59 protein-coding genes (1 of these 59 only partly in view) are annotated in these 55548 nt (G+C 74.2%); 38 read left to right on the plus strand and 21 right to left on the minus strand.

Going from position 1 to position 55548, the window contains the following annotated elements; translation table 11 throughout:
* Positions 1–42: 42 nt before the first annotated feature.
* Entirely contained in the window at positions 43–1968 is a 1926-nt protein-coding gene (locus AB0A74_RS22035; protein ID WP_358252024.1) for a prolyl oligopeptidase family serine peptidase, read from the minus strand.
* Positions 1969–2098: 130 nt separating this feature from the next.
* Here AB0A74_RS22035 and AB0A74_RS22040 point away from each other — a divergent pair, with 130 nt between their 5' ends.
* From AB0A74_RS22040 to AB0A74_RS22075, 8 genes are all read left to right on the plus strand, one after another.
* Complete coding sequence (locus AB0A74_RS22040; protein WP_343933514.1) at positions 2099–2665, plus strand: DUF3090 domain-containing protein; 567 nt, start codon at positions 2099–2101, stop codon at positions 2663–2665.
* Between the two features lie 30 nt (positions 2666–2695).
* Positions 2696–3469: an SCO1664 family protein gene (locus tag AB0A74_RS22045; RefSeq protein ID WP_358252026.1), complete on the plus strand. Its 774-nt coding sequence runs from the start codon at positions 2696–2698 to the stop codon at positions 3467–3469.
* A 91-nt stretch (positions 3470–3560) separates the two neighbouring features.
* Positions 3561–4013 (plus strand): GNAT family N-acetyltransferase, encoded by a 453-nt coding sequence (locus AB0A74_RS22050; RefSeq protein WP_358252027.1) that lies wholly within the window; start codon positions 3561–3563, stop codon positions 4011–4013.
* Between the two features lie 19 nt (positions 4014–4032).
* Entirely contained in the window at positions 4033–4791 is a 759-nt protein-coding gene (locus AB0A74_RS22055; RefSeq protein ID WP_358252028.1) for an aminoglycoside phosphotransferase family protein, read from the plus strand.
* Positions 4792–4843: 52 nt separating this feature from the next.
* Complete coding sequence (locus AB0A74_RS22060; RefSeq protein WP_358252030.1) at positions 4844–5674, plus strand: DUF3097 domain-containing protein; 831 nt, start codon at positions 4844–4846, stop codon at positions 5672–5674.
* 40 nt (positions 5675–5714) lie between these two features.
* The gene (locus tag AB0A74_RS22065) at positions 5715–6137 is read left to right on the plus strand and encodes an NfeD family protein (RefSeq protein ID WP_358252032.1); all 423 of its coding nucleotides are present in this window, start codon (positions 5715–5717) and stop codon (positions 6135–6137) included.
* A 12-nt stretch (positions 6138–6149) separates the two neighbouring features.
* Positions 6150–7367: an SPFH domain-containing protein gene (locus tag AB0A74_RS22070; RefSeq protein ID WP_358252034.1), complete on the plus strand. Its 1218-nt coding sequence runs from the start codon at positions 6150–6152 to the stop codon at positions 7365–7367.
* Between the two features lie 109 nt (positions 7368–7476).
* Positions 7477–9096 (plus strand): hypothetical protein, encoded by a 1620-nt coding sequence (locus AB0A74_RS22075; protein WP_358252036.1) that lies wholly within the window; start codon positions 7477–7479, stop codon positions 9094–9096.
* On the opposite strand, the gene AB0A74_RS22080 is transcribed toward AB0A74_RS22075, so the two are convergent.
* A complete protein-coding gene (locus AB0A74_RS22080; protein WP_358252038.1) occupies positions 9034–9711 on the minus strand; it encodes a hypothetical protein in 678 nt (225 codons plus the stop codon). The genes AB0A74_RS22075 and AB0A74_RS22080 overlap by 63 nt on opposite strands.
* A 51-nt stretch (positions 9712–9762) precedes the next feature.
* On the opposite strand from AB0A74_RS22080, the gene AB0A74_RS22085 reads away from it, so the two are divergent.
* Entirely contained in the window at positions 9763–10713 is a 951-nt protein-coding gene (locus AB0A74_RS22085) for a hypothetical protein (RefSeq protein ID WP_358252040.1), read from the plus strand.
* Positions 10714–10741: 28 nt separating this feature from the next.
* Here the strand turns inward: AB0A74_RS22085 and AB0A74_RS22090 are convergent, their stop codons facing one another.
* Together AB0A74_RS22090 and AB0A74_RS22095 are read right to left on the minus strand one after the other, a co-directional pair.
* The gene (locus tag AB0A74_RS22090; RefSeq protein WP_358252041.1) at positions 10742–12115 is read right to left on the minus strand and encodes an amidase family protein; all 1374 of its coding nucleotides are present in this window, start codon (positions 12113–12115) and stop codon (positions 10742–10744) included.
* Between the two features lie 25 nt (positions 12116–12140).
* The gene (locus AB0A74_RS22095; protein ID WP_358252043.1) at positions 12141–12515 is read right to left on the minus strand and encodes a DUF1707 domain-containing protein; all 375 of its coding nucleotides are present in this window, start codon (positions 12513–12515) and stop codon (positions 12141–12143) included.
* An 88-nt stretch (positions 12516–12603) separates the two neighbouring features.
* Between AB0A74_RS22095 and AB0A74_RS22100 the strand changes: the two genes are divergently transcribed.
* The gene (locus AB0A74_RS22100; protein WP_358252045.1) at positions 12604–13491 is read left to right on the plus strand and encodes a pentapeptide repeat-containing protein; all 888 of its coding nucleotides are present in this window, start codon (positions 12604–12606) and stop codon (positions 13489–13491) included.
* Positions 13492–13521: 30 nt separating this feature from the next.
* Here the strand turns inward: AB0A74_RS22100 and AB0A74_RS22105 are convergent, their stop codons facing one another.
* Positions 13522–14034, minus strand: a complete 513-nt coding sequence (locus AB0A74_RS22105; RefSeq protein ID WP_358252047.1) for a CGNR zinc finger domain-containing protein — start codon at positions 14032–14034, stop codon at positions 13522–13524.
* 26 nt (positions 14035–14060) lie between these two features.
* Here AB0A74_RS22105 and AB0A74_RS22110 point away from each other — a divergent pair, with 26 nt between their 5' ends.
* Entirely contained in the window at positions 14061–14237 is a 177-nt protein-coding gene (locus tag AB0A74_RS22110; RefSeq protein ID WP_358252049.1) for a hypothetical protein, read from the plus strand.
* Positions 14234–14914 carry a TetR/AcrR family transcriptional regulator gene (locus AB0A74_RS22115; protein ID WP_358252051.1) on the plus strand — a complete coding sequence of 227 codons (681 nt, stop codon included), beginning with the start codon at positions 14234–14236 and terminating at the stop codon, positions 14912–14914. The genes AB0A74_RS22110 and AB0A74_RS22115 overlap by 4 nt, the downstream gene beginning before the upstream one ends.
* On the opposite strand, the gene AB0A74_RS22120 is transcribed toward AB0A74_RS22115, so the two are convergent.
* Complete coding sequence (locus tag AB0A74_RS22120) at positions 14819–15703, minus strand: sucrase ferredoxin (RefSeq protein ID WP_358252052.1); 885 nt, start codon at positions 15701–15703, stop codon at positions 14819–14821. The genes AB0A74_RS22115 and AB0A74_RS22120 overlap by 96 nt on opposite strands.
* A 115-nt stretch (positions 15704–15818) precedes the next feature.
* Between AB0A74_RS22120 and AB0A74_RS22125 the strand changes: the two genes are divergently transcribed.
* Entirely contained in the window at positions 15819–16511 is a 693-nt protein-coding gene (locus AB0A74_RS22125) for an alpha/beta hydrolase (RefSeq protein ID WP_358252054.1), read from the plus strand.
* Positions 16496–17248 carry an SDR family oxidoreductase gene (locus tag AB0A74_RS22130; protein WP_358252055.1) on the plus strand — a complete coding sequence of 251 codons (753 nt, stop codon included), beginning with the start codon at positions 16496–16498 and terminating at the stop codon, positions 17246–17248. The genes AB0A74_RS22125 and AB0A74_RS22130 overlap by 16 nt, the downstream gene beginning before the upstream one ends.
* A gap of 28 nt (positions 17249–17276) precedes the next feature.
* Here AB0A74_RS22130 and map read toward each other — a convergent pair whose 3' ends face one another.
* Positions 17277–18068 (minus strand): type I methionyl aminopeptidase, encoded by a 792-nt coding sequence (gene map, locus AB0A74_RS22135; RefSeq protein ID WP_358252056.1) that lies wholly within the window; start codon positions 18066–18068, stop codon positions 17277–17279.
* 73 nt (positions 18069–18141) lie between these two features.
* Here map and AB0A74_RS22140 point away from each other — a divergent pair, with 73 nt between their 5' ends.
* On the plus strand, positions 18142–18399 hold the full coding sequence (locus tag AB0A74_RS22140) for a helix-turn-helix transcriptional regulator (protein WP_358252057.1): 258 nt from the start codon (positions 18142–18144) through the stop codon (positions 18397–18399).
* 9 nt (positions 18400–18408) lie between these two features.
* The gene (locus tag AB0A74_RS22145) at positions 18409–19005 is read left to right on the plus strand and encodes a 50S ribosomal protein L11 methyltransferase (RefSeq protein ID WP_358252059.1); all 597 of its coding nucleotides are present in this window, start codon (positions 18409–18411) and stop codon (positions 19003–19005) included.
* A 117-nt stretch (positions 19006–19122) separates the two neighbouring features.
* Here AB0A74_RS22145 and pip read toward each other — a convergent pair whose 3' ends face one another.
* Positions 19123–20070 (minus strand): prolyl aminopeptidase, encoded by a 948-nt coding sequence (pip, locus tag AB0A74_RS22150; RefSeq protein ID WP_358252155.1) that lies wholly within the window; start codon positions 20068–20070, stop codon positions 19123–19125.
* A 46-nt stretch (positions 20071–20116) separates the two neighbouring features.
* On the opposite strand from pip, the gene AB0A74_RS22155 reads away from it, so the two are divergent.
* Positions 20117–20593 (plus strand): MarR family transcriptional regulator, encoded by a 477-nt coding sequence (locus AB0A74_RS22155; RefSeq protein WP_358252061.1) that lies wholly within the window; start codon positions 20117–20119, stop codon positions 20591–20593.
* Positions 20594–20599: 6 nt separating this feature from the next.
* Here AB0A74_RS22155 and AB0A74_RS22160 read toward each other — a convergent pair whose 3' ends face one another.
* Entirely contained in the window at positions 20600–21538 is a 939-nt protein-coding gene (locus AB0A74_RS22160; protein WP_358252063.1) for a WYL domain-containing protein, read from the minus strand.
* Between the two features lie 916 nt (positions 21539–22454).
* Between AB0A74_RS22160 and AB0A74_RS22165 the strand changes: the two genes are divergently transcribed.
* A complete protein-coding gene (locus AB0A74_RS22165) occupies positions 22455–23441 on the plus strand; it encodes a tyrosine-type recombinase/integrase (RefSeq protein ID WP_358252065.1) in 987 nt (328 codons plus the stop codon).
* Position 23442: 1 nt separating this feature from the next.
* On the opposite strand, the gene AB0A74_RS22170 is transcribed toward AB0A74_RS22165, so the two are convergent.
* Positions 23443–23895, minus strand: coding sequence for a hypothetical protein (locus tag AB0A74_RS22170; protein ID WP_358252067.1), 453 nt, complete (start codon positions 23893–23895; stop codon positions 23443–23445).
* A gap of 92 nt (positions 23896–23987) precedes the next feature.
* Between AB0A74_RS22170 and AB0A74_RS22175 the strand changes: the two genes are divergently transcribed.
* The 6 genes from AB0A74_RS22175 to AB0A74_RS22200 all read left to right on the plus strand — a co-directional run bounded on the left by AB0A74_RS22175 (position 23988) and on the right by AB0A74_RS22200 (position 31694).
* A complete protein-coding gene (locus AB0A74_RS22175) occupies positions 23988–24671 on the plus strand; it encodes a Ku protein (protein WP_358252069.1) in 684 nt (227 codons plus the stop codon).
* 42 nt (positions 24672–24713) lie between these two features.
* Complete coding sequence (locus tag AB0A74_RS22180; protein ID WP_358252070.1) at positions 24714–25658, plus strand: Ku protein; 945 nt, start codon at positions 24714–24716, stop codon at positions 25656–25658.
* Complete coding sequence (ligD, locus tag AB0A74_RS22185) at positions 25658–27106, plus strand: non-homologous end-joining DNA ligase (protein WP_358252072.1); 1449 nt, start codon at positions 25658–25660, stop codon at positions 27104–27106. The genes AB0A74_RS22180 and ligD (AB0A74_RS22185) overlap by 1 nt, the downstream gene beginning before the upstream one ends.
* Positions 27099–28004, plus strand: a complete 906-nt coding sequence (ligD, locus tag AB0A74_RS22190; protein ID WP_358252074.1) for a non-homologous end-joining DNA ligase — start codon at positions 27099–27101, stop codon at positions 28002–28004. Before ligD (AB0A74_RS22185) ends, ligD (AB0A74_RS22190) begins: the two co-directional genes overlap by 8 nt.
* Before the next feature lie 43 nt (positions 28005–28047).
* Positions 28048–28620: a GrpB family protein gene (locus tag AB0A74_RS22195; protein ID WP_358252076.1), complete on the plus strand. Its 573-nt coding sequence runs from the start codon at positions 28048–28050 to the stop codon at positions 28618–28620.
* An 80-nt stretch (positions 28621–28700) separates the two neighbouring features.
* Positions 28701–31694, plus strand: coding sequence for a BTAD domain-containing putative transcriptional regulator (locus tag AB0A74_RS22200; protein WP_358252077.1), 2994 nt, complete (start codon positions 28701–28703; stop codon positions 31692–31694).
* A 129-nt stretch (positions 31695–31823) separates the two neighbouring features.
* Here AB0A74_RS22200 and AB0A74_RS22205 read toward each other — a convergent pair whose 3' ends face one another.
* The gene (locus tag AB0A74_RS22205) at positions 31824–32663 is read right to left on the minus strand and encodes an alpha/beta hydrolase (RefSeq protein WP_358252079.1); all 840 of its coding nucleotides are present in this window, start codon (positions 32661–32663) and stop codon (positions 31824–31826) included.
* A 27-nt stretch (positions 32664–32690) separates the two neighbouring features.
* Here AB0A74_RS22205 and AB0A74_RS22210 point away from each other — a divergent pair, with 27 nt between their 5' ends.
* Positions 32691–33149 carry a PPOX class F420-dependent oxidoreductase gene (locus AB0A74_RS22210; RefSeq protein ID WP_358252081.1) on the plus strand — a complete coding sequence of 153 codons (459 nt, stop codon included), beginning with the start codon at positions 32691–32693 and terminating at the stop codon, positions 33147–33149.
* Here AB0A74_RS22210 and AB0A74_RS22215 read toward each other — a convergent pair.
* From AB0A74_RS22215 to AB0A74_RS22225, 3 genes are all read right to left on the minus strand, one after another.
* On the minus strand, positions 33146–33748 hold the full coding sequence (locus AB0A74_RS22215; RefSeq protein ID WP_358252082.1) for a VOC family protein: 603 nt from the start codon (positions 33746–33748) through the stop codon (positions 33146–33148). The two genes, AB0A74_RS22210 and AB0A74_RS22215, sit on opposite strands and share 4 nt — an antisense overlap.
* 63 nt (positions 33749–33811) lie before the next feature.
* Positions 33812–35857 (minus strand): EAL domain-containing protein, encoded by a 2046-nt coding sequence (locus AB0A74_RS22220; protein WP_358252083.1) that lies wholly within the window; start codon positions 35855–35857, stop codon positions 33812–33814.
* Positions 35858–35994: 137 nt separating this feature from the next.
* On the minus strand, positions 35995–36477 hold the full coding sequence (locus AB0A74_RS22225; protein WP_358252084.1) for a hypothetical protein: 483 nt from the start codon (positions 36475–36477) through the stop codon (positions 35995–35997).
* A 77-nt stretch (positions 36478–36554) separates the two neighbouring features.
* Here AB0A74_RS22225 and AB0A74_RS22230 point away from each other — a divergent pair, with 77 nt between their 5' ends.
* From AB0A74_RS22230 to AB0A74_RS22255, 6 genes are all read left to right on the plus strand, one after another.
* On the plus strand, positions 36555–37064 hold the full coding sequence (locus AB0A74_RS22230; RefSeq protein ID WP_358252085.1) for a DUF6886 family protein: 510 nt from the start codon (positions 36555–36557) through the stop codon (positions 37062–37064).
* Positions 37065–37111: 47 nt separating this feature from the next.
* Positions 37112–37774 carry an HAD family phosphatase gene (locus tag AB0A74_RS22235; RefSeq protein ID WP_358252086.1) on the plus strand — a complete coding sequence of 221 codons (663 nt, stop codon included), beginning with the start codon at positions 37112–37114 and terminating at the stop codon, positions 37772–37774.
* Positions 37771–38787, plus strand: a complete 1017-nt coding sequence (locus tag AB0A74_RS22240) for a phosphotransferase family protein (protein WP_358252087.1) — start codon at positions 37771–37773, stop codon at positions 38785–38787. The genes AB0A74_RS22235 and AB0A74_RS22240 overlap by 4 nt, the downstream gene beginning before the upstream one ends.
* Entirely contained in the window at positions 38787–39998 is a 1212-nt protein-coding gene (locus AB0A74_RS22245) for an acyl-CoA dehydrogenase family protein (protein ID WP_358252088.1), read from the plus strand. The genes AB0A74_RS22240 and AB0A74_RS22245 overlap by 1 nt, the downstream gene beginning before the upstream one ends.
* Positions 39999–40335: 337 nt before the next feature.
* Positions 40336–40656, plus strand: a complete 321-nt coding sequence (locus tag AB0A74_RS22250; RefSeq protein WP_358252090.1) for a hypothetical protein — start codon at positions 40336–40338, stop codon at positions 40654–40656.
* Positions 40657–40757: 101 nt separating this feature from the next.
* Positions 40758–41588 carry a M55 family metallopeptidase gene (locus tag AB0A74_RS22255; RefSeq protein ID WP_358252092.1) on the plus strand — a complete coding sequence of 277 codons (831 nt, stop codon included), beginning with the start codon at positions 40758–40760 and terminating at the stop codon, positions 41586–41588.
* Here the strand turns inward: AB0A74_RS22255 and AB0A74_RS22260 are convergent.
* Entirely contained in the window at positions 41579–42433 is an 855-nt protein-coding gene (locus tag AB0A74_RS22260; RefSeq protein WP_358252094.1) for a helix-turn-helix domain-containing protein, read from the minus strand. The two genes, AB0A74_RS22255 and AB0A74_RS22260, sit on opposite strands and share 10 nt — an antisense overlap.
* 62 nt (positions 42434–42495) lie before the next feature.
* On the opposite strand from AB0A74_RS22260, the gene AB0A74_RS22265 reads away from it, so the two are divergent.
* Complete coding sequence (locus AB0A74_RS22265) at positions 42496–43830, plus strand: DegT/DnrJ/EryC1/StrS family aminotransferase (protein WP_358252096.1); 1335 nt, start codon at positions 42496–42498, stop codon at positions 43828–43830.
* On the opposite strand, the gene AB0A74_RS22270 is transcribed toward AB0A74_RS22265, so the two are convergent.
* Entirely contained in the window at positions 43827–44783 is a 957-nt protein-coding gene (locus AB0A74_RS22270; protein WP_358252098.1) for a YafY family protein, read from the minus strand. The two genes, AB0A74_RS22265 and AB0A74_RS22270, sit on opposite strands and share 4 nt — an antisense overlap.
* A gap of 63 nt (positions 44784–44846) precedes the next feature.
* On the opposite strand from AB0A74_RS22270, the gene AB0A74_RS22275 reads away from it, so the two are divergent.
* The 4 genes from AB0A74_RS22275 to AB0A74_RS22290 are packed head-to-tail and all read left to right on the plus strand — an operon-like array spanning position 44847 to position 48691.
* Entirely contained in the window at positions 44847–45935 is a 1089-nt protein-coding gene (locus AB0A74_RS22275; RefSeq protein ID WP_358252100.1) for an epoxide hydrolase family protein, read from the plus strand.
* Complete coding sequence (locus tag AB0A74_RS22280) at positions 45932–46987, plus strand: winged helix DNA-binding domain-containing protein (RefSeq protein ID WP_358252102.1); 1056 nt, start codon at positions 45932–45934, stop codon at positions 46985–46987. Before AB0A74_RS22275 ends, AB0A74_RS22280 begins: the two co-directional genes overlap by 4 nt.
* A gap of 55 nt (positions 46988–47042) precedes the next feature.
* On the plus strand, positions 47043–47564 hold the full coding sequence (locus AB0A74_RS22285; RefSeq protein ID WP_358252104.1) for a TetR family transcriptional regulator: 522 nt from the start codon (positions 47043–47045) through the stop codon (positions 47562–47564).
* On the plus strand, positions 47561–48691 hold the full coding sequence (locus AB0A74_RS22290; RefSeq protein WP_358252105.1) for an FAD-dependent monooxygenase: 1131 nt from the start codon (positions 47561–47563) through the stop codon (positions 48689–48691). Before AB0A74_RS22285 ends, AB0A74_RS22290 begins: the two co-directional genes overlap by 4 nt.
* On the opposite strand, the gene AB0A74_RS22295 is transcribed toward AB0A74_RS22290, so the two are convergent.
* The 3 genes from AB0A74_RS22295 to AB0A74_RS22305 all read right to left on the minus strand — a co-directional run bounded on the left by AB0A74_RS22295 (position 48692) and on the right by AB0A74_RS22305 (position 51659).
* Positions 48692–49927 carry a hypothetical protein gene (locus tag AB0A74_RS22295; RefSeq protein WP_358252107.1) on the minus strand — a complete coding sequence of 412 codons (1236 nt, stop codon included), beginning with the start codon at positions 49925–49927 and terminating at the stop codon, positions 48692–48694.
* Positions 49928–50093: 166 nt separating this feature from the next.
* Positions 50094–50630, minus strand: coding sequence for a hypothetical protein (locus tag AB0A74_RS22300; RefSeq protein ID WP_358252109.1), 537 nt, complete (start codon positions 50628–50630; stop codon positions 50094–50096).
* A 108-nt stretch (positions 50631–50738) separates the two neighbouring features.
* Complete coding sequence (locus AB0A74_RS22305; RefSeq protein WP_358252111.1) at positions 50739–51659, minus strand: hypothetical protein; 921 nt, start codon at positions 51657–51659, stop codon at positions 50739–50741.
* Between the two features lie 90 nt (positions 51660–51749).
* Between AB0A74_RS22305 and AB0A74_RS22310 the strand changes: the two genes are divergently transcribed.
* Positions 51750–52727: a GNAT family N-acetyltransferase gene (locus tag AB0A74_RS22310; protein WP_358252113.1), complete on the plus strand. Its 978-nt coding sequence runs from the start codon at positions 51750–51752 to the stop codon at positions 52725–52727.
* Between the two features lie 25 nt (positions 52728–52752).
* Here AB0A74_RS22310 and AB0A74_RS22315 read toward each other — a convergent pair whose 3' ends face one another.
* The gene (locus AB0A74_RS22315; RefSeq protein WP_358252114.1) at positions 52753–53490 is read right to left on the minus strand and encodes a VOC family protein; all 738 of its coding nucleotides are present in this window, start codon (positions 53488–53490) and stop codon (positions 52753–52755) included.
* A 10-nt stretch (positions 53491–53500) separates the two neighbouring features.
* A complete protein-coding gene (locus tag AB0A74_RS22320) occupies positions 53501–54394 on the minus strand; it encodes a LysR family transcriptional regulator (RefSeq protein ID WP_358252116.1) in 894 nt (297 codons plus the stop codon).
* Between the two features lie 90 nt (positions 54395–54484).
* On the opposite strand from AB0A74_RS22320, the gene AB0A74_RS22325 reads away from it, so the two are divergent.
* Positions 54485–55548, plus strand: the 5' portion of a protein-coding gene (locus tag AB0A74_RS22325) for an MFS transporter (protein WP_358252118.1). Its footprint extends 184 nt past the window's final position; only the first 1064 of its 1248 coding nucleotides appear in the window; it begins with the start codon at positions 54485–54487; the stop codon falls past the right edge of the window.

Below are 55548 nucleotides of genomic sequence, written 5' to 3' on the forward strand. Positions count from 1 at the left end.
GGCCCGCCGGGGTGGCGGCGGGCCCGGGGTGGCGTGGTGGGGTCACCGGCGCAGGGGCAGGACGGGGACGTGGGGCGGGGTGAACCCGAAGACCTGGCCGTAGAAGGACAGTTCGGCCTCCAGCGCGGCGACGATCGACTCGGCTTTGCGGAAGCCGTGCTGTTCGCCCTCGAAGGTCAGGTAGGCGTGCGGGATGCCGGTGCCGTCCAGGGCCGCGACGAACCGGTCGGCCTGCTCGGGCGGGCAGATCTCGTCCTCCAGGCCCTGCAGCAGCAGCACGGGCCCGGCGAGCCGGTCCACGCGGTGGGAGGGGGAGCGTTCGGCGTAGATCTCGGCGGCCTGCGGCCACGGTCCGACCAGGCCCTCGACGTAGCGGGACTCGAAGTCGTGGGTCTCGCCGCCGTCGCCGGTCCAGCCGCGCAGGTCCAGGATGGGGAAGGCGACCATGCCGCACCGGTAGGTCTTGACGGTGGTCATCGACGCGGCGGAGGTCCAGCCGCCAGCGCTGCCGCCGCGGATGCCCAGCCGGGCGCCGTCGGCGGTGCCCTCGTCGGCCAGGGCCTGGGCGACGGCGGCGCAGTCGTTGACGTCCACCACGCCCCACTGGCCGCGCAGCCGTTCGCGGAAGGCGCGGCCGTAGCCGGTGGAGCCGCCGTAGTTGACCGCGACGACGCCGATGCCGCGGCTGGTGAAGTAGGCGATGTCGATGTCCAGGACGGGCGCGCTGCGGCCGGTGGGTCCGCCGTGGACGTGCACGACGTAGGGCGGGCGCTCGTCGTCGGGGCCGGCGAAGTCGGGGTTGGTGGGCGGGTAGACGTAGGCGGGCACGTCCTGCCCGTCGGGGCCGGTGAAGACGCGTTCGGCGGGCACCGGCAGGTAGTCGGCGGACGGCAGCGCGGCGGGGGCCTCGGTGAGCCGGGTCAGCTCACCCGTGGACAGGTCGAGGCGGACGACGGCGGCTTCCTCGCGGGGCCCGGCGGCGCTGCTGACCACGATCCCGTCCTGCACGGCCAGGTGCGCGCCCCACACGGGCAGGTCGTTGTCGACGTCGGTGACCGTCCCCGAACGCTCGTCGAGCACGGCCAGCGCGCCGGAGCGCAGCACGAGGTGCCGGCCGCCGCCGAGGGTGGCGAACCACCGGTTGCCCAGCCGCCACATCGGGCCGCCGAGTTCCTCGGCGCAGGGGGCGAGGTTGGTGCGGGCGCCGTCGGGGGTGATGCGGAACAGGTTCCACCAGCCGTCGGGGTCGGTGAGGGCGAGCAGGTCGGGCCCGTCCCACTCGACCTGGCACACGGCCTCCTCCGGGCCGCCGGCGACGACGCGGTGCCCGGTGGAGCCGACCTCGGCCACGCACAGCTCGGTGCCGTCCCACGGCATGTTCGGGTGGTCCCAGCCGATCCAGGCGAACCGGGTGCCGTCGGGCGACAGGCGCGGCCCGGTCATGAAGTGGTGGCTGGCGGCGAGCACGCGCGGGGCGGAGCCGTCGAGGGGGACGGCGACCAGGTCGCGGCGGATGTCGGTGCGGGCGTCGCCGGTGACGGTCTCGCGCACGCACCACACCTCCGTGCCGCCGGGTCCGGCGGTCAGGTCGGCGTAGCGCACGCCGTGGTGGCGCTGCGGCGCGTCGGTGATGGGCGCCGGGGCCACGGGGTCGGAGTCGGGGTCGAACAGGTAGATCCGCTGGTCGTCCCAGTTGGTGAAGGCCACCCGGGTCCCGTCGGCGGTGTCGAGCACCACCCACGGCCGCCCGCCGTACTCGTGGACGCGGTTGCGCACGTTCCAGGGCGGCGGGAGCAGGTCCCGGCCCTCGCGCACCAGCGCCACCCGCCCGGCCTGCGCCGGTCGTCCCTCCGCCCACCACGCCGAACCCGCGTGCAGGTCCACCCAGTGCAGGCCGCCGCCGGCCGCGGCGGCGTCGGCCGCGGCGATGGGCGATGTCCACGTTCCGTACGGTGCGATCTTCACCACGCCCGCGACCCTATAGCGGTGGTGGTCGGGCCGGTGAGCGCCGATCGGGCGCGCCGCGGGCTCCACAGATGACGGAAAACCCGGGGGAGGGCTGCCGATCTTGGCGCGGTGGCCTAGGGTCGTTGGTGTCATGGCACGCGTCATCCACGTATTCCGCCAACCCGACCGGTTCGTAGCCGGGACCGTCGGGCAGCCTGGCGAGCGCACGTTCTACCTGCAGGCCGCCGAGGAGGCGCGCCTGGTGAGCGTGGCGCTGGAGAAGCAACAGGTCGCCGTCCTCGCCGAGCGCATCGGGTCGCTGCTGGAGGAGGTGCACCGGCGGTTCGGGGCGGAAGTGCCCGAGTCGGTGCCCGAGGACCTCCGGGACACCGAACCGCTGTCGGTGCCGGTGGAGGAGGAGTTCAAGGTCGGCACGATGGGGCTGGGCTGGGACGCCGAGTCCAGCGCGGTGGTCATCGAGCTGCTGGCGATGACCGAGGAGGAGGTCGACGAGGCGGTGGTCCTCGACGACACCGAGGAGGGCCCGGACGCGGTGCGGGTGTTCCTGAGCCCGCTGGAGGCGCGGGCGTTCGCCGAGCGCGCCGACCGGGTGGTGCGCGCCGGGCGCAAGCCGTGCCCGCTGTGCTCGGAGCCGCTGGACCCCGACGGGCACGTGTGCCCGCGGCAGAACGGCTACCGGCGTTCGGACGAAGGCTGACCGGCTGCCGTGCGGCCCGGTGACGACGGAGTGCTCGACCTGCTTTCCCACGGCCGGATCGAGGTCGAGGGCAGGCTGGTGGACGCCTCGAACGCGACCCTGTTCTGCGCGATCAGCGCCGACGGGGTGAGCGCGCAGTGCGTCTACAAGCCGGTGCGCGGCGAACGGCCGCTGTGGGACTTCCCCGACGGCACCCTGGCCGGTCGTGAGGTGGCGACCTACCTGGTGTCGCAGGCCGCCGGGTTCGGGTTGGTGCCGCCGACGGTGCTGCGGCCGGGCCCGTTCGGGCCGGGCATGGTGCAGCTGTGGGTGGAGACCCGCGAGGACGACGACCTGGTCGACATCGTCCCGGTGGACCAGGTGCGGCCGGGGTGGCGGGCGGTGCTGCACGCCCACGACCGGCACGGCGACCCGGCGGTGCTGGCGCACGCCGACCACCCGCGGGTGCGGTTGATGGCGGCGTTCGACGCGGTGGTCAACAACGCCGACCGCAAGGGCGGGCACGTGCTGCACGCCCACGACGGCGGCGTGTACGGGGTGGACCACGGGATCTGCCTGCACAGCGACGACAAGCTGCGCACGGTGCTGTGGGGGTTCCTGGGCGAGCCGCTGCCCGAGCAGGCGGTGGAGGGGTTGGGGCGGGTGCGGGCGGAGCTGTCCGGCGCGCTGGGCGAGGCGCTGGGCGAGCACCTGACCCGCGCCGAGGTCGCCGCGCTGGCCGAACGCGCCGACAAGCTGCTGGCCGCCGGGGTGTACCCGGAGCCCTCCGACGACTGGCCCGCGATCCCCTGGCCCGCGTTCTGACGGTCGTCCCCGCGCCGAGGGGCTTTCGTGCTGCCGGCGCGACCGCCGATGGGGTGTAATCGGCGGGGTGAGCGGTGTTCAGCTTCGCGACGTGACCGAGGCCGACGTGCTGGTGTTCTTCGAGCACCAGCTGGACCCCGACGCCAACCGCATGGCGGCCTTCGTCGCGGCCGACCCGACCGACCGGGCCGCGTTCCTGGTCAAGTGGGCGCGGATCCTGGCCGACGACAGCATCGTCGCCAAGACCATCGAGTTCGACGGCCGCGTCGTCGGCCACATCTCCCGGTTCACCCAGTTCGGTGAACCGGAGGTGACGTACTGGATCGACCGCGAGTACTGGGGGCTGGGCCTGGCGACCGCCGCCCTGACCCGGTTCCTGCAGCTGGACCGCACCCGCCCGCTCTACGCCCGCGCCGCGGTGGACAACCTCGGGTCGCTGCGGGTGCTGGACAAGTGCGGGTTCGTCGCCGTCGGCGAGGACGTCGGCTACGCCGAGGGCCGGGGCGAGGACGTCGAGGAATTCATTTTGCGGCTCGACGCCTGAGCCGGGCACGCTGGCGATCGTGACCGCGAAGCTGATCACCCGGTTCGGGCCGGGCGTGCAGACCTGGATCGACGCGCTGCCCGACCTGGTCGCCGCCCTGTCCGCCCGCTGGGACCTCGACCCGCTGCGGCCGATGACCGGCGGCACCTCCCACACCCTGCTGTGCCGCCGCGCGGGCGTGCCGGTGGTGCTGAAACTGACCCCGGAGCCGGAGATCGCCGGGCAGGAGCTGGCCGCGCTGACCGCGTGGGAGCCCTCGCCGCGCATGGTCCGCGTGCTGGAGTCCGACGTGGCGGCGGGCGCCCTGCTGCTGGAGGCCCTGGAACCCGGCACGCCCGCCAGGTGGGACCCGCCCGCCATGTCCGCGCTGCTCGCCGCGCTGCACGTGCCGCCGCGCGGCGACTTCCCGACCCTGGCCGCCCGCGTGGACTTCGTGTTCGAACTGCTGGCCCGCCGACGCCCGGGCGACTACTCCGCCGGCCACGCGGCCGCGGCGCGGCTGGCCCGCGACGGTGTCCCGGCGGCCCTGCTGCACGGCGACCTGCACCTGGACAACGTCCTGGACGCCGGCGCGCGCGGCCTGGTGGCCATCGACCCGCGGCCGTGCGTCGGGGACCCGGCCAGCGACGCGGTCGATTTCGCCTACTCCGCCCCCGACCTGCGCACCGGCGTGGAGGCGCTGTCGGGCGTGGTGGAGGGTGACCGGCTGGCCGCGTGGTGCCGCGCGTTCGCCGACTTCTTCCCCGACCGCCGCGAGGAAGCCCTCACCCTGAGGTGACCCGGCGTGGCAGGCGCTCATCCGATGGGGTGAGCCGCTAGCGTCGCGGGTCGTGCGATCACAGGACTACGGGCGGGACGTGCTGGCGGGACCCAAGCGGCGCGAGGTGCGCGAGGTGCCCGCCGAACCCGGGCTGGTCGTGGAGGACCCCGCCGGGTTCTGCGGCGCCGTCGTGCGCTTCGAGCACGGCGGGGTGGTGCTGGAGGACCGGCACGGCCGCGAACGGCTGTTCCCGCTGCGCCCCGCCGGGTTCCTGCTCGACGGGCGGCCCGTCACCCTCGTGCGGCCCGCGCCGGGGGCCGCCGCGCCGACCCGGTCGGCCTCCGGGTCGGTCCGCGTCGAGGGCCTCAAGGCCCGCACCGCGCGCGACTCCCGCATCTGGGTGGAGGGCCTGCACGACGCCGAGCTGGTCGAACGGGTCTGGGGCCACGACCTGCGGGTGGAGGGCGTCGTGGTCGAACCGCTGGACGGCGTGGACGTGCTCGCCGACCGCGTCGCCGAGTTCGGCACCGGACCCGGCCGCCGCCTGGGCGTGCTGGTCGACCACCTCGTGCCGGGCAGCAAGGAGTCCCGGCTGGTCGAGCGCGTCCGCGACGAGCACGTCCTGGTCACCGGCCACCCGTACGTGGACGTGTGGCAGGCGGTGAAACCGGCGTCGGTGGGCATCGCGGCGTGGCCGGTGGTGCCGCGCGGCGTGCCGTGGAAGGAGGGCGTGTGCGCCGCGCTGGGCTGGGGCGAGCCGGCGGCCGGGTGGCGGCGCGTCCTGGCCGGGGTGCGGGGCTTCCGGGACCTGGAGACGCCGCTGATCGGCGCGGTCGAGCGGCTGATCGACTTCGTCACCGACGGCCCACCCGACGGGCAGCCGGAGGGGCAGGACGGGTGAACCGGTCACGCGCCGTGCCCGTTGGTGCGAGGATGGCGGCGTGGCCGCGTTGATCTGGTTGATCGTCGGTGTCGCCCTGGTGGCCGCCGAGATCCTCTCCGGCGAGTTCGTCCTGGTCATGCTCGGCGTCGCGGCGCTGGGCGCGGCCGGGGCGGCGGCGCTGGGCGCGGGCGAGCTGGTCAGCGCGGCGGCGTTCGCGGTGCTCGCGCTCGGGCTGGTGTTCGGCGCGCGCCCGGCGCTCAAGCGCCGGCTCACCGCCGGGCAGGACCACCGCTCGGGGGTGGAGGCGCTGCTGGGCGGCACCGCCGTCGTGGTGTCCACGGTGGACGCCCACGACGGTCGGGTGCGCATCGGCGGCGACGTGTGGTCGGCGCGGTCGCTGGACCACAGCGTGCTCGAACCCGGCACGGAGGTCACCGTGGTGGAGATCCAGGGCGCGACCGCTGTCGTGCTCGGCGTCTAGGAGGGGAGAACCGTGACCACGACGTTGATCGTCATCGCGGTCCTGGTGTTGTTCGTGCTCGTCGTCGCGGTCAAGTCGGTGCTGGTGATCCCGCAGGCCACCGCCGCGGTGATCGAACGGCTGGGCCGCTACCGCACCACCGCCGCGCCCGGCCTGAACATCCTGGTGCCCTTCTTCGACCGCGTCCGCGCCCGCATCGACCTGCGCGAGCAGGTCGTGTCGTTCCCGCCGCAGCCGGTGATCACCCAGGACAACCTGACGGTGTCGATCGACACGGTCGTGTACTTCCAGGTCACCGACCCGCGCGCGGCGGTCTACGAGATCTCCAACTACATCGTCGGTGTCGAGCAGTTGGCCACCACGACGCTGCGCAACCTGGTCGGCGGCATGAGCCTGGAGGAGACGCTGACCTCACGCGACCAGATCAACAACCAGCTGCGCGGGGTGCTGGACGAGGCGACCGGCCGGTGGGGCATCCGGGTCGCGCGGGTGGAGCTCAAGGCGATCGACCCGCCGCCGTCCATCCAGGACTCGATGGAGAAGCAGATGCGCGCCGACCGGGAGAAGCGCGCCATGATCCTCACCGCCGAGGGCCAGCGCGAGTCGGCGATCAAGTCCGCCGAGGGCCAGAAGCAGGCGGCGATCCTGTCCGCGGAAGGCGCGAAGCAGGCCGCGATCCTGGCCGCCGAGGCCGAACGCCAGTCCCGCATCCTCAAGGCCCAGGGCGAGCGCGCCGCCCGCTACCTGCAGGCCCAGGGCCAGGCCAAGGCCATCGAGAAGGTGTTCGCCGCGATCAAGGCCGGCAAGCCCACCCCGGAGGTGCTGGCCTACCAGTACCTGCAGACCCTGCCGCAGATGGCGCAGGGCGACGCGAACAAGGTGTGGCTGGTGCCCTCGGACTACGGCAAGGCCCTGGAGGGCTTCGCCCGCATGCTCGGCGCCCCCGGCGAGGACGGCGTGTTCCGCTACGAGCCGCCCGCCGACGAACCCGCCCGCGGCACCCCGGAGGAGGACGACCCGTCGGTGGCCGACTGGTTCGACACCGCCCCCGACCCGGCCGTCGCCGAAGCCGTCCGCGCCGCCGAAGCGGTGGCCCGCAAGGAGGTCCCCGGCCCGCTGGAGTCCACCCGCGCCTCCCTGGCCGAAGCCGCCCCGGACACGACCGCGGCCCTCGGCCCGGGCACGTCGACGCCGGAGGACACCGAGCCGCCGCGCTCGCTGCACGAGTAGGACCACCCGGCCCCGCGCCACGAACGGGTGAAACGCGGCCGGTCCGGCTATCGCGGGACCGGCGCTCCGCGAAGTCCTGGGCACGAGGCTTCGAGCGAGGTGATCCGCCGTGCACGCGCATCTGGCGTGGTGGTTGCCCGACGTGGTCGTGCTGTCGGTCATCTCCGGAGCGGTGCTCGGCCTGCGGGCCGGTGAGCGCGACCGGATGCGCGGTGTCGTGATCTGGCTGGTCGTCTCCGTCGCGGGCGCGGCCACGGTGCTGGTCCCCGTGGTCCGCCCCGGGGCGGTGTTCCCGGTCTTCGCCGGCTTCGTGGCGGTGCAGCTCGCCGTGCTGGTGGTGTCGCTGGTGCTCGACCGGCGTCGGTCCGGCGGCGGGTCGGACGCCGCGGACTGGCGGGACCCGGCGACGGTCAGCGCCTACAGCTTCGGTCTGGTGGCGGTGGCGACGCTGACGACCCGCGCCTACCAGGCGGCGTGGCCGCCCGGTTCGGCGGCGACCGCCTTCCTCGGCCTGGTCGGTCTGGCCCTGTTCGCCGTCGGCGCCGGGGTGCGCTCCTACACCCGCAGGGCCGAAGCGCAGCGGCGCGGCGTGGCCGACGCGTTGGGCAACCAGCGCCTGCTCCTCGCGCTGCTGACCGGTTTCGGCATGGTCGCCGCCGCCCCGGTCTTCGTCCTGCTCGGCCGGCCGCTCGGGTTCGACATCGCCGGCGACGCCCGCCCGGCACCGGGCGAGTGGGCGACCGGCGCCACCATCGCGGCCACCGTCGCCGTCGCCGCGGTGGGCGTCGTCGTCGCGGCCGTCACCAGACCGGGCCCTGAGGTGGACGACCGTCTGCTTCGCCCCCGCGGTCTCGCGGTCGCCCTGGTGGGCGCCGCGAACGCGGCGCTGGTCGTCCTCGTCGTCCACGACGTCCTCGCGCACCGGCCGACCTGGCCGCTGCCGGTCGTGCTCTACGTCGTGCTGCTCGCGGCGCTGGTCGGCGTGATGTACGGCGAGGACCTCATCACGACGCCGGTGCGGCTGCAACTGCTGCGGCCCGGCCGCCGGGCCTGGGCGTTGACCGTGCTGGGCGGCGCCACGGCCGCCGCGCTGACGGTGTGGATGATCGAGCGGCACCTGTGGGTGGGGCCGTGGCGCGGGGTCACCTTCGCCTCCGCCGCTTCGACCCTCGCCCAGTTCGGGCTGGGCCTGCTCTGCGTCGTGGCGATCCACTTCGTGCTCGCCATGTCCTCCTCGAAGGCCCAGCAGGTCACGGTGAACAGCCCGGCGGTCAACGTCGTGCAGGGTCAGCCGCTCTACGCGTTCCTGGCGGCGGCCACGTGCTGGCTGCCCAGCGTCCTCCTGGCGCGGTTCGTGCCGGACGTGTTGCAGAACATCAAGCCCGCCATCGCGTTCCTCGCGCTGTCCTGGGTGCTCTACCGGGTCTACCTCTACGCCCACAAGATGAACGCGCAGCACTTCGCCGACGAGCTGACCCGGACGATCCCCAGGCTCGACCGGCTGGCCGGCGACGCGGCCGGGTCGCTGCGGCTGCACCGCGAGTTCCGGGCCCGTCTGCGCGCCCACCTGGACTGGCAGGACAAGGGCACCCGGGTCCTGTTCGTCGCCTCGATCGTCTGGCTCCTGGTGGTCGTCGCCGCCACGAAGGGCTGGCTGGAGGAACACCTACCCGCGAAACGCGAGGTTCTTGCGCCGCTGCCGCACGTGGGCGAGGGCGGCATCGGCTAGCAGGCCGGCGGCGGACGCGCTCACCGCCGCGATCGTCACCCGACCGGCGCGGGTGTCGGCGCTGACCTGGTTGTCCAGCAGCACGAGCGCGGCGAAACCACCGCCCGAGGCCAGCGCCACCCCGACCAGCGGGCCGACCGCGCGCCAGTCGACACGGCCCGGAGCCGCCGCGACGGCACGGGCGATCACCGAGGCCCACAACCCGGCGAACGCGGCCGACATGGTCACCAGGTACACCGCGTGGTACGCGCCCGCCGCGTTGAAGCGGTGCGGGCGCGGCAGGGTCCAGTTCAGCCTCGGCGCGTCGTCGAGCAACCACAGCACCTGCGTGGCCGCGCCGCCGGCCGCTCCCAGCGCCGCCGCCGCGCCGCCGATCAGCCGTTCCCGCTCGACGGGCGGCAGACCGGCCCGCGCCAGGACCAGCGCGCCGCAGCAGACCGGCAGCAGCAGGCCGTCGCCCCACGTGGCGCTGCGGTAGGTCCACAGGCCGGGGAGGTCCCGGGTGGACCGGCGGGTCGCGAGGGAGAACGCGAGCAACGCCCCGAAGCCGCCGACGCCGGTGGCCGTGGCCGCCAGCACCGCGCGGCGCAGGGCGTGAGGACTCCATGCGCTCACCACCGGGAGTCTAGGCGCGCACCGGCCCCGGCCGGGGGCGTGGACGCGGCGATGATCACAGTCGTGGCCACCGAGTGGAGCATCGTCACACAGGGGTCGGTGCGGTTGGATGTGCCGGTGCCCGAATTACCCGATCGAGTGAAGGCCTGGTTGGGTCGGCCGGACCTGGAGTGGTCGCGGCGGTGGGACGGGTTGGCCGAGGTCGTGGCCGAGCTGTCCGCGCGGGTGCTCGCGGGGCCCGGTGGGCGCGAAGCCGCCGAAGGGGTCGCCGAGGCGGTGGTGGCCGCGATCGGCGAGCACCAGGCGCACCGGGCGGAGCTGGCCGGGCTGGTGGACCGGGTGCTGGACCTGCACGCCGTGGCCTGTGCCGCCGACCCGCCCGACCCCGACCGCCTCGCCGGGTGGCTGCTGCACCTGCAGACCGGGTTCCCCGAACCGCCCGAGGTCCGGCTGGCGCCCTACGCGGCGGCGCTGGGCGAGCGGGGGTTGGCGCGCTACCGGCAGGAGGCGGTGGCGCGGTTCGAGCGGCTGCCGGTGATCGGGTTCGGGCAGACCGGGCGGTACGACCGCGAGCGGTGGGCGTTGCTGCGGGTGATGGAGGAGCTGGCCGAGCACACCGGCGACGTCGACCTGCAGGTGCTGGTGCTGGCCCGCGACCTGTCCTCCGGCTGGCACTACCTGCAGGTCGCCACCGTGCTGCGGGACGCGGGGCGCTCGGCGGAGGCCCTGGACTGGGTGGCGCGCGGCCTGGCGGCCACCGGTGGGCGCGGCGCGGCCGGGCGGCTGGTGGACCTGGCGGTGGACGAGTGCCTGCGCCTGGGGTCGCCGGCGCGGGCGGTGGGCTGGCGGCGGGAGGCGTTCCTGGCCTCGCCGACACCGGAGAACTACGCCCGGCTGCGCGGGCTGGCCGTCGCGCACGGCGTGTGGGACGAGGTGCGCGACGAAGTCCTGGCCACCGTCACCGACACCGCGTTGCGCGACGACCTGGCCCGCCTGGGCTGACCGGGCCCGCGCGAAGGGACCCGCGGTCTCAGGTGTAGGCGGGCGGGCGGCGGTCGGTCCACGGGCGGGCCCGTTCCAGTTGGCCGGCGGCGGCCAGCACGGTGTTCTCGCCGTGCGGCGGGCCGACCAGTTGCACCGCCAGCGGCAGACCGGACGCGGTGTGCCCGGCGGGGACGGCCGCCGCCGGGTTGCCGGCGATGTTCCACAGCGGCAGGAACGTCGTCATCCGCGCCGCCGCCAGCAGCGCCGCCACGGTCGGGCGGCGACGCCATTCCGCGACCCGCAGCGGCGGGCGGGTCAGCACCGGGGTGAGCAGCAGGTCGTGGTCGGCGAAGATCCGGTTCGCGTGGTCGGTCAGCGCCGGGCCCTGCTCCAGCGCCGCGCGCACCGCCGGGCGCGGCAGGGCCCGGCCCAGCGCGGCGACGCGGCGGGTGCGGGGGTCCAGCCGGTCGGGGCGGTCCAGGGCGGCCTCGGTGACGGCCGCGCAGTGCAGGTAGCGGGCGGCGAAGGCGGCCGAGCCGGACACGTCGCGCATCTCCGGGTCCAGGCGCACCACGTCGTGGCCGAGGTCGGCGAGCAGGCTCGCGGTGTCCAGGACGGCGTCGCGGACCTCCTCGCCGATCGGGATGCCCGGTCCCCAGGTGCGCAGCGACACCGCGACGCGCAGCGGTCCCGGGTCCTTCGTGGCGGCGGCGGTGTGGTCGTGGCCGGGCGCGAGGACGTCGAGCAGCAGCGCGGCGTCGCGGACGTGCCGGGTGATCGGGCCCGCCGCGACCAGCCCGGTCCACACCTCCTCGTCCAGCGGCACGTGGTCGCGGTGCGGTTTGAGGCCGAACAGGCCCGTGCACGCCGACGGGATGCGCACCGACCCCGCGCCGTCCGTGCCGACCGCGGCCCCCACCAGCCCCGCGGCGACGGCGGCGGCCGACCCGCCGCTGGACCCGCCCGGCGAGTGCTCCGGCGACCACGGGTTGCGCGTCGCCCCCGCCCAACTGCTCTCGGTGTAGGGCCACAGCCCCAGCTCCGGCATCCGGGTGCGGCCCACGACCACGGCCCCGGCCGCGCGCAGCCGGCGCACGACCTCGGAGTCGGCGGCGGCGGTCGCCTCGACACCGGCGGTGCCGTTGGTGGTGGGCAGACCCGCGACGGCCAGGTCCTCCTTGACCGCGACCGGGACCCCCAGCAGCGGCGCGTCCTCGCCCCGGGCGCGGCGGGCGTCGGCCTCGGCGGCGTCGGCGCGGGCCCGGTCGGCGAACACCAGCCGGAACGCGTTGAGGCGGCGGTCGTGGGTGTCGATGCGGCGCAGGCACTCGGCGACCAGGTCGCGGGAGGTCAGCTCGCCCGCCCGCAGCAGCTCGGCTTGCTGGGCGGCGCCCGCGAAGCACGCGTCGGTCAGGTCCATGGCCGAACCCTAGGGCAGGAGCGGCTCAGGTCGGCCGGTGACGCGCGCGGTGGCGCAACACGAGGACCGCGACCAGCAGCAACGGCCACGGGAACGGCAACGGCGACGCGATCCACGCCACGACCGCGATCACGGCGACCACCGCGAGCGCCGGCGGCCGACCCCGCCCGACCGGGTGGGGGAGACCCGCGGGGTGGAGCTGTCCGGCGAGGGGCGGCAGGTCGGCGGTGAGCGGGGCGAGTTCGGCGCGGTGGACGGCGGCGTAGGCGGCGGTGATGCGGTCCTCGGCCTCGGCCAGGGTGAGCCGGCCCTCGCCGACCGCGTCGCGCAGCCGGCCCGCGACCGCGTCCCGTTCGGTGTCGGAGGCCCGCACGGCCTCCGGTGGGGTGGGTTGTGGCATGGGTCGATGGTCGGCGCGGGGCGCGGGTCTCCGCATCGGTCGGGGGGCGGTGACGCGGACTACGTCCACCGACGTACGCGGTGCGGGCATGATCGGTGTCATGCCGACGTGGGTGCTGTGGCTGGCGGTGGCGCTGGTGCTGGTCGTGATCGTCGCGCGGCACCGGCGGCGCGCGCGGGCCGAGGTGCTGCTGGACGAACACGCCCGCCGCCGCACCGAGCGGGAGACGCCGTCGCCGGTGTCGGTGTGGCGGGAGGCCAACCGCCTGTTCCGCGCGGGCGACCGGGAGGGGTTGCTGCTGCTGGCCGAGATCGGCCGGGAGCTGCCCGCGCGGCGGCAGGACGTGGTGGACACGTGGCTGGCGGCGTTGCGCGGCGGGGTCAGTCGAGGCCTGGACGCGCGCTGGCGCACGGCGGTGCAGAGCGAACTGGTCGCGCACCTGCGGCCCGGCGCGGACTACTGGCCGGGCATGGACGTGCGGGCGGCCGGGGCGATCCTGGTGGAGGTGGACCTGTCCGGGTGCCGGGTGGGGCGGGTGGACTTCACCGGGGCGGTGTTCGTCGGCGACGCCCGGTTCGAGGCGATGACCGTGACCGGGGCGGCGGTGTTCGACGGGGCGCGGTTCCTGCGGCACGGGCTGTTCACCGACACGCTGTTCGCGCGGTCGCTGTCGATGGCGGCGGCGGTGTTCACCGGCAACCTCGCGCTGTCGGGGGTGCAGGTGGCCGACGCGGCGCAGCTGGCCGGGGCGAAGGTGTCGGGCCGAGCGGACCTGCGGCGCGCGGAGTTCGGCGGGCCGGCGGGGTTCGAGTCGGTGTTCTTCGGCGGGCGGGCGCTGTTCGGCGAGGTCGTGTTCCACCGGGACGCGCTGTTCACCGGGGCGTGGTTCCGGGGGCGCACGGACGTGACCTCGGCGCTGATCGGCGAGACGGCCGACTTCGCCGGGGCCCGCTTCGGCCGCCGCGTCATGCGCTGACCGCGCGTCGCGGTGTCACGTGTTCGGGTGTCACGCGGTGCGGCGGCGGTGGCGGGCCACCTGTTCCCGGTTGGCGCAGCGGGTGGTGCAGTAGCGGCGGCGGCCGTTGCGGGAGGTGTCCACGTAGACCGTGCCGCACCCCGGGCGGGCGCAGTGCCCCAGGCGGCCCGGGTCCTCGCACAGCACGTGCGCCAGGCCCGCGGCGGTGAAGGCGCGCACCCGGTCGGGGGTGGGGGCGTGCTCGGGGGCGAAGTGCAGGTGGGGCGCGCGGCCGTCGTGGGTGGAGACGTACGGGCGGGCCGCGGCCTCGGCGAGCAGCTCGTTGACGTGCGCGACGCGGTCGGTCCCGCCGGTGAACACCGGTTCCAGGCGGCGCGCCCACGCCACCAGCTCGCGGGCCTGCGCGTCGGTCAGGGTGCCCAGGGGCTTGTAGCCGTGGTCGCGCAACAGGTCGAGCAGGTCGGCGGCGGTGGCCGCGCGGTCGGCGTTGACCAGGGCCGCGGCCAGCTGCGCCGCCGCCCCTCCGTAAGGGTTGAAATGCACTGAACCATGACACCACGCTGGGTGGCGTGACGACCAGATGCCCTTCCTGCGGGTGGCCCACCACCGATCACGCCCACCCGGTGTCCGTGCACGGCCGCACGGCCTACCTCCGCTGCGTCTGCGGCCTGTGGCTGGTGCTGGACTCCGGGCAGGTGGTGGCCACGGCCGGCGGCACGAGATCGGCTATCGTCCCGTCCCCGTGACCACCCGCCGCGAGCTGCTGTGCGACACCGTGATCTCCGTGCTGGCCGCCGAGGGCGGCCGGGGGCTCACCCACCGCGCCGTGGACCGCGCCGCCGGCGTCCCGCTGGGCACCACGAAGAACTACTTCCCCACGCGGGAGGCGCTGCTGCGGGCGGCGGCCGAGCGGATGACCCGGTTGCACGCCGAGGCGGTGGCCCGGCTGCGCGACACCACCCCCGCCGACGTCACCCCGACCCGGGTGGCGGAGCTGTACCCGGCGCTGCTGCGCCGCGCGGTGCTGGAGGACCCCACCCACCTGCTCGCGATGGCCGAGCTGTACCTGGAGGCGGTGCGGCGGCCCGCCGTGCGCGAGGCGCTGGGCCGCATGGTCGTCTCCAACGCCGAGGCGGGCGCGTCGCTGCACCGCGCCGCCGGGCTGCCCTCCACCGCCCGCGACGCGGGCCTGCTCGACGCCTACTTCCTCGGCGTGGCGGTGTCGCTGCTCGCGCTGCCCGCCGACGCCCTGCGCGCCACCGGCCTGGACGACCCCTACGCGCTGGGTCTGGGCCTGTTCCGGGCCGCCGTGCCGCCCACCGCCGACTCAGGGCACCGGGACGAGGCGCTGCACGCCGGTCGCGACGAGCCGGGTGGGCACGACGGGGACCGCCCCACAGCTTCCCGGACGTGCCGGCGGTAGGTCGCGGCTCTCCACCGCCACCCGCCACGCCCGCCCGTCGGCGTGCCGCACGGTGGTGCCGTGCACGGTCAGCACGTCCCGGTCCTCGCCGAGGCGTTCCCGCACCGCCAGCTCCGCGACCTGGCCCGGCTTGTCGAACGCCGACCGGCCCCGGCAGCGCCGCGTGACCACCCGCCCGTGCGCGGCCTCGTGCAGCAGGTGCTCGGCGAACCCGACGTCCAGCCGCCCGTACATGTAGCCGGTGGGCAGCAGCACGCCGGTGGGGGAGAAGCGGTGACCGCCGGTGTGGGTGCACTCCCACACCGCCTCCGGGTGCGTGCCGGCCAACGCCGCGACCAGCGGCCGGCCCCACAGGGCGCAGCACACGTCCCGCCGGCTGTTCGTGCACACCGTCAGCAGCGGCTCACCGGTCACCTCGCCCAGTCCCGGCCGGCGCCCCGCGGCCAGCGCGGCGAAGTCCAGCTCCAGCAGCCGCCGCGGGTCGGTGTCGGCGCGTTCCAGCCACGACGCGCCCGGCGCGGTGCAGGCCACGTACACCCGGCGCGGCGCGGGCCGGTGGGTGTCGGCGTGGTGGCCGGGGCGGCGGATCAGCAGCACCCGCACCCCGGCGGCCTCCGCCCGGCGACCCAGTTCCGCGCCCAGCTCCGGGTCCAGGTGGCTGCCGGTCAGCGCGTCGCGGCCCCACGGACCGGGCTGTTCCAGGCAGATCCACGCGGCGGCGGTGGCGGCGGTGCCCGCCTGCGGCTCGTGCAGGTCCGCCGACACGGCGGCACAGCGTGGCTCGGTCACCACTCCAGAGTGCACCCGTACGGCCGTTCGGGTGACTTCAGGGTTGCCGAACAGCGCGTTTTGCTCACAGCGGAACCCCCGACGGGGTCGCCGGCCCGCCCCGTACGGTGGCGGCATGATCACCGGAACCGCGGCCGGCGTGCCGTACGTGGCCCTCCCGCCCCGCACCGGCCGGCGACTGGTCCTCGTGTGGCACCTGCTCGGCGAGCCCGGCACCCCGGAGGACATGGCGGCCACCCTGCCGCTGCCCGACCTCGACGCCTGGCGCGTCTACCCGGCCCTGCCGCTGCGCGACCCCAACCCGGACTTCCTGCTCGACGGCTACGCGCCCCTGGTCACCGAGGCCGCCGACGCCGTGCCCGACCTGGTCACCGCGCTGCGCGGCGAACTGGGCTGCGCCGGGCCGGTCGACGTCGTCGGCGGCTCCGCGGGCGGGCACGTCGCGCTGCTGACCGCCGTGCGCGGCGAGGTGCCGGTGCGGCGGGTGGCCGTGGTCAACCCGGCCGTGACCGCCGAGTCGGTGGTGGAGGCGTCCGTGGCCGCCGCGTTCCTGCCCGGCTACGACTGGACGCCCGCCGCCCGCGCCGCCGCCGAACCCCTGGACGTCCTGGCCGCCGCCGACCGGCTCACCGCGCCCCTCCTGGTCGTGCGCGGGGCCGAGGAGTACCCGGCGTTCCGACCGGTGCAAGAGCGGCTGTGCGACGTGGTGCCGGGCGCCAAGATCGTCGACGTGCCCGGTCTGGCGCACATGCTGGTGACCGGGGTGGACGAGGTGCGGGCGGAGGTGTCGGCGTGGCTGAGCGACTGAACCCCGGCGACCGATCGACCACAGGCGACCGGCTGACCGTGGTGACGGGCGGCAGCCGGGGGATCGGCGCGGCGACCGTGCGCCGGCTGGCCGCCGACGGCCACCGCGTCGTGCTCGGCTACCGCGCCGCCCGCGAGGAGGCCGAACAGCTCGCCCGCGAGGTCGGCGGCCTGGCCGTGCGCTGCGAGGTCGCCGACCCCGACGACGTGGACGCCCTGTTCGCCGCCGCCGCCCGCCTCGGCCGCGTCACCGGCGTGGTGATCAACGCCGGCGTCACCAGCCCCGCCGGGCCGCTGGCCGACACCGAGGTCGCCGACCTGCGCCGCGTGCTCGACGTCAACGTCCTGGGCGCCCTGCTGTGCGCCCGCCGCGCCGCCCGCGACCTCACCGACGGCGGCGCGATCGTCTCGGTGTCCTCGGCCGCGGCCACCCTGGGCAGCCCGGGGGAGTACGTCCACTACGCCGCGAGCAAAGCCGCCGTGGACGCCATGACCATCGGCCTGGCCAAGGAACTGGGTCCGCGCGGCATCCGCGTCAACGCCGTCGCCGCCGGCACCGTCCACACCGACATCCACCGGCTCACCGGCGTCCCCGACCGCCCGGACCGCGTCGCCCCGCTCATCCCGCTGCGCCGCGCCGGACAGCCCGAGGAGATCGCCGCCGCCATCGCCTGGCTGCTCGGCGACGACGCCTCCTTCACCACCGGCGCGGTCCTGCGCGTCGCCGGCGGCCTCTGACCGCCACCTGCCGGCCGTCGAGGCGGGGTCACGCGCCGGCGGCCACCGGCAGGCGCGGAGCGGTCAGCACCCGCGGACCGGACTCGGTGATCGCGACGGTGTGCTCGACGTGCGCCGCGCGGCTGCCGTCCACCGTGCGCAACGCCCACCCGTCCGGGTCGGTGGTGTAGGCGTCCCGGCCGCCCGCGTGGAACATCGGCTCGATCGCCAGCGCCATGCCCGCCCGCAGCGTCAACCCCCGCCCCGGCCGGCCCTCGTTGGGCACCCCCGGCGACTCGTGCATCGCCCGGCCGATGCCGTGCCCGCCGAAGTCCTCCGGGATCCCGTACCCCGCCGCGCGCCCGATCCGGCCGATCGCGGCCGACACGTCACCCATCCGCGCTCCCGGCACCGCCGCGGCGATCGCCGCCGCCAACGCCCGCTCGGCGGTCTCGATCAGCGCCGCGTCCGCCGGGTCGGCATCCCCGACGACGAAGCTGATCGCCGAGTCGCCGTGCCAGCCGTCCACGTGCGCGCCGCAGTCGATGCTCACCAGGTCGCCCTCGCGCAGCCGGTAGCCGTCGGGGATGCCGTGCACGATCACGTCGTTGACCGAGGCGCAGATGTGCCCCGGGAACGGCGTCGGCGCGAACGACGGCCGGTAGTGCAGGAACGACGAGGACGCGCCCGCCGCCCGCACCACCTGCGCGGCCACCTCGTCCAACTCCAGCAGCGACACCCCGACCCGGGCGTGCGCACGCACCGCCGCCAGCGCGTCGGCCACCACCAGGCCCGCCACGCGCATCGCGTCGAACTCGCCGGGGGACTTCAACTCGATCACCGACACCAACCCCTCACCGTGATAACAATACCGGTATAGATATCACAGCAGCGCCGGTATTACTATCACGCCCATGGTGCGACAGCCGCTCACCCAGTCCGACCGCGACCGCGGCGAACGCCTCGGCGACGCCCTGCGCCGAGCCCGCGGCGACCGCAGCATGGTCCAGGTCGCCACCGCCGCCGGCATCTCCGTGGAAACCCTGCGCAAGATCGAACGCGGACGCATCCCCACCCCCGCCTTCTTCACCGTCGCCGCCCTCGCCGACGCCGTCGGGCTCTCCCTGGACGACCTGTGCCGCCAACTCGCCGACGAGCGCCCCGCCGCCTAGACGCCCCGGATGCCCGAGCACACCACCCCCGCACCCGTCCCGCTCGTCCCCGAGATCACCCTGCACACCGCCACCGACATCACCGCCCTGTGGGAGCGCACCGGCACCCCCGACCCGCCCTTCTGGGCCTTCCCGTGGGCCGGGGGACAGGCACTGGCCCGCCACCTGCTCGACCACCCCCACCTCACCACCGGCAAGCGCGTCCTCGACCTCGCCACCGGCTCCGGCCTGGTCGCCATCGCCGCCGCCCGCACCGGCGCCCACGTCACCGCCAACGACATCGACCCCCGCGCCGGCGACGCCGCCACCCGCAACGCCCACGCAAACCACGTCACCATCACCGTCGAGATCACCGACCTGCTCGACACCGACACCGACCACGACGTAGTCCTGGCCGGAGACGTCTTCTACGACCGCGACATGGCCGCCCGCGTCCTGCCCTTCCTGCACCGCGCCCACCACCGAGGCGCACTGGTCCTCATCGGCGACCCACAACGCGCCCACCTGCCCCGCACCGGCCTCACCCGCGTCGCCACCCACGACGTCCCCGTCCCACACGACCTCGAAGGCACCACCCGACGCACCACCCACATCTGGCGCCTCTAACGAAAACCGCTACACCCACCCCACACGCCACCAGTACCGTCCGCCACCACGCGCGCCGCGACCAGCCACCACACCGCTCCTCGTGACGACCAGCCCGAGACCATCGGCCCGCGACCGTCAGCGCCGGTGGGCGAACCTGTCCGTCGCCGCCACCACCGCCTCCGTCATCCCCGGGTCCTGCGCGCTGTGCGACGCGCCCGACACCACCACCAACTCCGCGTCCGGCCACGCCCGCGCCACCTCCCACGCCGTCGCCACCGGCCCCTGCATGTCCCACCGGCCGTGCACCAACACCGCCGGGATCCCGCGCAACCGCGGCATCTCCCGCAACACCCGCCCGTCCGCCAGCCACGCCCCGTGCCGGAAGTAGCGGGCCGTGATCCGCGCGAACGCCGTCCGCCACCGCGGGTCCAGCTCACGCGGCGACGGCACGCGGTCCGCGTCCAACGTCAGGATCGACGACTCCCACGCCACCCAGTCGTCCGCCGCCTTGCGCCGCACCGCCGGGTCCGGGTCGTTCAACAACTCGTCGTAGGCCGCCACCAGGTCCGTCGCCCCCTCCGGCGCACCCGCCCGGAACCGGTGCCACTGCTCGGGGAAGAACCGCCGCAACCCGCCGTAGAGCCACTCCAACTCCTCGCGCCGACTCGTCGTCACCGCCACCAGCACGACCTCGGTCACCCGCTCCGGGAACGTCTGCGCGTAGTGCAACCCCAGCGTCGAACCCCACGACCCGCCGAACACCATCCACCGGTCCACACCCCGGTCCACCCGCAACCGCTCGATGTCCGCCACCAGGTGCGCCGTCGTGTTCACCGACAGATCGGTCCCGTGGTCCGCCGCGTGCGGGATCGACCGCCCCGAACCGCGCTGGTCGAACAGGACGATCCGGTAGGCGGCCGGGTCGAACTGGCGGCGCATGCCGGGGGAGCAGCCCGTCCCCGGACCGCCGTGCAGGCCCACCACCGGCTTGCCGTCGGGGTTGCCGGACTCCTCCCAGTACACGAGGTTCCCGTCACCGACGTCGAGCATCCCGTGCGCGTACGGCTCGATCTCCGGGTACAGCACGCCGAACTCCCTCCAGAAGCAACAGTGCTGTTACATTAGGGGAGTGGACGACAACCCCACCACCGATTACCTCGGCACCCGCCTGCGCCACCTGCTCGACCTGCTCGACGACGGCGTGGCCCACGCCTACACCGAACTCGGCCTCGCCGACTTCCGCCCCCGCTACAACCCCATCATCCGCATCGTCCACGCCCACGGACCCCGCTCCATCCGCGACCTGGCCGCCACCATCGGCGTCACCCACTCCGCCGTCAGCCAAACCGTCAACCAGATGCACCGCGACGGCCTGGTCGAACTCCACCCCGGCACCGACGCCCGCCAACGCATCGTCCACCTCACCCCACGCGCCGCGAAGCTCCTACCCGTCCTCGACGCCGAGTGGCACGCCACCACCACCGCCGCCCGCGAACTCGACGCCGAACTCCCGTACCCCCTCAGCGACCTGGTCGAACACGCCCTGCGCGCACTGGGGGAGCGCCCCATGCCCGACCGCGTCCACCCCCACCTGCCCGACGCCTGACCGGCCTCACCCGTACCGGGCCACCAACTCCGCCCCCAACCGGGCCAACTCCGCCCGCACCGCGTCCGACTCCACCACCTCGGCCAACGCACCCCACCCCGCCAGGTGCTGCGCGACCATCAGGGGAGTGGGAGCCGAAACCCGCACCCGAGCCACACCGCCCTCCACCCCCTCCACCACGCAATGCCGCCCGAACTGGCCCCGCAACACCCGCACGTGCCGCTCCTGCACCACAACCGTCGCCACCGCCAGCGTCTGCCACCCCTCGACCCTCGCCACGACGCCCTCCCACGCGTCCGCCAGGCCGAACCCCTCGGGCCGCACCGCCTCCTCGTCGGTCACCACCGCGTCCACCACGCGATCCACCCGGAACGTCCGCTGCCCGTCCGCCGTCCCCGCGACCAGGTACCAGACGTCGTCCTTGTCCACCAGCCCCAACGGATCCACCACCCGCTCGGACCGCTCACCGGACTTCTTCGCGTACCCCAACCGGACCTTCCGCCGCCGCACCACCGCACCCTGCAACAACTCCACCAACCGAGGCCGCTCGTGCAGCTCCTGCCCCCACCGCGCCGAATCCACCACCACCGCGCCGGCAGCCGCCTCGGCCGCCTCCCGGAACGTCTCCGGCAACGCCCGAACCAACTTCCGCAACGCCGCCTTGGCCTCGGCATTGCCGGCCGCCGCGGGCCCCACCAACACGAACAACGCCTGCGCCTCGGCAGCACTCAACCCACTCAGGTCCGTCCGCGCGCGGCCGACCAACTCCCAACCACCGTTGCGGCCCGGCTGGGGGTAGACCGGGATGCCGGCCGTCGAGAGCGCCTCCAGATCGCGACGGGCGGTCGCCACGGAGACTTCGAGCTCGGCCGCCAACTCGGCAGCCGTCACCCGCCCACGGGCCTGCATCAGGAGAAGGGCCGCCACCAACCGGTCCGCACGCATGGTGAGCAGTGTGCGGGGTTAAGTGCGCACCTGGTGAGCACTTTTGCGCGAATCGAACACCGGTTCGAACAGCGTGGGGGGCGGCGGACGGAACGGGCGAGGCCGGCCGGGCGCGCTGAACGCGATCCAGCCGCGGCCTCCGGCCCCCGGAACGATCATCCCACGAGACACCGACAGTCCCAGGCGACCGACCGACGGGCAACTCGACCAGCCGACCCGGCCATCGCACGGTTCACGCGGTGCGGAGTAGCGAGCGGCGGCGGTGCGAGAAGCGGCGGCCTGTGGGCGCGTGGGGCAGGCGCGGGGAGGCTGTGGGAGTGGGCTCCGAACCGCTTACTTAACATAATGTAGATTATCGGCTTTACAGGGATGCCTGGTCATCGGCGTGGACATACGTCACGTGACGTATCTGCGGTGGTGTCACCGGATGGTCGGTTCGACGGCGTTCGGCCGGCACGGCCCGATGATCAAGCTTCTCGGCCGCCCTGGGTCTTTCTCGTCGGGTCCGTGGGATCGCCGGCGCGGCGCGCGTTGTAGGTGCGTCGCGTGACGTGTGCGAGGTGATTCGGGGCCCGAGGGCGTCCGAGCGGGCGTGTCGGGAGTGGCATCCCCCGGTGGGTGTGGCTACCGGCCCGTGGCCATGTTTCATGGATAATCGCCATTATCCATGTGATCAACACCGCTGCTGCGGCGCTGGGGTGCGACGAGCGGTGGTCGGCGACCTCGTCGGGTCCTCGGTGACTCCTCCGTCAGAGCCGCCTCCCCGACCAGGCGCCGCAACCGGTTGTTGGCCTGCTCCAGTGTGGTGATGGTGGCCCCGCGGTCCCCCGCGCCGACCTCCCCCATCGCCTCGCACGTGAACGTGAGGGTCGGTGTGGGGCGCGGGATTGTCGGTGGTGTGCGCTAGGAAGATCACATGCTCGTCCTCGACGCCCAGGAGTCGTTCTTCCTCGCCCGCCGTCCGCGCAAGGACTCGCCGCACACGACGGCGGCCTACCGGCGTGACCTCGCCGGGGTCACGGCGCTGCTGTCCGACGTCGTCGGCACTCCCCCGGATCGGCTGCTGGTGGTCGACCTGACGGCCGGCAACCTGCGCAAGGCGTTCGGGGTGTTCGCCGACTCGCACGCCAAGTCCTCGGTGCTGCGGGCGTGGTCGACGTGGAACCAGTTCCTGACGTTCTGCGTGGCCGAGGACCTGTTGCCGGGCAATCCGATGGGTGCTGTGGCGCGGCCGAAGACGCCGCCGTTGGTGCCCAAGCCGTTGCGGGGTGAGGACACGCCGGAGCGGTTGTTGGCGGCGGCGGCGGAGGGGGCGCGCAAGGCGCGGGACCCGTGGCCGGAGCGGGACGTCCTGGTGTTGGCGTTGGGGCTGGTGGCGGGGTTGCGGTCGGCGGAGATGCGGACGTTGACGTTGGCGTCGGTGGTGGGGCGGCCGGGTGAGCGGCGGTTGCACGTGGCGGGCAAGGGGAACCGGGACCGGTCGGTGCCGATCGAGCCGGCGATGGACCGGATCATCGAGCAGTACCTGGAGTCGTGTCGGGCGCGGTTCCCGCAGGGGCGGTTCGACCGGGGGTCGGCGTTGTTGCGGGACCGGCACGGTGAGCCGATCGGGCGGGGTGGGTTGGAGTACCTGGTGCGGTCGTGCTTCCGGTGGGCGGGGTTGCACGACCGGGTGCCGTCGGGGGCGAACCTGCACGCGTTGCGGCACACGTTCGCGACGCGGTTGGCCGAGGACGGGGCGTCGGCGTCGGAGATCATGGCGTTGTTGGGGCACGCGTCGTTGGCGACGTCGCAGAACTACATCGAGGCGACGGCGCGGGAGCGGCGGGCGGCGGTGGCGGGGAACCGGACGTACGTGTCGTTGGCGAACCTGCCGTCGGCGCGGCGGGGTGAGGGGGCGTGAGTCAGAGGCTCATCCAGCAGTAGAGGTGGTCGCCGGTGTCGCGGGCGCGGCGGGCCAGCTGCACCAGTTCGGTGACCAGGGGTAGGAGTTCGTCGGGGGTGGGGTCGCCGTTCCACTCCTCGATCCGGGCCCAGTGGGTGGCGAGGGTGGGCAGGTCGTCGTCGTGGGCGGCGGCGAGGGTGTCGCGGGTGGTGGGGTCGAGGGCGACGACCCAGGGGCCTTCGTGGTCGGGGTCGGCGGTGGCGGGCCAGACCAGGGGGTTGTCGTCGGGGTCGGCGGCCGGGTCGGCGGCGGTGACGAGTTGGGCCAGGACGACCTCGGGGTCGACGGCTTTGGCTTCGACGCCGTCCCATCGCAGGGGTGCCATGAGTGGTGACATGGCGTCGTTGTGGTCGAGTGCGGTGCGGACCGTGTCGTGGTCGCTTGCCCGGAAGTAGTCGGTGAGGACGCCCATGGGGGCGAGTTGATCACATGGCCGGCTGGGGCGTGTTGGGCTGTTCGGGTGATGCTGGGGTGACCTTGTTCGAACGGGTGTACGCAGGTGTCATGAGGGCGGCGTGGCGTGGGGTGTTGGTTTTCGGGTTGGTGACGTTCCCGGTGCGGTTGTTCCCGGTGGCGCGGGGGCCGGGGGTGCGGTTCCGGCAGGTGCACCGGGCGGATTCGGGGCGGATCCGGCATCGGCGGGTGTGCGAGGTGTGTCGGGAGGAGGTGGCGTTGGTGGACGTGGCGCGGGCGGTGGAGGTGGGTGGGGGTCGGTTGGTGGCGGTGGAGGCCGAGGACCTGGCGCGGGTGCCGGTGCCGACGCGGGGGGTGATCGAGGTGGTGCAGGTGGCTCGGGCGGTGGAGGTGGACCCGGTGGTGGTGGGGCGGGCGTTCCACGTCGAGCCGGAGGCGGCGGCGGTGGGGTCGTTCGTGGTGTTGCGGGACGCGTTGGAGCGGGCGTCGCGGGTCGCGGTGGCGCGGGTGGCGGTGCGGCGGCGGGAGCGGGTGGCGTTGGTGCGGCCGCGGGGTGCGGGGTTGGTGGTGCAGACGGTGTTGTGGGCGGAGGAGGTGCGGGAGCCGGACCTGGGGTTCCTGGAGGGGGTGGCCGCTCCCCCGGCGTCGGCGGCGCGGATGGCGGCGGCGTTGGTGGAGTCGATGACGGCGCCGTTGGACCTGTCGGTGTTCGAGGACCGGCACGCGGCGGCGGTGGCGGGGTTGGTGGAGGGCAAAACTGGTCCGATCGAGTGATGCCCTGGTGCGGGAATGCCGGTTGGCGGGTACTCACGTGGAATGAGGTCCGTGTGGCGTGGGGCGATCTCCTTCGGTCTGGTGACGATCGGTGTCCGGTTGTACACCGCGACGGAGGAGCACGACTTCCGGTTCCACCAGGTGCACCGGGAGGACGGTGGGCGGATCCGCTACAAGCGGGTGTGCCAGGTGTGCGGCGAGGAGGTTGCCTACGCCGACATCGCCAAGGGTTACGAGCTGGACGACGGCCGTGTGGTGGTGATGGACAGCGAGGACTTCGACAAGTTGCCGATCAACACCGATCACGCGATCGACGTGTTGGAGTTCGTGCCGGCGGAGGAGATCGATCCGATCTACTTCCAGAAGTCCTACTACCTGGAGCCGGACAAGGCGGCGACGCGCCCGTACGTGTTGTTGCGGACGGCGTTGGAGCGCAGTGGGCAGTTGGCGGTCGTGAAGATCACGATCCGGCAGCGGGAGACGTTGGCGATGCTGCGGGCCCGTGAGGACCTGTTGGTGATGCACACGATGTTGTGGCCCGACGAGGTGCGCAAGCCGGACTTCGATTTCCTGGACGGTGACGTGGAGGTGCGTCCGCAGGAGTTGAAGATGGCGTCGTCGCTGGTGGAGAGCATGGCGGGGTCGTTCGACCCGGATGATTTCACCGACGACTACACCGAGGCGATGCAGAAGTTGATCGAGGCGAAGGCGGAGGGCGCGGAGTTGCCCGAGCAGCCGGAGGCCGAGGAGACCGGTGAGGTCATCGACTTGATGACGGCGTTGGAGCGCAGTGTGGAGCAGGCTCGGTCGGCGCGGGGTGAGGCGAAGCCGGCGGAGAAGAAGCCGGCGGCGCGGTCGTCGCGGTCGGGTGGGTCCGCGCGGTCGGGGTCGGCGCGGTCGGGGTCGGCGCGGTCGAAGTCGGCGGCGTCGAAGGCGAAGGAGACCAAGGAGAAGGCGCCGGCGAAGAAGAAGGCCAAGCCCGCCTGATGGGTGGGGACCTGTCGGAGTACCGGCGCAAGCGGGACGCCGGGCGGACGCCGGAGCCGGTGCCGGGTGCGGACGCGCCGTTGCCGCGTGGTGACGACGACACGTTCGTGATCCAGGAGCACCACGCGTCGCGGCTGCACTGGGACGTGCGGTTGGAGCGGGGTGGGGTGCTGGTGTCGTGGGCGGTGCCGAAGGGGTTGCCGCCGGAGCCGGGGACGATCCGGTTGGCGGTGCGCACGGAGGATCACCCGTTGGAGTACGCGTCGTTCGAGGGGACGATCCCGAAGGGCGAGTACGGCGCGGGCGAGATGCTGATCTGGGACCGGGGCCGGTACGAGACGGTGAAGTGGAGCGACCGCGAGGTGGACGTGGTGCTGCGCGGGTCTCGGGTGGAGGGTGAGTTCGTGTTCTTCCGCCGTTCCGCGGGTGGGGACGGCAAGGACTGGATGGTGCGGCGGCGGCACGAGGCGGTGCGGCCGGACTGGGTGCCGTTGCCGGAGTCGGTGGCGCCGATGTTGGCGACGGCGGCGGAGGCGTTGCCGGAGCGCAACGGGGACTACGCCTACGAGTTCAAGTGGGACGGGGTGCGGGCCCTCGCGCGGGTGGAGGGCGGCCGGGTGCGGTTGGTGTCGCGGTTGGGCAACGACGTGACGGGGACGTACCCGGAGTTGCAGGCGTTGGGCGAGTCGTTGGGTTCGACGCAGGTGTTGTTGGACGGGGAGGTCGTCGCGTTGCAGGGCGGCCGGCCCAGTTTCGGGGCGTTGCAGCAGCGGATGCACGCGTCGGGGGCGGCGGCGCGGCGGTTGGTGTCGAAGGTGCCGGTGACCTATCTGGTGTTCGACGTGCTGCACCTGGACGGGTCGTCGTTGGTGAACGTGCCGTACGCGCGGCGGCGGGAGTTGTTGGACGGGTTGGACCTGCGGGGTCCGCATTGGGCGACGCCGCGGGCGTACCCGGGTGCGGGGCCGGAGGTGTTGGCGGCGTCGCGGGAGCAGGGGTTGGAGGGGGTGGTGGCCAAGCGGCTGGATTCGCCGTACACGCCGGGGCTGCGGTCGCCGCACTGGGTGAAGGTGACGCGGGTGGCGACGCAGGAGGTGGTGGTCGGCGGGTGGCGGCCGGGTGAGGGCAAGCGCAAGGGGGTGGTGGGGGCGTTGCTGCTGGGGATCCCGGAGGGTGACGGGTTGGCGTTCGTGGGGTCGGTGGGGACGGGGTTCGGCGAGGCGGAGCTGCGGTCGTTGACCGAGCGGTTGGAGGGGTTGGCGGCGAAGCGGTCGCCGTTCGTGACGGAGGTGCCGCGGGAGCGGGCGCGGGGTGCGCGGTGGGTGCGGCCGGAGCTGGTGGGTGAGGTGGTGCACCGGCAGTGGACGGCGGACGGGCGGATGCGGTTCCCGACGTGGCGGGGGTTGCGGCCGGACGTCTCGCCCGCGGAGGTGCGGCGCGGTGGTTGAGTCGGCGGTGGTGCGGGTCGGTGAGCGGCGGCTGAAGCTGTCGAACCTGGGGAAGGTGCTGTACCCGGAGGTGGGGTTCACCAAGGCCGAGGTGATCGACTACTACACGCGGATCGCGCCGGTGCTGCTGCCGCACCTGGCGGGGCGGCCGTTGACGGTGCGGCGGTTCCCGGACGGGGTGGACGGGGAGTCGTTCTTCGAGAAGAACGCGCCGTCGCACGCGCCGGAGTGGGTGCGGCGGGTGCGGGTGGAGACGCCGGGGTCGTCGCGGGGGTCGGAGTACCTGGACTTCGTGGTGGTGGACGACCTGGCCACGTTGGTGTGGTTGGCGAACCTGGCGGCGTTGGAGCTGCACGTGCCGCAGTGGGTGGTGGGGCCGCGGGGTGGGCGGCGCTCCCCCGACCTGGTGGTGTTCGACCTGGACCCGGGGCCGCCGGCGACGGTGGTGGAGTGCGCGCGGGTGGCGGAGGTGCTGCGGGAGGTGCTGGTCGCCGACGGGTTGGCGCCGGTGGTGAAGACCAGCGGGTCCAAGGGGTTGCAGGTGTACGCGGGGGTGGAGGTGGCGGATCCGTCGCGGCCGTCGGCGTACGCGAAGGCGGTGGCGCAGCGGTTGACGCGGGAGTTGCCGGACGAGGTGGTGTGGCAGATGACCAAGTCGGTGCGCACGGGGAAGGTGTTGATCGACTGGTCGCAGAACAACCCGGCGAAGACGACGGTGGCGCCGTACTCGTTGCGGGCGCGGCCGGTGCCGTCGGTGTCCACGCCGGTGACGTGGGAGGAGGTGGTGGGGTGCCGGTCGGTGTCGGACCTGGTGTTCACCGCGGACGAGGTGCGGGAGCGGGTGGGTCGGGTGGGTGACCTGTTCGCGGTGGAAAAGGCGTCGCCGCTGCCGGGGTGATCGTCTTATCCTGGCCCGCTCGCCGTTTTCGCGGAGGTGTGTGGTGGCCAGGGACGAGGAGATCCGTTCGGCGTTCGTGGACGGGCGGCCGGACCCGGGTCGGCGGGTGGAGCTGGTCGGGTACGACCCGGCGTGGCCGGGGTTGTTCGAGCGCGAGGCGGCGCGGGTGCGGGGCGCGTTGGGCGCGCGGGTGCTGGGGTTGGAGCACGTGGGTTCGACGTCGGTGCCGGGGTTGGCGGCCAAGCCGGTGGTGGACGTGGTGCTGGCGGTGGCGTCGTCGGCGGACGAGGCGGCGTACGTGCCGGCGTTGGCGGCGGCGGGGTACGTGCTGCGGGTGCGGGAGCCGGAGTGGCACGAGCACCGGATGTTCAAGGGGCCGGACGCGGATGTGAACCTGCACGTGTTCACGGTGGGGTCGCCGGAGATCCGGCGGATGGTGCTGTTCCGGGACTGGCTGCGGGGGCACCCGGAGGACCGGGAGCGGTACGAGGCGGTGAAGCGGGAGTTGGCGGGGCGGTCGTGGACCTACCTGCAGGGGTACGCGGACGCGAAGAACGACGTGGTGGACGAGATCATCGCGCGCGCGGACCCGTCGGCTCCCCCGCGCGTGGGCTAGCCGGGGCGGAGCGCGGTCGGGGTGCGGGTTGGCGGCAACCGGCCTCGGGGGGTGGGGGCGGTGCGGGAGAATCGCGGGTCGTGAGGTTCGGGGTGCTCGGCCCGGTGGTGGCGCGGCGTGTCGACGGGTCGGAGATCCGGGTCGGCGGGGCCGGGTTGCGGGCGTTGTTGGCGGTGCTGGCGGTGGACGCCGGGCGGGTGGTGGGGATCGACCGGCTCGTGGACGCGCTGTACGGGGAGCGTCCGCCGGCCGGGGTCGTGAACGCGGTGCAGTCGCAGGTGTCGCGGCTGCGGTCGGTGCTGGACGTGGGGGTCGAGCGGTCGGCGGCCGGGTACCGGCTGGTGGTGGACCCGTGGGACGTCGACGCGTTGCGGTTCGAGGAGCTGGTGGCGCGCGGGTTGCCGGGTGAGGCGCTGGCGTTGTGGCGGGGGCCGGCGTTGGCCGATGTGGGGGACGCGCCGTTCGCGGCGGTGTTGGCGGCGCGGTGGGAGGAGTTGCGGCTCAAGGTCGTGGAGGACCACGACGTGGCGCCGGTGGCGGTGCTGCGGGAGCTGGTGGCGGCGCACCCGTTGCGGGAGCGGTTGGTGGCGCGGCTGGTGCGGGCCCTGCACGGCGAGGGGCGGCAGGCCGAGGCGTTGGCGCTGGTGGACCGGACGCGGCGGGCGTTGGCCGAGGAGCTGGGCGCGGACCCGTCGCCGGAGCTGGCCGCCGCGCACGGCGAGGTGTTGCGGGGTGAGCGGCCGGCGGGCCGGCACGTGCTGCCCGCGCAGCTGACCAGTTTCGTCGGGCGCGGCGAGGAGGTGCGGCTGGTCGGGCAGGCGTTGGACCGGTCGCGGCTGGTGACGTTGCTGGGGCCCGGTGGCGCGGGGAAGACGCGGTTGGCGGTGGAGGTCGCCGCGACGCGGCCGGGTGACGTGTTCTTCGTGGACCTGGCCCCGTTGGGGGCGGGTGGGGACGTGCCGCAGGCCGTGGTGACGGCGTTGGGGTTGCGGGAGGACGGGCTGCGCGTGGCGCGGGCGGCGCGGGAGCGGCTGGTGGCGGCGCTGGCCGGACGGGACGTGCTGCTGGTGTTGGACAACTGCGAGCACGTGGTGGAGGACGCGGCGGCGTTGGCGGGCGCGTTGCTGGTGGCGTGCCCGGGGTTGCGGGTGTTGGCGACGAGCCGGGAGGCGTTGGGCGTCACCGGGGAGACGGTGCGGCCGGTGCCGCCGCTGCCCGCGGTGGACGGCTCCTCCCCCGCTGTCGCGCTGTTCGCCGACCGGGCGGTGGCGGCGGACCCGTCGTTCCGGCTGGACGCGGGGACGGTGCCGTTGGTGGTGGCGATCTGCCGGGCGTTGGACGGGATGCCGCTGGCGATCGAGCTGGCGGCGGCGCGGGTGCGGTCGCTGCCCCTGGCGGAGGTCGCGGCCCGGTTGGACGACCGGTTCCGGTTGCTCTCGCGCGGCAACCGGGCCGCCGCGCCGCGGCACCGGACGCTGCACGCGGTGGTCGAGTGGAGCTGGGACCTGCTCTCGGCCGAGGAGCGGGTGGTGGCGCGTCGGCTGACGGTGTTCGCCGACGGGGCGACGCTGGAGTCCGCGGCGGCGGTGTGCGGGGCGGGCGCGGACGACGTGCTGCCGATGCTGGTGGACAAGTCGCTGGTGGAGGTGTCCGGCGGCCGGTACCGGATGTTGGACACGATCCGGGCGTTCGGTGCGGCGCGGCTGGAGGAGGCCGGTGAGCGGGAGGCGGTGCGGCGGGCGCACGCGCGGTGGTTCCTGCGGGTGGCGGTCCGGGCGACGCCGCACCTGTTGCGCGGTGAGCAGTTGGAGTGGCTGGCGGCGGTGGCCGGGGAGCACGAGAACCTCAAGTCGGCGATCCGGTGGGCGGCCGGGCACGACGGTGAGCTGGCGTTGCGGCTGGTCGCGGAGCTGGGTTGGTACTTCTGGCTGCGGGGGCTGCGGTCGGAGGGGGCGGCGCTGGCGGCGGAGGTGGTGCGGGCGGTGGGCCCGGTCGCGCCGCCCGGGTTGAGCGAGGAGCACCTGCTGTGCGCGTTGGCGGCGTCGGCGGCCGGTGAGGCGGTGCCGGGGGCGCTGTCGCCGCGGCAGGACGTGCCGGAGGGGTTCGTGGGGCCGCCGACGAGGCCGTTCCTGACGATGTTGTGGGGCATGGCCTACGGGGTGCCGGACCTGGGCGAGCCGACGTTGGACGCCCGGCGGGGTCACCTGGTGGGGGCGGACCCGTGGTCGCGGTCGCTGGCGCTGGCCGGGTTGGGGATGCAGTACCAGTACGCGGGCCGGTTGGGCGAGGCGCGGCAGGCGCACGAGTCGGCGTTGGCCGGGTTCCGCGGGTTGGGTGAGCGGTGGGGCATGTCGATGGTGCTGGCGCAGCTGGCGGAACTGTCGCGCGCCGCGGGTGACCTGTCCTCGGCGTTGGCGTACCTGGACGAGGCGTTGGCGTTGGGCGAGCAGTTCGGCGCGACCGAGCACACGGCGAGCATGCTGGCGCAGCGCGCGGAGTGGCACTGCCACCGCGGGTCGTTCGACGCGGCGTGGGCGGACCTGGAGCGGGCGGCGGTGATGGCCCGGTCGCAGGGGTCGGTGGAGACGCTGGCCGAGGTGCGGCTGGGGATGGCGGAGGTGGCGCGGCACCGGGGCGAGTTGGCCGTGGCGCGCGGGTGGTGCGAGGAGGCGCTGCGGGTGTGCCCGCGGGGCTGGTTCGGGCCGGAGGAGGTGCGCTCGCACATCCACGTCGCGGTGGGGCGGCTGGAGCTGGCGGGTGGGGACGTGGCGGCGGCGCGGGCGGTGTGGGGGCTGGTCGTGGAGTCGGCGGCGGAGTGGGGCAACCCGATGGTGCTGGCCAAGGTCGCCGAGGCGTGGGCGCAGTCGTGCCTGGCGGAGGGCGACGCGGCGGGCGCGGCGGAACTGCTGGGCGCGGCCCGTGGGCTGCGGGGCGCGGTGGCGCCGGTGGACCCGGACGTGCTGGCGGCGGAGAGCGCGGCCCGGGGTGCGCTGGGCGCGGAGGGGTTCGCGGCGGCCTCGGCCCGGGGCGCTGGTTTCGGGCGGGACGGGCTGCTGGCCGCGCTGCGCGGGTGAGGCCGGTCGGTGGTCGGGTGAGGCTGGTGGTCGCGGCGGGTTCGTCGGCGGTCGGTGGGGCGGCTGTGGACGTGGGCGCAGCGTGGCTGCCGCCGACTTGGTGCGCGCTTTGGCGGTGACGCCGCCGGGTCAGGTCAGGAACTCCGCCAGGCGCTTGACCATGAACTCGGCGTCGTCGATCCACGGGAAGTGCCCCGCCCCCGGCTGTTCCGCGTACTGCGCGCCCGGGATCAGGTCCGCCAGTTGCCGCACCATGTGCGGCGGGGCGACCGGGTCCGCGCCGCCCGCGTAGACCAGGACCGGGATGGACAGGTCGGCCAGCGCGCGGCGGGTGTGGCCGGGGCTGAACGCGCCCTCGGCCGAGTAGCCGCGTTGGGCCTCGGTGGAGCGTTCGGCGTCCTCGGCCGCGGCGTGGGACTGGGCGGCGGGGGTCCAGGAGCCGTAGAACAGCGGGGCGGCGGTGAGGCGGTTGTGCAGGGAGTCGTCGCCGGCGACCCAGGCGCGCAGCGCCGCCACCGCCTCGGCGTGCCAGGGCTGGTCCGCGTGCCGCGCCAGGTGGTCGGCCCAGTCCGCCTCGGTCGGGGTCATGCCCACCGCGCGCAGCGCCGGGGTCAGCAGCACCAGGCTCGACAGGTTGTGCGGGAAGTGCTCGGCGTAGGCCATCGCGATGCCCGAGCCCGCCGAGTGGCCCAGCACGTCCAGCCGCTGCAGGCCCAGGTGCTGCCGCAGCGCCTCCACGTCCAGCGCCAGCCGGTCGCGGCGGTAGGTGTCGGTGGAGGCGGGCACGTCCGAGTCGCCGGTGCCGCGGTTGTCCAGCAGCACCAGCGAGCGGTGCGCGCCCAGGCCGCCCAGGTCGCCCAGGTAGGACACGGCCCGGCCGGCGCCGCCGGGCAGGCACACCAGCGGCTCGCCGGAGCCGACCACGCGATAGGCCAACCCGGTGCCGTCGTAGGAGGAGAAGCGGGGCATGGCCACATCCTCTCCTACGCTGGCCCGATGCCGAAGATCGCCACCGCCCGCACGCCCGACCGCGCCGGGTTGCTGGAGTTCCTGCGCCCCCGCCACCGCGCGCTGCTGGTCACCACCCGCCGCGACGGCCGCCCCCAGACCTCGCCGGTCACCTGCGGCGTCGACGACCACGGCCGGATCGTCGTCGCCACCTACCCGCAGCGCGCCAAGTCCCGCAACGCCCGCCGCGACCCGCGCGTGGCCGTGTGCGTCCTGTCCGACGACTGGAACGGCCCCTACGTGCAGGTCGACGGGCACGCCGAGGTCCTGGACCTGCCCGAGGCACTGCGACCGCTGGTCGACTACTACCGGTCGGTCTCCGGCGAGCACCCCGACTGGGACGACTACCGCGCCGCCATGATCCGCCAGGGCAAGGTGCTGCTGCGCGTCACCATCGACTCCTGGGGGCCGATCGCCACCGGCGGCTTCCCACCCGGGCTCGGCTAAGCCCAGCTCCCGCCCCACCCGGCCGGGTCCTGCAGCACCGCGAACACCGCACCGGACGGGTCGGCGATCGACGCCACCACCCCGGTGGGCACCTCCGTCGCCCCGACGAGCACGGCGCCGCCGAGCTCGGCGGCCACCTCGCACGTCTTGGCCGCGTCGGGCACCGCGAAGTAGCACACCCAGCGCTGCGCCTCGCCGACCAGCCTGCCCGCCACCGCCCGCGACTCGCTGTCGTAGACGGTGAACGGCTCGTCCGGCGTGCGCGCCGCCCACCCCAGCTCGCCGGTCCAGAACGCGTCGTCCGCCGCGCCCATGAACTCCACCCAGCACGGCTCACCCGCCCGCGGCTCCGGCGCCCACGGCCCGTGCAGCACCCGCCCCGAGTCCACCGCCGCGCCCTCGCGCAGCTCCCGCGGGTCGCCGCCCGCGAACACCACCCGGAACCCGTCCTCGCCCGGCCGCACCCGCAGCGCCAGCCGGTCACCCACCCAGCCGCTGAACACGCCGTCCGGCTCGGGGATCACCACCCAGCCCAGCAGGTGGGCGTAGAAGTCGGCGATCGGCTCGGGATCGGGCGCGCCCAGCTCGACGCGGCGCACACCGCGTGAGGGGGTCGGGGAAACTCCGGTCACGTCGGCGGGTCCCATCGGCGGGGGGTGTGATCAGGAACGCGCCCCATCCTCCGCACCCACCCGGGGTGACGACAATGCTCCGTTCGGACTCACAGCATCACCCGAAAGGAGGGTCGTCAGCGGGATCGGGCGACCCAGGTGGAAACCCTGCCCGACCCGCACCCCCAACCGGGTCAACGTCTCCACCTGGGCGGGTCGCTCCACCCACTCCGCCACCGCCGACAGGCCCAGACCGCGGGCGATCTCCACGATCCCCGACACCAGCACCGCGTCGGTGGAGCGCTCGTCGATCCCGCGCACGAACTCGCCGTCGATCTTGATCCCGGTGATCGGCAGGTGCTTGAGGTGCACGAACGACCCGAACCCGCTGCCGAAGTCGTCCAGGGTGATCCGGCAGCCGAACCCGCGCAGCTGCAACGCCAACGCCCGCGCCGCGTCCAGGTTGGTCACCGCCGCCGTCTCGGTGATCTCCAACCCCAACCGGCCCGGCGCGACCCCGGCCGTGGCCAGCCGGTCCAGCACGAACCCGCCGAAGTCCTCGTCCTCCAGCGTCCGGCCGGAGATGTTGACGTTGAACTTCAGGTCCAGGCCGGGGTGCGCGACCAGCGCGTCGATCGCCGTGGACAGCACCCACCGGTCGATGTCGAGCACCAGGTTGGACCGTTCCGCCTCGGCCAGGAACTCCGCCGGGCCCAGCGGCGGGTCCTGGTGGTCCTCCAGGCGCAGCAGCAGCTCGTGGCCCAGCGTGCGGCCCGACGCCAACTGCACCATCGGCATCGCGTGCAGCGCGAACCCGCCGTTCTCCAGCGCCGCGCGCAGCCGGTCCATCACCGACACCCGCTTCGCGGTGTCCGCGTAGTGCCCCGGCTCGTACACCGTCACCCGGTTGCGGCCCGCCGCCTTCGACGCGTACAGCGCCAGGTCGGCGTTCGCCAGCACCAGCTCCCACGTGTCCCCCGCGCCGTACTCGGCGACCCCGGTGGACACCGTGACCCGCGCCGACACCGCCACCGGCGGCAACGCCGCCACCGCGTCGCGCAGGCCCTCGGCGACCAGCCGCGCCTTCTCCGGCGGGCAGTCGGGCAGCACCACCGCGAACTCGTCCCCGCCCAGCCGGCCGATCAACCCCGACCCCGACAGGCCCGACCCGGACAGCCGCGACCGCAGCGTCCCCGCCAGCGCCTTCATCAACCGGTCGCCCACCGCGTGACCGCGCAGGTCGTTGACGTCCTTGAAGTTGTCCAGGTCCAGCAGCAGCAACGACCCCTGGCCGCCGGAGGCCAGCCGCCGCTCCAGCTCCCGGGTCACCGCGCGCCGGTTGGCCAGGCCCGTCAACGGGTCCTGCTCGGCCAGCGCCAGCAGCTCGTCGTGCACCCGGCGGGCGCGGGTGATGTCGTGCGCGGTGCCCAGCGCGCGCAGCGGCGTGCCGTCCTCGGCGGTGATGATCTCGCCGAAGCACTCGAACCACCGCTCGGTGCGCCGGTCGGCCAGCATCATCCGGTGGGTGTAGGAGAAACCCGCGCCGGTGCGCATGGCCTGCTCCAGCGTCGCCTGGATCATCGACAGGTCGTCGGGGTGCACCAGGTCGGCGTAGGCGTCGAAGTCCAGCTTGGTGTCGGGCGGGAACCCGAACATCTCCAGCAGCGTGTCCGACCACACCACCCGGTCCTCGGCGATGTGCCACTCCCACGTGCCCATCCGCCCCAGCACCTGCGCGCGGCGCAACGCGTCCGCCTCGTGCGTGGCCTCCAGCTCCCGGTCCCGCCACGCCGTCACGTCCACCACGCGGTAGAGCAGCTCGTCCTCGGAACCCAGCGGCTGGCAGGTCACCTCCAGCCAGCGGTGGCCCTTGCGGTAGGCCGACGGGGTCAGCAGCGCCAGCCCCGACCGCGGCCGTTCCGGCGCGCCCGGCAGCAGCGCGGGCAGCGACCTGCCCGCCACCCGGTCCACCGCGACCCCGAGGATCTCCGCCAACGCCGGGTTCACCCAGCGCAACACGCCCTGCCCGTCGGTCACACCGAAACCGACATCGGCCCGGTCCAGCACCTCCCGGTGCAACGCGCCGTTGCCGCTCACGCGCCCTCCTCGCCACCCCGCGCGCGCAATGATGGTGGAGTCCGCGCACGCCGGGCAAGCCGACCCCCTCACCCCGTGCGCGCGAACGGCCACCGCCGGTCCCCGGACCGCACCCCTGCGGTCATCCCGGCGCGGTTTCAGTGCACGACGGCCCACGTGCGCACGACCGGGTCCACCAGGACCTCCAGCACCGCGTCCGACCGCTGCGCCGCGCTGACGCACGTGTGGTTGCCGCAGCTGTGCACCGCCTGGAACCCCGCACCACCCGGCAGCGCGACCCACAACGTCAACGCGTAGGACACGTCGTCTTCCCCGGCGTTCTCCTCGGCCGACAGGACCTCCGCCCGCGTCGCCACCCCGGTGGCGCGCAACGCGACGGTCGCCCGCGCGTCCTCACCCGCCCGCGCCGCGATCCCCACGCCGAGCAGCACCACGACCACCGACGCGACCACCCACAGCACGACCTGCCACGCGGCGTCGGCGTGGACCACCCCGAGCGTGCCCGCCAGCAGCGTCGAGACGACCGTGAACCCCCCGACGACCTTCTGCGTCCTCGCCGCGCCCGGCGCGGTCAGCCACACCTGCGAGGGGTTGGGGGGTGTGCCGCCCGGGTCGACCATGCCCGTGATCGTAGCGACGCGACCCCGCCGCGAAACCCGATCGCGCCGCTGGTCCGACCCCGCGACACTGCCACACCATGCGCCCCGCACCCGGCGAACTCCTGCACTTCTCCGAAGACCCCGCCATCACCGCCTTCGTCCCCCACGTCGCCGCCACCGCCCGCCAACCCGAGGCCTACGTGTGGACCGTCGACCACGACCAGGCCCCCGCCTACTGGTTCCCCCGCCAGTGCCCCCGCGCGATGGCCTGGACCACCCCCGACACCCCGGCCGCGGACGCCGAGTGGCTCGGCCCGAACCGCGTCCACGCCGTCGAGTACGGCTGGCTGGAGGCCATGCGCACGGTCCGCCTCTACGCCTACCGGTTCGCCGCCGAGCACTTCCGCCCCTTCGGCGACAACGCCCACGTCGCCACGGCCCCGGTCACCCCGCTGGGCCCGCCCGAACGCGTCCCGGACCTGTTCGCGCTGCACGAGCGAGCCGGCATCGAACTGCGGGTCCTGCCGACGCTGTGGCCGTTCTGGCACCAGGTCACCGCCCGGAAACTGCAGTTCAGCGGCATCCGACTGCGCAACGCCACGCCGTAGCGCGCCCGACCGTTGCCTACATACCGACCGGTCGGTACCCTCGCGGCGTGGCTGAAACGGACCGACGCGTCGACGCGGTGGTGCTGGACTGGGGCGGCGTGCTCACCGTGTCCGTCCCCGCGTTCATCGAGGACTGGCTGACCCGCGAGAACATCGACCGCGAGCGCTACGGCGCGACCATGCGCGGCTGGATGGGGCGTGAGGCCGCCCCCGACAACCCGGTGTTCCGGCTGGAGACCGGCGAGCTGTCCACCGACGAGTTCGAGGCGCTGCTGGCGGCCGAACTGGTCACCCTCGACGGCCGCGAGATCGCCGCCAAGGGCCTGCTGCGCCGCATGTTCGGCAGCGCCACCCCCGACCCCGCGATGGTCGGGCTGGTCCGCGGCATCCGCGCGGCCGGCGTCCCCACCGTGCTGCTGTCCAACAGCTGGGGCGAGGGCTACCCCGAGGACCTGCTGCTGGAGCTGTTCGACACCGTCGTGATCAGCGGGCGGATCGGGCTGCGCAAGCCCGACCCCGCCATCTTCACCCACACCCTCGACCTCATCGGCGTGCCCGCCCACCGCTGCGTGTTCCTCGACGACGCCCCGGTCAACGTCGAGGGCGCCCGCGCCGTCGGCCTGCACGCCCACCGGCACACCGACGCCGAGTCCAGCCGCGCCGTCCTGGCCGACCTGCTCGGGCACGACCCCCTGGGAGCCGACCTGTGAGCAGCCCCGCCACCGACCTGCCCGGCCTGGACCTGCACCGCCTCGCCGCCCACCTCGGCACCCCGCCGCTGACCGGCGAACTGATCCCCGGCGGCCGGTCCAACCTCACCTACCGCGTCACCGACGGCGCGCGCCGCTGGGTGCTGCGCCGCCCGCCGCTGGGCCACGTCCTGGCCACCGCCCACGACATGGCCCGCGAACACCGCGTCATCGCCGCGCTGGCCGGCACCGACGTCCCCGTGCCGGGGGTCGAGCACCTGTGCGAGGACCCCGACGTGCTCGGCGCGCCGTTCTACCTCATGCAGGAGATGCCCGGCACCGCCCTGCGCCACCGCGACCAGTGCCCGTGGCTGACCCCCGACGCGGCCCGCGCCCTGTCCCACCGGCTGGTCGACGTGCTGGCCGACCTGCACGCCGTGGACCCCGCCGCGGTCGGTCTGGCCGACTTCGGCCGCCCCGAAGGGTTCCTGCGCCGCCAGGTCACCCGCTGGGGCAAGCAGCTCGACGCCTCCCGCAGCCGCGAGCTGCCCGGCATCGACGAGCTGCGCGCCCGGCTGGCCGACACCGTCCCCGACTCGCCGCGCGCCACGATCGTGCACGGCGACTACCGCCTGGACAACGTCCTGGTCACCGCCGACCCCGTGGACGTCAGCGCCGTCCTGGACTGGGAGATGGCCACCCTCGGCGACCCGCTGGCCGACCTGGGCCTGCTGCGCGTCTACTGGACCGGCGTCGGCCTGGACGACGACCCCGTCACCGGCACCGTGCTGGGCCTGCCCGGCTTCGCCACCGCCGACGAGCTGACCGAGCGCTACGCCGCCCGCAGCGGCGCGGACGTGTCCGGACTGGGCTGGTACACCGCGTTCGCCTACTTCAAGCTCGCCGTGATCCTCGAAGGCATCCACTTCCGCTTCACCACCGGCAAGACGGTCGGGGCGGGATTCGACCAGATCGGGAACCTCACCCTGCCGCTGGTCCGGCAGGGGCTCGCCGCCACCGGAGGAGTGCGCTGATGGACTTCGCCTACGACGCCAAGACCGAAGAGCTGCGGCAGAAGCTGCTGCGGTTCATGGACGAGCACGTCCACCCGGCCGAGGAGGTCGCCCACCGCCAACTCGCCGAAGCGGCCGACCCGTGGGCCCGCCCGCCGGTGATCGAGGACCTCAAGGCCGAAGCGCGCCGCCAGGGCCTGTGGAACCTGTTCCTGCCCGACGCCGAGCACGGCGCGGGCCTGACCAACCTGCAGTACGCGCCGCTGGCCGAGATCACCGGCCGCAGCCCGCACCTGGCCCCGGAGGCGCTCAACTGCGCCGCGCCCGACACCGGGAACATGGAGGTGCTGGCCATGTTCGGCACCGAGCAGCAGAAGAAGCAGTGGCTGCGGCCCCTGCTCGACGGCGAGATCCGCTCCGCGTTCTGCATGACCGAACCCGACGTCGCCTCCTCCGACGCCACCAACATCGCCACCCGCATCGAACGCGACGGCGACCACTACGTCGTCAACGGCACCAAGTGGTGGTCCTCGGGCGCGATGGCCCCCAACTGCGCCATCTTCATCGTGATGGGCAAGACCGATCCCGACGCCGAACGCCACCGCCAACAAGCGATGATCCTGGTGCCGCGCGACACGCCGGGCGTGCACGTCAAGCGCGGCATGCACGTCTTCGGCTACACCGACGCCTCCCACGGCGGCCACGCCGAGATCGTGTTCGACAACGTCCGCGTCCCGGCCGAGAACCTCATCGCCGGCGAGGGCGAGGGCTTCGCCATCGCCCAGGCCCGCCTCGGCCCCGGCCGCATCCACCACTGCATGCGCCTGATCGGCATCGCCGAACGAGCCCTGGAACTCATGTGCCGCCGCGCGGTCTCCCGGGTCGCGTTCGGGCAGCCCATCGCCCGGCAGGGCGTGGTCCAGGAGTGGATCGCCGAAGCGAGGGTCCGCATCGAACAGGCCCGCCTGCTCGTGCTCAAGACGGCGTGGCTGATGGACACCGTCGGCAACAAGGGCGCGCACACCGAGATCCAGGCCATCAAGATCGCCACCCCGCTGATGGCCGAATGGGTGGTCGACAAGGCCATCCAAGCCCACGGCGCGGGCGGCGTCTCCCAGGACTTCCCCCTGGCCGACCTGTGGGCCCAGGCCCGAACCCTGCGCCTGGCCGACGGCCCCGACGAGGTCCACCGCATGTCCCTGGCCAAGCGGGAGCTGAAGAAGTACCTGTAAGCCACCCCTTTGGTGTGCCCGGCATGCTCTCTACCGGGCACACCAAAGGGCTGCCGCTCCACCGACCATCGAGAAGTACCTAACGCCGACCGCAACTCCCTTGGTGGTTCGTCTTCCCATCAACCACTGCCGGCCGACGGCGGTCACGGCCGTCGCCAAGCCCGCGGTAGCACTGAACGCCGGGCCAAGGGGGACAGCATCAGCATCCCCGCAGCGCCGATCGCCGCAGGCACCGACGAAGCCCGCACACGGCCTGCCGGTGGAGAGACCCTGCTCCAGCTGGTCCACCGCCGACCGCAGCTCGGTGCGAAACGCCGCGAACGCGTCGTCCTGTCTGGTGGCAATCGCATTGGCGATGCTGAGCGACTTCGTCGACAGGTTCGGCACATTCCCCACCTCGAACCGGGCGAGATGTCGCGTTTCCCATCATCCGAGCGGCAGCACCAAGGTTCGGCGCGGCGAGCCGGCTGTCCAGCAACTGCTCGGCCAAGCGCAGCTCAACGGCACCGCGAACGCAAGATCGCTGCTCGGCTCCTGCGCGCAGACGGCGAACTGCCAGGAAATCTCGATCACCGCTGCGGTCAGTCGACGCACCGCTTCGGCGGACGTCGCGACGTCGGGCAGCGCTGCCACCGGTAGGCGGCGCTGTCACCGGTAGGCGGCGCTGTCACCGGTAGGCGGCGCTGTCACCGGTAGGCGGCGCTGTCACACCCCGTCACCCGGTGGTGCGGGCGGTGCGGGGAGCCCTAGGTTGGCGGTATGCGGAGGATCTTGGTGTCGGCCGACATGGAGGGTGCCACCGGCGTCACGTGGACCGACGACGTCCTGCCCGGCACCGAGCCGTGGCAGCGGTTCCGGCGGGTGTTCACAGGAGACGTCAACGCCTGCGTCGAAGGCCTGTTCGCGGGCGGCGCGGACGACGTGCTGGTCAACGAAGCGCACAACGACCAGCGCAACCTCCTGCTGGAGGACCTCGACCCCCGCGCCCGCATGCTCACCGGCCGCCACAAACCCCTGTCGATGATGCAGGGCATCGACTCCGGCGTCGACGGCGTGGTCTTCCTCGGCTACCACGCCGGCGCGGGCGAGGAGGGCGTGCTGGCCCACACCTACCTGGAGAACCAGGTCACCGGCGTGTGGCTCGACGGCGTCCCCGCGAGCGAAGGCCTCCTCAACGCCGCCCTGGCCGCCGAGCACGGCGTCCCGGTCATCATGGTCACCGGCGACGACCGCACCTGCGCCGACGCCGCCACCTGGGCCCCGGACGCCCGGCTCGTCCCCGTCAAGGAGTGCGTCAGCCGCTACGCCGCCATCTGCCTGCCGCCGGCCGTCACCCACCCGCTGATCACCACCGCGGCCCGCGAAGCCACCGCCCGCGCCACCCGCCACGAACCCCGCACCGGCCCGCACCGCGTCGAGGTCGAGTTCGACGCCACCCACCTGGCCGCGGCCGCCGCCGTCGTCCCCACCGTCGAGCTGCTCTCCCCGCGCCGGGTCGGCTTCGACGCCGCCTCCATGACCCTCGCGATGCAGGCCTTCAAGGTCGTCACCGCCATCGCCGCCGGCGCCGTCGAAGGCGTCTACGGCTGACGCCGGCGGGCCAACCGGGCCATCTTCAACGCCAGGTGCAGCTCCAACCGCGCCCGACCGTCCGCCGGGTCACGCCCGGTCAACTCCGCGATGCGCCCCAACCGGTAGTACAGCGACGTCCGGTGCAGGTGCAGCGCCGCCGCCGTCGCCCGCGCGTCGCACCCCGAGTCCAGGTAGGCCTCCAACGTGGCCAGCAACGTCGGCGACAACCCCGCCAACACCTCCCGCGCCGACCCGCCCAACAACAACCGGTACGCGCCCAGCTCCGACCACCGCACCACCCGCGGCAACCCCGGGTCCAGCGCCGAGAGCTCCGCCGCCGCCAACGCCTGCTGGTAGGCCGCCCCGGCCCGCTCCGGCGGGTGCGGCTCGCTCACCCCCACGTGCCCCGGCAGCGCGGGCAGCGGCGCGCCCGGCTCCACCGTCCGCACCACCCGCGGCTCCCAGCCCACCACCACCCGCACCGGCGGGGAATCCCCGCGCACCCGCACCGCCGCCGCCAACGCGGGCAGGTGCGCGGCCACCACCCCTTCGTCCACCTCCGCCCCCAACACCCACAGGAACCCCACCAGCGCCCCGCCGCGCCGCAACGGGAACCCCACCCGCTCGGTGAACCCCAGCTCCGCGTTCGCCGGCACCCGCACCGGCCCGGTCGCCTCGGCCACCCCGTGCCGGTCCTGCCACGCCGCGACCTCCGGCGGCACCCGCCGCGACAGGATCGCCCGCACCCGCGCCGGGTCCACCTCGTCGGTCTGCGCGCTGTGCCCGACCACCCGGCCGGACACGTCGTCCACCGACACCCCGCGCCCCAGCGCCCGCGACAGCTCGTCCAACAGTTCCTGCACTCGACAAATGTAGGAAAACTCCGCGACCCGCGGCGCACACCCGCCCGCCTAGCGTCGAGGACGTGACCACCAGCCGGATCGCCCCGTGGGCCTCGCCGCGCGCCCAGGCCCGACTCGCCGAGGTCGAGGCCGCCGTCTCCGCCGACCTGTCCCCGACGGGGGTGGCCGACACCGTCCGCAAGGCCCTCGACGCCCACGCCGCCCAGGTGGACGACGACGGCATCGTGCTCTACGCGGGCACCAACGTGCTCAGCCCCGCCGCCGCGTCCGCCACCCTGGCGACCCTGTCCAACCGGCCCAGCATGGGCTGGCCCGGCGAGAAGTACCAGGTCGGCCTCGACCACCTCGACACCCTGGAAGTGCTGGCCCCGCTGCTGGTCGCCGACCTCGTGGAAGGCGCGCACGCCGAGGTCCGGCTGCAAAGCGCGACCCTGGCGAACCTGGCCGTCTACACCGCCTTCGCCGAGCCCGGCGACACCATCGCCGTGCTGCCCGAAGCCGCCGGCGGGCACGCCAGCCACCACGCCCAGGGCGTCCCCGGGGTGCGCGGCCTGACCGTGGTGGACCTGCCCTACGACCCCGCCCGCCTGGACCTCGACCACGACCGCCTGCCGGGGTTCCTGCGCGAACACCGGCCGAGGATCGTCGTCATCGGCGCGAGCATGATGCTGTTCCCGCACGACGTCGCCGCCGTCCGCGCCGCCGCCGACGAGGTCGGCGCGATCCTGCTCTACGACGCCTCCCACATGGCCGGGCTCGTCGCCGGCAAGGTGTTCCAGCGCCCCCTGCACGAAGGCGCGCACGTCCTGACCTTCTCCACCTACAAGTCCTTCGGCGGCCCCTCCGGCGGCTGCGTCGTCACCCGCGACCCCGCCCTGGCCCAACGCGTCTCCACCGTCGCCTACCCCGGCATGCTCGCCAACTACGACGCCGGCCGCCTGGGCGCGCTCGCCGTCACCGCCGCCGAACTCGCCGTCCACGGCCCCGCCTACGCCCGCGCCTGCGTCCGCAACGCCCAGACCCTCGCGGCGGCGCTGGCCGACGAGGGGTTCACCGTGGTCGGCCGCGACGGCGAGCACACCCGCTCCCACCACCTCGCGATCGACGCCCACGACCTCGGCGGCGGCGAGGCCGCGGGCCTGCTGCTCGGCGAAGCCGGGATCTACCTGTCCGGAATCGGCCTGCCCTGGCAGCACCCCGACGAGGGGATGCGCGGCCTGCGCATCGGCACCCAGGAGATCACCCGCCGCGGCTTCACCCCCGCCGACCAGCCCGCGATCGCCGACCTCATGCGCCGCGCCCTGCTCGACCGCGAAACCCCTCGACGGGTCCGCGCCGACGCCGTCGCCCTGCGCCGCGAGATCAACGCCCGCCAGGCCGACACCCCCGCGGACTAGGGAGCACCGCCGGGCCGCACCGCCCGCGCGAACCGGTCCGCCAGCGCCCCCACCCGCTCCACCAGCTCCGGCGGACCGGTCACGTGGAAGTCCGCGTCCAGCATCCCCAGGTACACCGCCAGCAACCCCGGCGTGTCCGACCCGACGCTGAGCACGCACCGCCCTTCGTCCACCGCCTCCACCGCCGCCTCCGGGACCTTCGCCGCGACCTCCTGCGCCGGCGCGTGCACCAGCACGTCCGCCCGGAACTTCCACGTCGCCGTCACCAGCCCCCGCGACACGTACGCGGCCAGGTCGGGGGAGGGCAGCTCCCGCGGCGTGAACCGCGGCCCCGTCGGCACCCGCGGCGTCACCCGGTCGGCCCGGAAGGTCCGCCAGTCGCCGCGCTCCAGGTCCCACGCCACCAGGTACCAGCGGCCCCGCGCGTGCACCAGCCGGTACGGCTCGACCCGCCGCGACGACACCGCGCCGTCGTGGGAGGAGTAGTCGAACCGCAGCACCTCCCGCGCCCGGCACGCCGCCCCCAACGCCGTCAGCACCTCCGCCGCCACCGCCGGACCCGACGACGCGGCCGGCACCGTCACCCCGACCAGCCCGTTCACCCGGTGCCGCAGCCGCGACGGCAACACCCGCTCCAGCTTGGCCAACGCCCGCGCCGAGGTCTCCTCGATCCCCGCCACCCCGCGCGCGGTGCGCAGCCCGATCGCCACCGCCACCGCCTCCTCGTCGTCGAGCAGCAACGGCGGCAGCGCCGCGCCCGCCCCCAACCGGTAGCCACCGGCCCGACCCGGTGTCGCGTGCACCGGGTAGCCCAGGCCGCGCAGCCGTTCCACGTCGTTGCGCACGGTCCGCGTGGTCACCGCCAACCGCTGCGCCAACTCCGGCCCCGACCAGTCCCGCGGGGTCTGCAACAACGACAGGAGCCGCAACAGCCGCGCCGAGGTGTCCGTCATACGGCCAATATTGCCGGAAAACGCGGAACGATCCTTTCCGCAATGCCTCCTACCGTGGTCACCATGACGATCACCGAGTTCCGCATCGAGATCCCGCAGACCGACCTGGACGACCTGCGCGACCGCCTCACCCGCACCCGCTGGCCCGTCCAGACCACCACCGGCTGGGAACGCGGCGTTCCCGTCGAGTGGCTGCGCGGGATCACCGACCACTGGGCGCACGAGTACGACTGGCGCGCCCGTGAAGCCGAACTCAACGCCTTCCCGCAGTTCACCACCGACGTCGACGGCCGCCGCGTGCACTTCCTGCACGTCCGCTCCGCCGACCCCGACGCCCCCGCGCTGCTGCTGGTCCACGGCTGGCCCGGCTCGCCGGTCGACTTCACCCGCCTGATCCCGCTGCTGCCCGACTTCCACCTGGTCGTGCCGTCCCTGCCCGGCTTCGGGTTCTCCGACCCCGGCGGCGGCGTCGCCCAGGCCGCGCACGCCCTCGGCGTCGTCATGGAACGCCTCGGCTACGACCGCTACTTCGCGCAGGCCGGCGACGCGGGCGCGGGCGTCATCGGCGCGCTGAGCAACCTGCACCCCGACCGGGTGACCGCCCTGCACGTCAACGGCCCCAGCCCCATGCCGTTCGGCCCGCCGCTGGACCCCGAGCGGTTCACCGGCCGCGACCGCGAGCGCGCCGAGCGGTTCAACGAGCTGCGCCGGACCGGCCTGGGCTACCTCCAGATCCAGACCACCCGCCCGCACACCCTCGGCTACGGCCTGCACGACTCGCCGGTCGCCCAACTGGCGTGGATCGCCGAGAAGTACGCCGAGTGGACCGACCCCGCCCACCCGCTGCCCGACGCCGCGATCGACCGCGACCTGCTGCTGACCAGCGCCAGCGTCCACTGGTTCACCGGCACCGGCGCGACCTCCGCCCAGTTCCTCCACGAGAGCATGAACTCCGCCGACCCGTGGGCCACCCCCGCCGCGCCCACCGGGTTCGCCGTCTTCGCGGGCGACCTCGGCATCCGCGGCCTCTACGACCCCGAGGGCGTGCTGCCGCACTGGACCGAGTACGACCGCGGCGGGCACTTCCCGGCCATGGAGACTCCGGAGCTGTTGGCGGAGGATGTGCGACTGTGGCTCGGGAACTTCAAGTGATCACGCGACGCGGTCTCAACCGCACCCTCCTGCACCGGCAGTCCCTGCTGGAGCGCTCCGACCAGTCCGTCACCGCCATGGTGGAACGGCTGGTCGGGCTGCAGGCCCAGGAACCCTTCTCCGCCTACTACGGCCTGTGGTCCCGGCTGCGCGACTTCGCGCCCGACGACCTCGGCGACCTGCTCACCGACCGGACCGTCGTGCGCGCCCCGCTGCACCGCGCCACGATCCACCTGGTCACCGCCGCCGACCACGCCCGGATCGAACCGCTGCTGCGCGACATGCTGCGCCGCCGGTTCACCTCCTCGCCGTTCAAAGCGGTCCTGCCCGGCCTGGACCTGGAGGAGTTCACCGCCACCGCGCGCGGCCTGCTCGTCGAGCAGCCCCGCACCCGCGCCGACCTCGGCCGCGCCCTCGCCGAGCGGTGGCCCGACCGGGACCCGGACTCCCTGGGCGCCGCCGCGTCCTACCTGCTGGCCGTCGTCCAGATCCCGCCCCGCGGGGTGTGGGGGCGTTCGGGGCGGGCGACGTGGGCGGCGGCCGAGGACTGGCTGGGCGCCCTGGGGTCCGAGGGCGACCTGGAGGAGTTCCTGCGCCGCTACCTGGCCGCGTTCGGCCCGGCCACGGTCAAGGACATGACCCTGTGGTCCGGGCTGACCCGCCTCAAGGACGTCGTGCGCGGCATGGACCTCGCGGTCGTGCACGACGACCAGGGCCGCGAGCTGCTCGACCTGCCCGGCGCGCCGCTGATCGACCCCGACACGCCCGCGCCCGTCCGGTTCCTGCCCGAGTTCGACAACCTCCTGATCGGCCACGACGACCGCACCCGCGTGATCTCCGACGAGGACTACCGGCGGGGGATCGTCATCGGCGGCAAGCCGACCCTGCTGGTCGACGGGTTCGTGCACGGCGTCTGGAGCCTCAAGGACGGCCTGGACGTGCGGATCTTCCGGCCGGTGACCGACGCGCAGCGCGAGGACGTGCTGGAGGAGGGCACGCGGCTGCTCAAGTTCGCCGGCGGCTCGGGGGACGTGCGGATCAGCCCCGCCTGACCACGTTTGGACGATCGTCCAGTACGATCGTCCAAACAACGTCGTGGAGGTGGGGATGACCGTCCGGGACCGGCTGCTCGCGGCAGCCGCCGAGCTCATCGCGGAGAAGGGCTGGGGCGCGGTCAGCACGCGGGTGCTGGCCGACCGGGCCGGCGTGGGGTCGGGGGTGGTGCACTACCACTTCGACTCCACGCGAGCCGTGCTCGTGCAGGCCTCGGTCGGGGCGCTGCGCGCGGCCCTGTCCGGGCTGCCCGCGCTGCTGGAGTCCGCCGCCGACCCCGAGGCGGCCCTGGACGCGCTGCTCGGCGCGCTGGACGAGGCCGGCGGGCGGGACCTGTTCATCGAGACCTTCCTGGCCGCCACCCGCGACGACGAGCTGCGCGCGGCCGTCGCCGACGTGCTGGCGGAGTTCCGGGCGACGCTGGCGGCGTGGCTGGCCGAGCGCGGCGTGCCGACACCGGCGGAGACCGCGGCCGTGCTCGCGGCGGCCGTGGACGGCGTCCTGCTGCACCGCGCGCTGGACCCGGAGCTGTCCCGCGCGGTCGTCGTGCCGGTGCTGGGGAGGGTGCTGCGGTGAAGGTCGTCGTCAGCGGGGCCGGGATCGCCGGCCTCACCCTCGCCCGCCGCCTCGGCGCGGCCGGGCACACCGTCGTCGTCGCCGAACGCGCGCCCGGCCCGCGCCCCGAGGGCTACATGATCGACTTCTTCGGCCCCGGCTACGACGTCGCCGACCACCTGGGCCTGCTGCCGCGCGTGCACGAACTGGGCTACCGGTTCATCGAGGCCGGCTACCACGACGAGACCGGCCGCCGCCGCGCTGGCCTGAACTTCGAACGCTTCGCCCAGACCCTCGACGGCCGCATGACCAGCATCATGCGCCCCGACGTCGAACGCATCCTGCGCGAAGACCTGCCACCGTCGGTGCGGCTGCGCTACGACGCCGCCGTGCGGGCGGTGGACAACCGCGCCGACGGCGTGTCGGTGGCGTTGGCCGACGGCAGCACGGTCGAGGCGGACCTGCTGGTCGGCGCCGACGGCATCCACTCGACCGTGCGGGGACTGGTGTTCGGCGAGGGACACGTCCGCCACCTCGGCTTCCACACCGCGGCGTTCACCTTCACCGACCCGCAGGTGCACGCGCTGGTCGAGGGCCGGTTCTGCCTGACCGACACCGTCGGCCGCCAGGTCGGCTGCTACGGCCTGCGCGACGGCCGGGTGGCGGCGTTCACCGTGCACCGCACCGACGACCCGACCCTGCCCGACGACCCGCAGGCCGCCGTCCGCGAGGCCTATGCCGGGATGGGCTGGATCGTGCCCCGGGTCCTGTCCCACTGCCCGCCGCGGCTCTACTACGACCAGGTCGCCCAAGTGGTCCTGCCGCGGTGGCACAAGGATCGGGTGGTGTTGGTGGGCGACGCCTGCGGGGCGGTCTCCCTGCTGGCCGGCCAAGGCGCTTCGCTGGGCATGGGCGGCGCGTTCGTCCTGGCCGACCACCTGGACGACCTTTCGGCCTACGAACGCCTGTGGCGTCCGGTGGTGGAGGACAAACAACAGGTCGCCCGCAACGGCGCACGCTGGTTCCTGCCGTCCACCACCACGAGACTGCGCGTCCGCCGCGTCGCGATGCGCCTGGCCAGACTCCCGTGGATCGACCGCCGCATAGCCGTCAGCCTGGTGGGCAAACCCACCGCCCTGATCTCCTGACTACTCCGGCCCACCGCCCTGCTCAACCCGGCGGCGAAGCGCGGCCAGCTCGGCTGAGGCCCGATCCCACTGGGCCTCAGCCCGCTCGGCCCGGGCGAGGGTCTGCGCGCGAGCCTCCTCCAACGCCGCGACCCGCTCGGCGGTAACCCGCTCGACCTGCTCCACCCGCTCCCGCGACACCTGCCGCTCCGCCACCAACTCGGCCCGAGCCCGCTCAGCCTCCCGCTCAGCCCGCCCCACCGCGGCCACCGCCCGCTCCACACTCTCGGCCGCCTCGACCCGCGCCTTCTCACCAGCGGCTTCAGCCTCGCCGCGCACCCGCTCCACCAGCGCCTCCGCCTCGGCCCGCGCCCGTTCCACCGCCGCCTCGGCCTCGGCGCGCACCCTGGCCTCCGTCGCCTCGGCCTCGGCGCGCACGCGCTCCACCTCGGCCCGCGCTTGCGCCCGAGCCCGTTCCACCTCGGCGTGTGCCTCCGCCTGGGCGCGCTCCACATCCAGCCGCGCGAGTTCACGGACCTGCTCGACCTCCTTCACCGCCTGCCGCCGCGCCTGCTCGGCCGCCCGCACCGCGTCGGCTTGCGCCCGCTCGACCCGGGCCTCGGCGTCGCGCCGGATCTCCTCGACCACCGCGGCGGCCTCGGTCCGGGCGGCGGCGATGGCGGCTTCCGCCTCCTGCACCGCGGTGGTGGCCTCCGCTCGGGCGGCGTCGCGTTGTTCGAAGGCCAGGGCCGCGTTCCGTTCCGCCTGTTCGGCGGCGCGGACGGCGTCCTCGGTGGTTTCCTCGGCCGCGCGGCGGGCCTGTTCGGCGTCCCGGCGGCGGCGTTCGGCTTTCGCGGCGGCACCTTCGGCCTCGGCGACCTTCCGCGCGGCTTCCGCCTCGGCCGCCTGCACCTGCGCTTCGGCGACCGCCGGGTCGGCGATGGCCGACAACTCGGTGACGGCCGATCCCAGCGTCGCCGACATCTGCTCGGCCAACACCCGGAACCGCTCCAGCAACTCTTCAGCCCTGATCTTGCCCGCGGTCACCCCCTGCGGGCTTTTCGTCACGGTGACGGTTGCATCGCCACCGGACTCCTCCTGCTGAGCCAACCGCTGCCGCTCCCGCCACGCCCGCCACCGCGTGTGCTCCGGCAGATCGCAGTACTCCGAGGGCCGCCCAGGCCCACCACCCCGCAACACCGGCCGCGTGCATCCGGGGTAGTTGCAGGTCGCGGCAGGGCTTTCCGTCGTCGTCACGGCAATATCGTAGCGCTATTTCGTTATTTCAAACGTTACGACACGCTACGCAACGATAAGCGGGTGTGAGAGGATGACTTCCGATAAGTGAACCTTATCGGAAGCTAGCGGGAGGGCGGCGGGCGTTGCGCTGGTAGGCCGTGAGCGAACTGCGCGAAGTGACTGCTCAGCCTGAACCCGGAGTGGGGGGAGAACACTCGACGGGGCGGCCTTCTCGGGGGAACTCGATGGAGCCCAGGCCGGGCGGAGCGTCGATGGTGCCGCGGCTGAAGCCGATGCGGCCCTTGTCCGGCTCGCAGAACTCCAGGCCGCCCTGCCCGCCGACGCCGGGGCGTTCGAGGACCTTGGCCGCGGCTCGCAGCTTGACCCCGGAGGGGTCCTCCCGACGCCAGCCCTCCACGATGCCGGAGGGAGTGAGCGTGGACCCGTAGGACCGGCGCCATTCGGGGATGAACGGGATCAGGGCGTTGTAGTCCCCCGCGCACGCCGCCGCGTGGACTCCCGCGACCGAGCGGGCGCGGTCGGGGTCGAGCGGGGTGCCGTTGGATGAGGTGAGGGCCGGTTGGCCGCACTCCGGCTGGCCGGTCCCGGCTGCCGGGTCCTCGTCGTCGTCCAGGAGGAGGACCACGGCCAGGGTGACGAGCATCGCGACCGCCACGACGGCGAGCGCGAGGTTCAGCCGGCGATGGCGCTGGGACCTCATGCGCGCCGCCTACTCCGCCCGCGCCGCCTCATCCCCGCCGCCGCAACCGCGGGCGCTGCCTCGTCCCGGCCGCCCCTTCCGCCTGTGCGCCTCGTCCGCCGCGCCGCCTCATTCGCACTGCAGCTCCGTCAGAATGCTGCACCGGGTCGCCTTCGCGCCGCTGACGACCCGGAACGAGCCGCCGTCGTCCGGCACGGTCAGCCTGCCGGTCCGACCACCCGCCGACCAGTCGAAGTGCACGATCCAGGTGCAGTCGCACGACTTGGTCGCGGCGTCGGGCAGGAACGTCTCGGCGTCGGTGCTGGTGATCTCGTACGGGAACGCGATCGGATCGACACGCCGGCCCTTGCTCTCGGCTTCCTGCACCGCGTTGGCGTCCACCGGCCGGCCGACGGCCCGGGGCGTCGAGTCGTCCAGGTCCACGTCGACGTACCGGTAGTACTCGGGACCGCCGCACCGCGCGTCGACAACGGTCCCCGGCGGCGGTGGGTTCCGGCTGAGCACCTCGACCTCGATGCCGGTGATCATCACGCTGAGGTCGGCGTGCCGGCCCTGCAAGGTCACCATCACCGAACCCCGGTCGGCGAACGCGCCGCCGGCGAGAGGAGCCGGGTCGGTCCACGACCGGGGCTTGCCCTTCGCGAACAACCCGCGGATCTCGTCGGCCGGCTCAGGGACGAACCAGTCCGACTCGCACGGGCTCGTGACCGGCTTGACCGCCGCGACCAGCGGAACCGGGTCGTCGCCGCTCGCCCGCTCCGGCGGCGCTTTGTCCACCGCCTTGACCAGCAGCACCGCCAACAAGACCACCACGCCGGCCAGGAGCGCCGTGCCGACCCACCCGCCCCGCACGTGGTAGGAGTTCCGCGTCGACCGGTCGGTGTTCTGCGTGACGCCGCCGGTGATGGTCCCCGCCTGCACGGCCGCGGACGGCGATCCGCTCAGCGTGTTGCGCGTTGCCGAGGAACGCTCGACTTCGTCGTCCGGATCGACCCCGCCGGTGCTGCCGCGCGGCGTCGACGGGTCCACCTTGGCAACGTATCAGCCCCGGTGCGTCGGGCCGGGGGAATCCGAAATTCGCTGTCAACGCCGACCCCGTCACGGCTAGCGTGCCGCCGCGTGCCTGCGAACACCACGACCCTCACCTGGCGGCCACTGTCGCGTGACGACGCCAAGGCGTCGGCCGACCTGCTCAACGCGATCGAGGCGGTGGACCGGATCGGTGAGAACTACACCGAGGCCGACACCCTCACCGAACTCGTCGACCCCTACGCGGACCTGGAGCGCGGCAGCCTCGCCGCCTTCGACGGGGACGTGATGGTCGGCTACATGAAGGTCCGCTTCAAGCCGTCCGCCGACGAGGTCCACCGCGTCTTCCTCGACGGAGGCGTGCACCCCGACCACCGCCGCCGGGGTGTGGGCACCAGGCTCGTCCGGGCCGGGGTCGAGGCCGCCAAGGTGCTGCACGACCTGCACCACCCGGGCCGGAAGCTGGCCATCGACGTCCACAAGGCCGAGCACATCGCGGGCCTGGCCGAACTGGTCCGCGCCCACGGCTTCTCCCCCGCCCGCTACTTCCAGCACATGAAGCACCCGCTCGGTGGCGACAGCACGGCCGTGCGACCGCCCGACGGGCTGGACCTCGAAGCCTGGACGCCCGACAACGACGACGACTTCCGCCACGTCCGCAACGAGGCCTACCGCGACTTCTGGGGCGCGTCCCCCATGCCCGCGGACCACTGGCGGAACAAGATCACCAACCAGACGTTCCGCCCCGAGCTGAGCTTCCTGCTCCGCGACGCCGCCACCGGGGCACCGGTGGCGCTGCTCGTGACCATGTACTGGGAGGCCGACACCGCCGCCACCGGCATCCGCGACGCCCACTTCATGGTCATCGGCACCGTGCGCGGCCACCGCCGGCGCGGCGCGGCCACCGCCCTGATCACCCACGCCCTGGCCACCGCCGCCGCGCACGGCTACGACCGCGCGAGTCTCAGCGTGGACTCGGCCGGCCCGACCGGGGCGTCCGGGCTCTTCGAACGGACCGGCTTCACCCCGACGATGCGCTACGTGCGCTGGGCGCTCGAAGTGGACTGACGGCCGCAGGCGTGGCAGCCGCGAGTCAGGCCGGTGTGAGCAGGCAGAACTCGTTGCCCTCCGGGTCGGCCAGGACCGTCCACGGGATGTCGGACTGGTCGATGTCGGGGTCGCGGGCGCCCAGCGCGCGCAGCCGGGCCGCCTCCGCCTCCATGTCGGCCCCGGGATAGGGGCGCACGTCGAGGTGGACGCGGTTCCAGCCGGTCTTGGTGTCGGGGTTGCGGCGGAACACCAGGTACGGGCCGACGTCCCGGGCCGAGCGCAGGGTCGCGTGGTCGTCGGTGACCTCGTGCAGCGTCCAGTCCATCGCCGCGTCCCAGAACCGGGCGATCGCCGCCGGGTCGGCGCTGTCGACCACCACGGCGGCGATCGGCCCGGTGTCGCGGTGCTCCGGGCGGGGGTCCAGGACGCAGAACTCGTTGCCCTCCGGGTCGGCCATGACCGTCCACGGCACGTCGCCCTGCCCCACGTCGGCGAGCGTCGCGCCCAGGTCCCGCAGGCGGGCGACCAGCTCGGCCTGGTGGGCGGTCGAGGTGGTCGCCAGGTCCAGGTGCACCCGGTTCTTGACGGTCTTCGGTTCCGGGTGGGCGATGATGTCGATGCAGACCGCCGTCGGGTCGGGGTAGCTGAAGCCCACGGGTTCGAGGTTGGTCACGCCGGGGCCTTCGCTGTCCACGCCCCAGCCCAGCGCTCGCGCCCAGAACCGGCCGAGCGCGGCGTCGTCGTGGGCCTTCATGTTGATCTGCACGAGTCGGGTCGCCACGCGCAAGATCCTAAAAGGCCTCCCGGCACACCTCGGTGACGGTGGTGCGCAGCCAGTGGTGGGCCGGGTCGGCGTCGAGGCGGGTGTGCCAGAGCAGCGAGACCGTCACCTGCGGGGCCGGGAACGGCAGCGGGAAGGTGTGCAGGTGCTCGCGCAGCGGCGCGGTGTGGCGGGAGGGCACGCTCGCCACCAGGTCCGATGCCCTGGCCAGCGCCAGCGCCGCGCCGAAGCCGTCCACCACGGTCACCACGTCCCGGTGGTGGCCGGTCGGGTGCAGCGCCTCGTCCACCAGGCCCTCGGTCGAACCCCGGCGGGAGACGTTGACGTGGCGGGCGCGGGCGTAGCGCTCGACGGTGACCGGGCCGCCGGCCAGCGGGTGTTCCGGGCGCACCACGCCCACGAACGTGTCGGAGAACAGCGGCGTGTCGAGGATGTCCGGCGGTAGCGGGTCCTCGATCACCGCCGTGTCCAGGTCGATCGAGTCGCGCAGCGGCGCGGGGTCCTTGCCGGCCTTGCGCAGGAACCGCAGCCGCACGCCGGGTGCCGCCGCGCCGACCCGGGCCACCAGCCGCGGGCCGAACGCCTCCACGAACCCGTCGCTGCCGCGGAGGGTGAACGTGCGCGACAGGGTCGCCAGGTCCAGGCGGTGCGCGGGGCTGAGCACCGATTCCGCCTCCCGCACCAGCGCCCGGACGCGGTCGCGCAGCTCCAGCGCCCGGGGCGTCGGGACCAGGCCCCGCCCGGCCTTGACCAGCAACGGGTCGCCGGTCGCGCGGCGCAGCCGGGCCAGGGCGCGGCTCATCGCGGACGGGCTGAGCGCCAGCCGGCGCCCGGCCCCGGTCACGCTGCCCTCCTCCAACAGGACGTCGAGGGTGATCAACAGGTTCAGGTCGGGGCGCGCCACGAGTCGCGACGATACCTGGCGTCGCGTGCACAGGTGCGTTGCCATCTTTGCGTCTTCCGGCATGTCCGGGCCGGACCTACGTTCCGGAGCATGAGATCAACCGCCGCCGCGCTCACCGCGCTCTCGCTGTCGATGTTGTTGCCGTCGCTGGGGATCAGCATCGCCAACGTCGCCCTGCCCACCCTGTCCACCGCCTTCGACGCGTCCTTCCCGGCCGTGCAGTGGGTGGTGGTCGCCTACCTGTTGACGACCACCGTGCTGGTGGTGGCGCTGGGCCGGCTCGGTGACGTGTTCGGGCGGCGGCGGATGCTCGTCGGCGGCGTCGGGGTGTTCACCGCGGCCACGCTGGTGTGCGGGCTCGCGCCGAGCCTGCCGCTGCTGATCGCCGGTCGCGCGCTCCAGGGCGTCGGGGCGGCGTGCATGATGGCGCTGACGGTCGCGTTCGTCGGCGACACCGTGCCCCGGGGCCGCACCGGCAGCGCGATGGGGCTGCTGGGGACGATGTCGGCGATCGGCACCGCGACCGGTCCGGCGTTGGGCGGCCTGCTGATCGCGGTGTCCGGGTGGCGGGCGATCTTCCTGGCCGTCGTGCCGCTCGGGGTCGTCGCGCTGGTGCTGGCGCTGAGGGTGCTGCCGGCCGCGCCGCCGCGGCCGGCCGAGCGTTCCGGCGCGGTGCTGCGGGAGGTGGTGCGCGACCGGGCGCTGGTCGCCGGGTTGACCGCGAGCGCGCTGGTGTCGGCGGTCATGATGACCACCCTGGTGGTGGGGCCGTTTCACCTGTCCGGGGTGCTGGGTCTGGCGCCGGCGCTGGTCGGGCTGGTGATGTCGGCGGGCCCGGCGGTGTCCGCGCTGACCGGGGTGCCGGCGGGGCGGGCGACCGACCGGTTCGGCAGCCGCACGATGGTCGTGGCCGGGTTGGGCGGGATCATCGGCGGCGCGCTGGTGCTGGCGTTCACGCCGCCGTCGTTCGGGGTCGCCGGGTACGTGCTGCCGCTGGTCGTGGTGACCGCCTCCTACGCGGTGTTCCAGGCGGCCAACAACACCGGCGTGATGAAGGACGTGCCCGCGCGCGACCGCGGCCTGGTGTCGGGGATGGTGACGCTGTCGCGCAACGTCGGGCTGATGGGCGGCGCGTCGGTGATGGGCGCGGTGTT

The organism is Saccharothrix sp. NPDC042600 (genome assembly GCF_040647305.1).
GTDB classification, from domain to species: domain Bacteria; phylum Actinomycetota; class Actinomycetes; order Mycobacteriales; family Pseudonocardiaceae; genus Actinosynnema; species Actinosynnema mutabilis.

Bases quoted from the DNA above. Each gene is read 5' to 3' on its own strand.
- AB0A74_RS22040 (WP_343933514.1), top strand. From the start codon at position 2,099: ATGGCACGCGTCATCCACGTATTCCGCCAACCCGACCGGTTCGTAGCC.
- AB0A74_RS22085 (WP_358252040.1), top strand. From the start codon at position 9,763: ATGATCACAGTCGTGGCCACCGAGTGGAGCATCGTCACACAGGGGTCG.
- AB0A74_RS22090 (WP_358252041.1), bottom strand. From the start codon at position 12,115: ATGGACCTGACCGACGCGTGCTTCGCGGGCGCCGCCCAGCAAGCCGAG.
- AB0A74_RS22095 (WP_358252043.1), bottom strand. From the start codon at position 12,515: ATGCCACAACCCACCCCACCGGAGGCCGTGCGGGCCTCCGACACCGAA.
- AB0A74_RS22100 (WP_358252045.1), top strand. From the start codon at position 12,604: ATGATCGGTGTCATGCCGACGTGGGTGCTGTGGCTGGCGGTGGCGCTG.
- AB0A74_RS22125 (WP_358252054.1), top strand. From the start codon at position 15,819: ATGATCACCGGAACCGCGGCCGGCGTGCCGTACGTGGCCCTCCCGCCC.
- AB0A74_RS22140 (WP_358252057.1), top strand. From the start codon at position 18,142: ATGGTGCGACAGCCGCTCACCCAGTCCGACCGCGACCGCGGCGAACGC.
- AB0A74_RS22145 (WP_358252059.1), top strand. From the start codon at position 18,409: ATGCCCGAGCACACCACCCCCGCACCCGTCCCGCTCGTCCCCGAGATC.
- AB0A74_RS22160 (WP_358252063.1), bottom strand. From the start codon at position 21,538: ATGCGTGCGGACCGGTTGGTGGCGGCCCTTCTCCTGATGCAGGCCCGT.
- AB0A74_RS22165 (WP_358252065.1), top strand. From the start codon at position 22,455: ATGCTCGTCCTCGACGCCCAGGAGTCGTTCTTCCTCGCCCGCCGTCCG.
- AB0A74_RS22170 (WP_358252067.1), bottom strand. From the start codon at position 23,895: ATGGGCGTCCTCACCGACTACTTCCGGGCAAGCGACCACGACACGGTC.
- AB0A74_RS22175 (WP_358252069.1), top strand. From the start codon at position 23,988: ATGAGGGCGGCGTGGCGTGGGGTGTTGGTTTTCGGGTTGGTGACGTTC.
- AB0A74_RS22180 (WP_358252070.1), top strand. From the start codon at position 24,714: ATGAGGTCCGTGTGGCGTGGGGCGATCTCCTTCGGTCTGGTGACGATC.
- ligD (WP_358252072.1), top strand. From the start codon at position 25,658: ATGGGTGGGGACCTGTCGGAGTACCGGCGCAAGCGGGACGCCGGGCGG.
- AB0A74_RS22205 (WP_358252079.1), bottom strand. From the start codon at position 32,663: ATGCCCCGCTTCTCCTCCTACGACGGCACCGGGTTGGCCTATCGCGTG.
- AB0A74_RS22210 (WP_358252081.1), top strand. From the start codon at position 32,691: ATGCCGAAGATCGCCACCGCCCGCACGCCCGACCGCGCCGGGTTGCTG.
- AB0A74_RS22225 (WP_358252084.1), bottom strand. From the start codon at position 36,477: ATGGTCGACCCGGGCGGCACACCCCCCAACCCCTCGCAGGTGTGGCTG.
- AB0A74_RS22230 (WP_358252085.1), top strand. From the start codon at position 36,555: ATGCGCCCCGCACCCGGCGAACTCCTGCACTTCTCCGAAGACCCCGCC.
- AB0A74_RS22245 (WP_358252088.1), top strand. From the start codon at position 38,787: ATGGACTTCGCCTACGACGCCAAGACCGAAGAGCTGCGGCAGAAGCTG.
- AB0A74_RS22255 (WP_358252092.1), top strand. From the start codon at position 40,758: ATGCGGAGGATCTTGGTGTCGGCCGACATGGAGGGTGCCACCGGCGTC.
- AB0A74_RS22270 (WP_358252098.1), bottom strand. From the start codon at position 44,783: ATGACGGACACCTCGGCGCGGCTGTTGCGGCTCCTGTCGTTGTTGCAG.
- AB0A74_RS22275 (WP_358252100.1), top strand. From the start codon at position 44,847: ATGACGATCACCGAGTTCCGCATCGAGATCCCGCAGACCGACCTGGAC.
- AB0A74_RS22285 (WP_358252104.1), top strand. From the start codon at position 47,043: ATGACCGTCCGGGACCGGCTGCTCGCGGCAGCCGCCGAGCTCATCGCG.
- AB0A74_RS22300 (WP_358252109.1), bottom strand. From the start codon at position 50,630: ATGAGGTCCCAGCGCCATCGCCGGCTGAACCTCGCGCTCGCCGTCGTG.